At 70.0% G+C, this 57,671-nt stretch carries 45 protein-coding genes and 1 other RNA gene (1 of these 46 running past the window's edge); 12 read left to right on the top strand and 34 right to left on the bottom strand.

All coding sequences use genetic code 11. The annotated features are described in order from the left end of the window. From dxs to dut, 5 genes are all read right to left on the bottom strand, one after another. A protein-coding gene (dxs, locus tag ACL00U_RS08065) for a 1-deoxy-D-xylulose-5-phosphate synthase (protein ID WP_412874040.1) crosses the window boundary here: on the bottom strand, positions 1-524 show its beginning. It extends 1,414 nt beyond the left edge of the window; 524 of the gene's 1,938 nt are visible here — the first part of the coding sequence; its start codon is at positions 522-524; the stop codon falls past the left edge of the window. A gap of 109 nt (positions 525-633) precedes the next feature. Next, positions 634-3,471 carry an aconitate hydratase gene (locus ACL00U_RS08060; protein WP_194590857.1) on the bottom strand — a complete coding sequence of 946 codons (2,838 nt, stop codon included), beginning with the start codon at positions 3,469-3,471 and terminating at the stop codon, positions 634-636. Positions 3,472-3,599: 128 nt separating this feature from the next. Further along, positions 3,600-4,379, bottom strand: coding sequence for a DUF3159 domain-containing protein (locus ACL00U_RS08055; RefSeq protein ID WP_412874039.1), 780 nt, complete (start codon positions 4,377-4,379; stop codon positions 3,600-3,602). Between the two features lie 32 nt (positions 4,380-4,411). Next, positions 4,412-5,134, bottom strand: coding sequence for a DUF3710 domain-containing protein (locus tag ACL00U_RS08050; RefSeq protein ID WP_017886101.1), 723 nt, complete (start codon positions 5,132-5,134; stop codon positions 4,412-4,414). Next, entirely contained in the window at positions 5,131-5,622 is a 492-nt protein-coding gene (gene dut / locus ACL00U_RS08045) for a dUTP diphosphatase (RefSeq protein WP_017886100.1), read from the bottom strand. Before dut ends, ACL00U_RS08050 begins: the two co-directional genes overlap by 4 nt. Before the next feature lie 63 nt (positions 5,623-5,685). Between dut and ACL00U_RS08040 the strand changes: the two genes are divergently transcribed. Then, entirely contained in the window at positions 5,686-6,117 is a 432-nt protein-coding gene (locus tag ACL00U_RS08040) for a DUF3093 domain-containing protein (RefSeq protein ID WP_194590856.1), read from the top strand. 129 nt (positions 6,118-6,246) lie between these two features. Here the strand turns inward: ACL00U_RS08040 and ACL00U_RS08035 are convergent, their stop codons facing one another. Continuing rightward, positions 6,247-6,546 carry a DUF4193 domain-containing protein gene (locus ACL00U_RS08035; RefSeq protein ID WP_017886098.1) on the bottom strand — a complete coding sequence of 100 codons (300 nt, stop codon included), beginning with the start codon at positions 6,544-6,546 and terminating at the stop codon, positions 6,247-6,249. 297 nt (positions 6,547-6,843) lie between these two features. On the opposite strand from ACL00U_RS08035, the gene sepH reads away from it, so the two are divergent. Continuing rightward, a complete protein-coding gene (gene sepH, locus ACL00U_RS08030; protein WP_159556382.1) occupies positions 6,844-7,872 on the top strand; it encodes a septation protein SepH in 1,029 nt (342 codons plus the stop codon). A gap of 31 nt (positions 7,873-7,903) precedes the next feature. Here sepH and ACL00U_RS08025 read toward each other — a convergent pair whose 3' ends face one another. Continuing rightward, positions 7,904-9,070, bottom strand: coding sequence for an alkaline phosphatase family protein (locus ACL00U_RS08025; protein WP_194590855.1), 1,167 nt, complete (start codon positions 9,068-9,070; stop codon positions 7,904-7,906). 43 nt (positions 9,071-9,113) lie between these two features. On the opposite strand from ACL00U_RS08025, the gene ACL00U_RS08020 reads away from it, so the two are divergent. After that, positions 9,114-11,600 (top strand): DNA gyrase/topoisomerase IV subunit A, encoded by a 2,487-nt coding sequence (locus ACL00U_RS08020; RefSeq protein WP_412874038.1) that lies wholly within the window; start codon positions 9,114-9,116, stop codon positions 11,598-11,600. Between the two features lie 374 nt (positions 11,601-11,974). Here the strand turns inward: ACL00U_RS08020 and ACL00U_RS08015 are convergent, their stop codons facing one another. The 3 genes from ACL00U_RS08015 to ACL00U_RS08005 are packed head-to-tail and all read right to left on the bottom strand — an operon-like array spanning position 11,975 to position 17,652. Then, the gene (locus ACL00U_RS08015) at positions 11,975-13,735 is read right to left on the bottom strand and encodes a UvrD-helicase domain-containing protein (protein ID WP_412874037.1); all 1,761 of its coding nucleotides are present in this window, start codon (positions 13,733-13,735) and stop codon (positions 11,975-11,977) included. Between the two features lie 15 nt (positions 13,736-13,750). Next, positions 13,751-15,496, bottom strand: a complete 1,746-nt coding sequence (locus ACL00U_RS08010) for an ATP-dependent nuclease (protein WP_412874036.1) — start codon at positions 15,494-15,496, stop codon at positions 13,751-13,753. 29 nt (positions 15,497-15,525) lie between these two features. Beyond that, on the bottom strand, positions 15,526-17,652 hold the full coding sequence (locus ACL00U_RS08005) for a DNA gyrase/topoisomerase IV subunit B (RefSeq protein ID WP_071403953.1): 2,127 nt from the start codon (positions 17,650-17,652) through the stop codon (positions 15,526-15,528). Positions 17,653-17,819: 167 nt separating this feature from the next. Between ACL00U_RS08005 and ACL00U_RS08000 the strand changes: the two genes are divergently transcribed. Continuing rightward, the gene (locus ACL00U_RS08000) at positions 17,820-18,044 is read left to right on the top strand and encodes a DUF7455 domain-containing protein (protein ID WP_017886093.1); all 225 of its coding nucleotides are present in this window, start codon (positions 17,820-17,822) and stop codon (positions 18,042-18,044) included. A gap of 71 nt (positions 18,045-18,115) precedes the next feature. On the opposite strand, the gene ACL00U_RS07995 is transcribed toward ACL00U_RS08000, so the two are convergent. From ACL00U_RS07995 to ACL00U_RS07970, 6 genes are all read right to left on the bottom strand, one after another. Further along, on the bottom strand, positions 18,116-18,574 hold the full coding sequence (locus tag ACL00U_RS07995; RefSeq protein ID WP_412874035.1) for a hypothetical protein: 459 nt from the start codon (positions 18,572-18,574) through the stop codon (positions 18,116-18,118). 128 nt (positions 18,575-18,702) lie between these two features. After that, a complete protein-coding gene (locus tag ACL00U_RS07990) occupies positions 18,703-19,476 on the bottom strand; it encodes a type 1 glutamine amidotransferase (protein WP_412874034.1) in 774 nt (257 codons plus the stop codon). Continuing rightward, positions 19,473-20,732: a MurT ligase domain-containing protein gene (locus ACL00U_RS07985; RefSeq protein WP_017886091.1), complete on the bottom strand. Its 1,260-nt coding sequence runs from the start codon at positions 20,730-20,732 to the stop codon at positions 19,473-19,475. The genes ACL00U_RS07990 and ACL00U_RS07985 overlap by 4 nt, the downstream gene beginning before the upstream one ends. A gap of 6 nt (positions 20,733-20,738) precedes the next feature. Next, the gene (locus ACL00U_RS07980; protein WP_017886090.1) at positions 20,739-22,013 is read right to left on the bottom strand and encodes an RNA polymerase sigma factor; all 1,275 of its coding nucleotides are present in this window, start codon (positions 22,011-22,013) and stop codon (positions 20,739-20,741) included. Positions 22,014-22,206: 193 nt separating this feature from the next. Beyond that, positions 22,207-23,526 (bottom strand): MFS transporter, encoded by a 1,320-nt coding sequence (locus ACL00U_RS07975; protein ID WP_042537033.1) that lies wholly within the window; start codon positions 23,524-23,526, stop codon positions 22,207-22,209. A 159-nt stretch (positions 23,527-23,685) separates the two neighbouring features. After that, complete coding sequence (locus ACL00U_RS07970) at positions 23,686-24,615, bottom strand: proteasome assembly chaperone family protein (RefSeq protein WP_262117502.1); 930 nt, start codon at positions 24,613-24,615, stop codon at positions 23,686-23,688. A gap of 76 nt (positions 24,616-24,691) precedes the next feature. Here ACL00U_RS07970 and ACL00U_RS07965 point away from each other — a divergent pair, with 76 nt between their 5' ends. The 3 genes from ACL00U_RS07965 to sucB all read left to right on the top strand — a co-directional run bounded on the left by ACL00U_RS07965 (position 24,692) and on the right by sucB (position 29,288). Continuing rightward, positions 24,692-26,182 (top strand): leucyl aminopeptidase, encoded by a 1,491-nt coding sequence (locus ACL00U_RS07965; protein ID WP_412874033.1) that lies wholly within the window; start codon positions 24,692-24,694, stop codon positions 26,180-26,182. Between the two features lie 156 nt (positions 26,183-26,338). Next, complete coding sequence (lpdA, locus tag ACL00U_RS07960; RefSeq protein ID WP_111022800.1) at positions 26,339-27,712, top strand: dihydrolipoyl dehydrogenase; 1,374 nt, start codon at positions 26,339-26,341, stop codon at positions 27,710-27,712. 73 nt (positions 27,713-27,785) lie between these two features. Continuing rightward, on the top strand, positions 27,786-29,288 hold the full coding sequence (sucB, locus tag ACL00U_RS07955) for a 2-oxoglutarate dehydrogenase, E2 component, dihydrolipoamide succinyltransferase (RefSeq protein ID WP_262117500.1): 1,503 nt from the start codon (positions 27,786-27,788) through the stop codon (positions 29,286-29,288). A gap of 87 nt (positions 29,289-29,375) precedes the next feature. Here sucB and ACL00U_RS07950 read toward each other — a convergent pair whose 3' ends face one another. Further along, positions 29,376-30,254, bottom strand: coding sequence for a hypothetical protein (locus ACL00U_RS07950; protein WP_412874032.1), 879 nt, complete (start codon positions 30,252-30,254; stop codon positions 29,376-29,378). Between the two features lie 128 nt (positions 30,255-30,382). Here ACL00U_RS07950 and ACL00U_RS07945 point away from each other — a divergent pair, with 128 nt between their 5' ends. Beyond that, the gene (locus ACL00U_RS07945; RefSeq protein WP_042537027.1) at positions 30,383-31,099 is read left to right on the top strand and encodes a DUF4191 domain-containing protein; all 717 of its coding nucleotides are present in this window, start codon (positions 30,383-30,385) and stop codon (positions 31,097-31,099) included. A gap of 516 nt (positions 31,100-31,615) precedes the next feature. Here ACL00U_RS07945 and ACL00U_RS07940 read toward each other — a convergent pair. Further along, positions 31,616-32,071 carry an RDD family protein gene (locus ACL00U_RS07940; RefSeq protein WP_017886083.1) on the bottom strand — a complete coding sequence of 152 codons (456 nt, stop codon included), beginning with the start codon at positions 32,069-32,071 and terminating at the stop codon, positions 31,616-31,618. 142 nt (positions 32,072-32,213) lie between these two features. Between ACL00U_RS07940 and glnA (ACL00U_RS07935) the strand changes: the two genes are divergently transcribed. Further along, the gene (glnA, locus tag ACL00U_RS07935) at positions 32,214-33,638 is read left to right on the top strand and encodes a type I glutamate--ammonia ligase (protein WP_017886082.1); all 1,425 of its coding nucleotides are present in this window, start codon (positions 32,214-32,216) and stop codon (positions 33,636-33,638) included. 339 nt (positions 33,639-33,977) lie between these two features. On the opposite strand, the gene ACL00U_RS07930 is transcribed toward glnA (ACL00U_RS07935), so the two are convergent. The 6 genes from ACL00U_RS07930 to ACL00U_RS07905 form a co-directional block, all read right to left on the bottom strand. Further along, positions 33,978-35,405, bottom strand: a complete 1,428-nt coding sequence (locus ACL00U_RS07930; protein ID WP_017886081.1) for a UDP-glucose dehydrogenase family protein — start codon at positions 35,403-35,405, stop codon at positions 33,978-33,980. Next, positions 35,402-36,964, bottom strand: a complete 1,563-nt coding sequence (locus ACL00U_RS07925) for a glycosyl hydrolase (RefSeq protein ID WP_156463743.1) — start codon at positions 36,962-36,964, stop codon at positions 35,402-35,404. Before ACL00U_RS07925 ends, ACL00U_RS07930 begins: the two co-directional genes overlap by 4 nt. Beyond that, on the bottom strand, positions 36,957-38,603 hold the full coding sequence (locus ACL00U_RS07920) for a glycosyltransferase family 2 protein (RefSeq protein ID WP_412874031.1): 1,647 nt from the start codon (positions 38,601-38,603) through the stop codon (positions 36,957-36,959). The genes ACL00U_RS07925 and ACL00U_RS07920 overlap by 8 nt, the downstream gene beginning before the upstream one ends. Before the next feature lie 502 nt (positions 38,604-39,105). After that, a complete protein-coding gene (locus ACL00U_RS07915) occupies positions 39,106-42,057 on the bottom strand; it encodes a bifunctional [glutamine synthetase] adenylyltransferase/[glutamine synthetase]-adenylyl-L-tyrosine phosphorylase (protein WP_214562123.1) in 2,952 nt (983 codons plus the stop codon). 36 nt (positions 42,058-42,093) lie between these two features. Continuing rightward, the gene (glnA, locus tag ACL00U_RS07910; protein WP_412874030.1) at positions 42,094-43,431 is read right to left on the bottom strand and encodes a type I glutamate--ammonia ligase; all 1,338 of its coding nucleotides are present in this window, start codon (positions 43,429-43,431) and stop codon (positions 42,094-42,096) included. Positions 43,432-43,556: 125 nt separating this feature from the next. Next, the gene (locus ACL00U_RS07905) at positions 43,557-43,736 is read right to left on the bottom strand and encodes an SPOR domain-containing protein (RefSeq protein WP_017886076.1); all 180 of its coding nucleotides are present in this window, start codon (positions 43,734-43,736) and stop codon (positions 43,557-43,559) included. A 149-nt stretch (positions 43,737-43,885) separates the two neighbouring features. Between ACL00U_RS07905 and map the strand changes: the two genes are divergently transcribed. The 3 genes from map (at position 43,886) to rnpB (ending at position 46,074) form a co-directional block, all read left to right on the top strand. After that, positions 43,886-44,749 carry a type I methionyl aminopeptidase gene (gene map, locus ACL00U_RS07900; protein WP_031259254.1) on the top strand — a complete coding sequence of 288 codons (864 nt, stop codon included), beginning with the start codon at positions 43,886-43,888 and terminating at the stop codon, positions 44,747-44,749. Between the two features lie 41 nt (positions 44,750-44,790). Then, positions 44,791-45,540, top strand: a complete 750-nt coding sequence (gene ppgK / locus ACL00U_RS07895; RefSeq protein ID WP_042537019.1) for a polyphosphate--glucose phosphotransferase — start codon at positions 44,791-44,793, stop codon at positions 45,538-45,540. 173 nt (positions 45,541-45,713) lie between these two features. After that, positions 45,714-46,074, top strand: an RNA gene (rnpB, locus tag ACL00U_RS07890) — RNase P RNA component class A. A gap of 718 nt (positions 46,075-46,792) precedes the next feature. On the opposite strand, the gene ACL00U_RS07885 is transcribed toward rnpB, so the two are convergent. From ACL00U_RS07885 to ACL00U_RS07840, 10 genes are all read right to left on the bottom strand, one after another. Beyond that, a complete protein-coding gene (locus ACL00U_RS07885) occupies positions 46,793-47,527 on the bottom strand; it encodes a zinc ribbon domain-containing protein (protein WP_017886073.1) in 735 nt (244 codons plus the stop codon). Between the two features lie 2 nt (positions 47,528-47,529). Next, positions 47,530-48,375 (bottom strand): Nif3-like dinuclear metal center hexameric protein, encoded by an 846-nt coding sequence (locus ACL00U_RS07880; protein ID WP_412874029.1) that lies wholly within the window; start codon positions 48,373-48,375, stop codon positions 47,530-47,532. A gap of 195 nt (positions 48,376-48,570) precedes the next feature. Continuing rightward, entirely contained in the window at positions 48,571-49,671 is a 1,101-nt protein-coding gene (locus tag ACL00U_RS07875; protein WP_412874028.1) for a hypothetical protein, read from the bottom strand. Between the two features lie 107 nt (positions 49,672-49,778). Continuing rightward, positions 49,779-50,393, bottom strand: a complete 615-nt coding sequence (locus ACL00U_RS07870; protein WP_214519797.1) for an RBBP9/YdeN family alpha/beta hydrolase — start codon at positions 50,391-50,393, stop codon at positions 49,779-49,781. A gap of 64 nt (positions 50,394-50,457) precedes the next feature. Then, positions 50,458-51,441, bottom strand: coding sequence for an AraC family transcriptional regulator (locus ACL00U_RS07865; RefSeq protein WP_412874027.1), 984 nt, complete (start codon positions 51,439-51,441; stop codon positions 50,458-50,460). Positions 51,442-51,565: 124 nt separating this feature from the next. Continuing rightward, positions 51,566-51,979, bottom strand: a complete 414-nt coding sequence (locus ACL00U_RS07860) for an ATP-binding protein (protein WP_017886069.1) — start codon at positions 51,977-51,979, stop codon at positions 51,566-51,568. Next, positions 51,979-52,314, bottom strand: a complete 336-nt coding sequence (locus ACL00U_RS07855) for an STAS domain-containing protein (protein WP_017886068.1) — start codon at positions 52,312-52,314, stop codon at positions 51,979-51,981. The genes ACL00U_RS07860 and ACL00U_RS07855 overlap by 1 nt, the downstream gene beginning before the upstream one ends. A gap of 59 nt (positions 52,315-52,373) precedes the next feature. Beyond that, on the bottom strand, positions 52,374-53,582 hold the full coding sequence (locus tag ACL00U_RS07850) for a multidrug effflux MFS transporter (protein ID WP_412874026.1): 1,209 nt from the start codon (positions 53,580-53,582) through the stop codon (positions 52,374-52,376). A 602-nt stretch (positions 53,583-54,184) separates the two neighbouring features. After that, positions 54,185-56,842: a phosphoenolpyruvate carboxylase gene (locus tag ACL00U_RS07845; RefSeq protein WP_042537011.1), complete on the bottom strand. Its 2,658-nt coding sequence runs from the start codon at positions 56,840-56,842 to the stop codon at positions 54,185-54,187. A gap of 135 nt (positions 56,843-56,977) precedes the next feature. Next, on the bottom strand, positions 56,978-57,661 hold the full coding sequence (locus tag ACL00U_RS07840) for a heme oxygenase (biliverdin-producing) (protein WP_017885635.1): 684 nt from the start codon (positions 57,659-57,661) through the stop codon (positions 56,978-56,980). Between the last annotated feature and the right edge of the window lie 10 nt (positions 57,662-57,671).

Here is a 57,671-nt window from a genome sequence, read left to right as displayed (position 1 = left end):
TTGTCGTTGACGACGATGACCAGGCGCCGGTCGTTGTCGTCGGAGATGTTGTTGAGCGCCTCCCACGTCATCCCACCGGTGAGCGCGCCGTCCCCCACCACCGCGACGACGGTGCGGTCGGTCTGGCCGGTCTGCCCGAACGCGCGGGAGATGCCGTCCGCCCACGACAACGACGACGACGCGTGCGAGGACTCGACGATGTCGTGCTCGGACTCGCTGCGCTGCGGGTAGCCGGCGATGCCACCGCGTTCGCGCAGCTTGGAGAAGTCCTGCCGCCCGGTGACGAGCTTGTGCACGTACGACTGGTGCCCGGTGTCGAAGACGAAGGGGTCGTTCGGCGAGTCGAACACGCGGTGCATCGCGAGCGTCAGCTCGACGACACCCAGGTTCGGCCCGAGGTGCCCACCCGTCTTCGCGACCTCGGCGACCAGGAAGCGTCGGATCTCGGCGGCGAGGTCGGTCATCTGCGCGTCGGAGAGACGCTTCAGGTCGCGCGGCGACGTGATGCTGCTGAGCAGGCTCACGAGCGCTCCTTTCGTGGGGCTGTCGGCCCACTCTATGCGCGTAGGGACAGAACAGACTGGAGGCGCGGTGCCAGCTGGCACCGCGCCTCCAGGCAGTATCTGGGTCGCGTCAGACGAGCGAGCGGAGCACGTACTGCAGGATGCCGCCGTTGCGGTAGTAGTCGGCCTCACCGGGGGTGTCGATGCGGACGACCGCGTCGAACTCCACCGGCTGCTTGCCGGCGGGCGAGTGCTCGCTCGGCGTCGCGGTGACGTGCACGGTCTTCGGGGTGCGGCCCTCGTTCAGCTCGGTCAGCCCGGAGATCGACACGACCTCGGTGCCGTCGAGGCCGAGGGACTCGACCGTCTCGCCCGCCGGGAACTGCAGCGGGACGACGCCCATGCCGATGAGGTTCGAGCGGTGGATCCGCTCGAAGCTCTCGGTGATGACCGCACGGACACCGAGCAGGTTCGTGCCCTTCGCCGCCCAGTCACGGGACGAACCGGAGCCGTACTCCTTGCCGCCGAAGATGACGAGCGGGATGCCCTGCTCCTGGTAGTGCTCCGAGGCGTCGTAGATGAACGACTGCTCGCCGTCCGGCGTCGTGAAGTCACGGGTGTACCCGCCCTCGACGCCGTCCAGCAGCTGGTTGCGCAGACGGATGTTCGCGAACGTGCCGCGGATCATGACCTCGTGGTTGCCGCGACGCGAGCCGTAGGAGTTGAAGTCCTTGCGGTCGACGCCGTGCTCGGCGAGGTACTGACCGGCGGGGCTGTCGGCCTTGATCGAACCGGCCGGCGAGATGTGGTCGGTCGTGACCGAGTCGCCGAGCTTCGCGAGCACGCGGGCACCGGAGATGTCCGCCACCGCGTCGGGCTGCATCGTCATGCCCTCGAAGTACGGGGGCTTCCGGACGTAGGTCGACTCCTGGTCCCACTCGAAGGTGTCGCCCGTCGGGGTCGGCAGGTTCTTCCAGCGGTCGTCGCCCTCGAACACGGAGCCGTACTCGTGGGTGAACATCTCGGTGTCGATCGAGGTGTCGATGACCTGCTGCACCTCGGCCGCGTCGGGCCAGATGTCGGTCAGGTAGACGTCGTTGCCGTCCTGGTCGGTGCCCAGTGCGTCCTTGTCGAAGTCGAAGTGCATCGACCCGGCGAGGGCGTACGCGATGACCAGCGGCGGGGACGCCAGGTAGTTCATCTTCACGTCGGGGTTGATGCGGCCCTCGAAGTTGCGGTTGCCCGAGAGCACCGCGGTGACGGCGAGGTCGTTGTCCTGCACGGCCTGCGAGATCTCCTCGGGCAGGGGGCCGGAGTTGCCGATGCAGGTCGTGCAGCCGTAGCCGACCGTGTAGAAGCCGAGCTGCTCGAGGTAGGTGGTGAGACCGGCCTTCTCGTAGTAGTCGGTGACGACCTTCGACCCCGGCGCGAGGGTGGTCTTCACCCAGGGCTTCGCGGTGAGGCCCTTCTGCGCGGCGTTCCGGGCGAGGATGCCAGCGGCCATCATGACCGACGGGTTCGACGTGTTCGTGCACGACGTGATCGCGGCGATCGCCACGGCACCGTGGTCGATCGTGAACGTGTCGCCGTCGGCGATGGCGACCGAGGTCGGCTTCGAGACGGTGCCGGGCGCGCTCGAAGCGTGCACGGGGACCTCGGACCCGGGGGCGTCCTGCAGGTCGTCCACGGCGTGCTCGTCACCGGGGGCCGCGGCCACCGGGTCGGACGCCGGGAACGTGTCGGCGACGGCCTTGTCCTCTTCGCTGTGGTCGATGCTCGCGTAGTTGGCGAGGTCGACCTCGAACTGGTCCTTGGCCTTCGACAGCTCGATGCGGTCCTGCGGACGCTTCGGGCCCGAGATGGAGGGCACGACCGTGGACAGGTCGAGCTCCATGTACTCGGAGTAGTTGGGCTCGACCGAGGCGTCGTGCCACAGGCCCTGGGCCTTGGAGTACGCCTCGACCAGGGCGATCTGCGCCTCGTCGCGACCGGTCAGGCGCAGGTAGTCGAGCGTGACGTCGTCGACCGGGAAGATCGCCGCGGTGGAACCGAACTCGGGCGACATGTTGCCGATGGTGGCGCGGTTGGCGAGCGGGACGGCGCTGACGCCCTCGCCGTAGAACTCGACGAACTTGCCGACGACGCCGTGCTTGCGGAGCTCCTGCGTGATGGTGAGCACCACGTCGGTCGCGGTCACGCCGGCGGGGATCTCGCCGGAGAGCTTGAAGCCGACGACCTTCGGGATGAGCATCGACACGGGCTGGCCGAGCATCGCGGCCTCGGCCTCGATGCCGCCGACGCCCCAGCCGAGCACGCCGAGGCCGTTCACCATCGTGGTGTGCGAGTCGGTGCCGACCAGGGTGTCCGGGTACGCGTAGGTCTCACCGTCGAAGTCACGCGTGTAGGTGACCTTCGCCAGGTACTCGATGTTCACCTGGTGCACGATGCCGGTGCCGGGCGGGACGACCTTGAAGTCCTCGAACGCGGTCTGGCCCCAGCGGAGGAACTGGTAGCGCTCACCGTTCCGCTCGTACTCCAGGTCGGTGTTGCGCTGCAGGGCGTCCGTGCTGCCGAACAGGTCGGCGATGACGGAGTGGTCGATGACCATCTCGGCCGGCGACAGCGGGTTGATCTTGTTCGGGTCGCCGCCGATGTCCGCCATGGCCTCGCGCATGGTGGCGAGGTCGACGATGCACGGCACACCCGTGAAGTCCTGCATGACGACGCGCGCCGGCGAGAACTGGATCTCGGTGTCGGGTTCGGCGTCGGGACGCCAGGAGCCGAGCGCCCGGATCTGCCCCTCGGTGACGTTCTTGCCGTCCTCGGTGCGGAGGAGGTTCTCGAGCAGCACCTTCAGGCTGTAGGGCAACTTCTCGTGCCCGGGAACCGAGTCGATCCGGTGGATCGCGTAGTCGACACCCCCAACCGACAGTGTGTCCTTCGAGCCGAAGCTATTGACTGCAGCCACCGTGCCGCCTCCCTACTGATCGGTTTGCCCTCATCCTCGCGGGCCGTGGACCGTCCCACCAGCAAGGCAAACCTAATCCCGCGGACACGTGCGCGCCCGGCAGGAACTATCTTGATGTCGAGAGAACTCTACACCGCGGCGACGTCGTCGCGTCGGACGAACACGGTGCGGACCAGCAGCCACGTCACCCAGAGCACCGCCGCGTACAGCGGCACGCCGAGGATGAGCTTCAGCCCGGCGAGCAGTTCGACCTGCGCTGTCAGGTAGAGCGGGACCTCCACCGCGAGCCGGACGGCGAACAGGCCGACCCATATCCAGGTGGCGACCGTCAGGACCCGCCGCTTGACCGGGTCGGCACGCCAGTCGACGTGCGAGCCGTCCTCGTTCGCGGGCAGCAGGAAGCCGGCGACGAGCCCGATGAGCGGCCAGCGGATCGCCAGCGTGATCAGCAGCCCGACGAGCCAGACCGCGTTGATGATGATGCCGGGGATGAAGTTGCTCTCCGCGCGGCCGGTGATGAGCGCGAGGCCGGCCGAGACCGCGACGCCGAGGATGCCCGCGAACGACATCGTCACCGACTGCCGCTGCACCAGCCGGAGCACCACGAACACCAGGCCGACGACCACCGGGATCACGACGCTGGGCACGAGCTCCTTCGTGATCGCGTAGACGACCAGGAACGCGAACCCGGGCAGCACCGACTCGGCGAGCCCACGAACCCCGCCGACCGCGCCCAGCAGGGCCCGACCGGACGGTGCCTCGCCGGGCGCGACGCGGGCGATGCCGGCGTTCTGCACCGCGTCACGGAACTGCGCGGAGAACGACGGCGCCACCGACGACTCAGCTGCCGGTGCAGCGGGGTCGGGGCCAGCCGTCTCGGGTCGTGGGGTGTCGTCGTGGTCCGGCACCGTGCCTCCAGGCGGGGTTGCTCGTCAGGCCGTCAGATCGCGGTCTGCGTCGACTTGGGCATGTGCAGCGGGATGAGGTCGCGCGGCGGCATCGGCGTCGTGCCGCGCACGACGACGACGCTGCGGAACAGCTCCTCGATCTCGCTGGCGTCGTCGGGCTGCTCGGCGGCCTTGCCGGCGATCACGCCGCGCAGGAACCAGCGCGGGCCGTCGACGCCGACGAAGCGGGCCGGACGGGAACCGGCGGTGCCGCCGTCACCATCCACGGCGACCGGCACGGACGCCCGGAGCTCGGGGCCGAACGGGCCGTCGACCTCGGTCACGACACCGCCCTGGCGCTCGATCTGCTCGGCGATCTGGGCGCGGATCTCGTGCCACAGGCCGGTGGACCGGGGCGCGGCGAACGGCTGGACCTGCAGCGTGGAGTCGTCGTAGTCGAGCCCGACCGCGACGACGCGCTGCGAGCCCTCCTCGACCTCGAGGCGCAGGTGCAGGCCCTCACGCGGGAGCACCTTCACCCCGCCCAGGTCGACGTAGGGGCGGACCAGGTTCGCCTCGGTCTCGTCGTGGGGGCCGTTCTCGGCCCGGTCGTCCGGAGCGGACTTGTCCGTCGGGGCGACCGCGTCGACCTCGTCGTGGTCCGCGTCTGCATCGGTCGCGATGTCGACCTCGGGGGACGTGTCCGCGACCTCGATGTCGTCGGCGACGGCGTCCGCCACCTCGACCTCGTCCTGCTTGCGTCGGCCGAACTTCATGCGCGCGTCCCTTCCTGAGCGTCTGCGGCGGCACCGTGCACGGCGCCGCTCCGGTCACCGTAGCCCGACGAGCCGAACCCGCCCTGTCCGCGGACGCTGTCCGGCAGCTCGTCGACCCGGGTGTAGGTCACCTGCGGCACCGGCATCACGATCAACTGGGCGATGCGGTCGCCCACGTGGACCTCGTACGGTTCCGTCTGGTCCGTGTTGAGCAGCGCGACCTTGATCTCGCCGCGGTAGCCGGAGTCGACGGTGCCGGGGCTGTTCACGATCGTGATGCCGTGCTTCGCCGCCAGGCCGCTGCGCGGGACCACGAACGCGGCGTACCCCTCGGGCAGCGCGATCCGCAGTCCGGTGGCGGCCAGGTGTCGCTCGCCCGGCTGCAGCACGAAGGCCTCGGTGGAGACGAGATCGGCACCCGCGTCGCCGGGGTGGGCGTGGCCGGGAGCGTGCTCCCCGGTCCAGAGGACGTCGACTGGTTCGGTCACGTGACGAGGGTAGTGCAGCCGTGACCGTTCCGTGACCTCGTCCGCTCGTGATCGAATGGACCCGTGACCCTGTACCGCGAACGACTCTGGGCCCCGCCCGCCCTGTACCTGGCGACGGCGCTCGTGATCCCCGCCACCCTGCTCGTCTTCCTCCCCATCAGCGTCCTGGCCGGCGTCCTCGTGGCGATCGGGATGGAGCTCGGGGTCCTCGTGCTCCTGTGGGTACTCGCACCCACCATCGAGGTCACCGACACCGAGTTCCGCGCGGGCAAGGCACACCTCCCCCGGACGCTCGTGGGCACGACCGAGGCGTTCGAGGGCACGGCGGCCACCGAGCAGCGCGGCCCGGCACTCGACGCCCGCGCCTGGACCCTCTTCCGCGGCTACGTGCGGGGGGTCGTCAAGGTCGAGGTGCGCGACGACGCCGACCCGACGCCCTACTGGCTGATCAGCGTCCGCCACCCGGGCAAGGTCGTCGAGGCGCTGCGGTCCTGACGGACCATGGGCAACGGCCCTGGAGGCGCGGCTCGGCCCCGCCTCGCAGCCCACGACGAAGGCCCCGCATCCCATCGGGATGCGGGGCCTTCGCTGATCGTTGCGTCGAGGACGACGCGGCTGTGCTCGCTAGAGCGACGCGCACTCCGCGCAGACCGGTCCGAGCTTCGACTCGTGGTCGAGCTGGGAACGGTGCTTCACGAGGAAGCACTCGACGCAGGTGAACTCATCGACCTGCGGGGGCAGCACCACGACGTCGAGGTCGACGTCGCTGAGGTCCTGCCCGGCGAGTTCGAAGCTGCCGGGGTTGTCGGAATCATCGTCGACGACCCCCGACATCTTGTCGGGAACGCGCTCCTTGAGGGCCTCGATCGACTCTGAGTCAGAGTTGTCGTCGGTCTTCCGGGGGGCGTCGTAATCGGTGGCCATGCCCATCCATTCTCGTATCGAGAGGTCGTCGCCGGGTGATCGGCGGCGACAGTTTGCACCACGCCCCGCCGATGCGCAAACCGAGTGCTGCGGCGGGTCGTGCTGGCTGTGCAACCGGTGACCCGAACCGGACATTCCCGACACCCGTTGCCGGGCTCCGGCGCGCTCTCGGATCGGCCTGCGGATGTGCGCGGCACGCCCGTGCGCCTCCCCGGAAACCGTCCGTCCTCCCTGCATACTCACGGGGTACGACAGCAGGACCGTACGCGACGCTGGGAAGGCGGAACCATGCAAGACGTGAGAGTCATCGGAGTCGAGTCCGGCGCACTCCTCCTGGCGACCGACGGCGGCACCGAGTTCCGGTTGCCCGTCTCGTCGTCGCTGGCGGGTCAGGTGCGCCAGGCGAACCCCGACGCCGGTCCGCAGAAGCGGGTCTCCCCCAAGGACGTCCAGGCACGGATCCGCGGTGGCGCCGACGCCGCCGACGTGGCTGCCGCGCTCGACGTCGACGTCGAGTACGTCCGTCGCTTCGAGGGTCCGGTCCTGGCGGAGCGGGCCTTCATCCTCGACGCCTCGCACCGCGTCCCGGTCACCCCGGTCGACGACGAGGCCCCCGACACCTTCGGTCCCGCGATCACCGCGAAGCTCGAGGCCGGCGAGGCCACCGCGATCACCTGGGGCTCCTGGAAGCACCCGGAGAGCGGCTGGCAGGTCCGCGTCCGCTACACCGCGGGCGAGGTCGAGCACGACGCCCAGTGGCGTTTCGACCCGAAGACCTCGACCCTCGCGCCCGACAACGGTGACGCCCACCGGCTGTCGCACACCGACGACGAGGGCATCGCCCCGCGCCTGCGTGCGGTCGAGTTCGAGCAGCAGGACGACGACGGCACCCGCTTCGACTCCGGAGCCTTCCGCGTCGACGAGCCGGAGCAGCCGGCCGCCGAGCCCGAACCGTCCCAGCACGCACCGCTCCGTGCGCCGCTGCCCCGCATCGGCCAGGCCACCGTGGAAGAGCGTGCTCCCGGCAACGAGACCGCCGACCTGCTCGAGGCGCTGCGCCGTCGCCGTGGTGAGCGTGAGGCCGCGTCCTTCGGCGAACAGCGTGACGAGCCCGCCCGCGGGACCTCGATCAGCGTCGTCGACATCCCGCTGCAGGGCTTCGAGGACGGCGGCGCGAACGACACCGCACCGCAGTCGACCGACGGCCGTCCGGCCTCGGCGCCGGAGCCCGAGAGCCGTGGCGAACGCAAGAAGCGCAGCCGCCGCTCGATGCCGAGCTGGGACGAGATCGTCTTCGGCACCCGCCCGGACGACGACCCCGCCTGATCCGGACGACCGCGCGTCGGCGCCGACGCCCCTAGTGGGCGAAGGCGCCGGCGAGCCGGAGCGGGACGATCGTCTCCTCGTCGGTCATCGCGCCGTGCTGGCCGATCATGCGCTTCGGTGTCTCGTCCTCGCGCAGGGCTCGGTCGTCGTTGAACGCCCACGAGCCTCGCGCCACGACGAGCACGTCACCGATCCGCGGCACCACCTCGTCGGACACCTGCCCGAACCACCCGGCCTCGATCGCCTCGGCACGGCTGGCGACGGACGCCTTCTTGCCGTAGCGCGCCCGGAACGCGCCGACGAGGGCGCGGACGTCGGTGCCCGGTGCGACCGTGAGCTGTCGGCAGCGCGGGTCTCCTGCGACACCGACGACGTCGGTGAGCAGCAGCGGGTCGATTGCGATGTTCGCGTGGTCCGGCACGTCGAGCACACCGTGGTCCGCCGTCACCAGGACCCCCACGTCGTCGGCGCTGCGGGCATCGAGGCGGGCGAGTTCCCCGTCGAGCAACTCGAGCGCGGCCGTCCACCGGTCGGACTGCCAGCCGGACTTGTGGCCGATCGAGTCGAGCTCCGGCACGTACAGGTAGACGAACGACCGGCCGGAGTCCGTCTCGGCCAGGGCGGCGTCGACCCGCTGGGCGATCGAGTCCGCCGACACGTACCGCGCACCGCCGAGCACGTTCGCGGTCATCCCGGACGATCGGTACCGGTCCGGCCCGACGACGACCGGGTCGAGTCCGAGCTCAGCCGCCCGGGTGAACAGCGTATGCGTCAGGAACCAGTCGGCGGGCACCTCGGTGTCCCAGCCTCCGAGCAGGTTCATCACGGCACCGGTGTCCGGGTTCCAGCCGCTGTACCCGATCACCCCGTGGGTGCCGGGCGAACGGCCCGTCGTGAGCGTGCTCAGTGCGGCCGCGGTCGTGGTCGGGAACCCGCTCCGCAGCTTCTTCGCGGTGCCGGTGCCCTTCGCGCCGGTCAGCCAGCGGGCGTGCCCGGCGCGCGCGGACAGCGCGGCGGACCCGAGGCCGTCGACCAGCACGACGATCGCCGAGCGGGCGGGGCGGAGGGTGATCCGGGCCTCCAGGCCGTTGCCACGCAACCACGCATCGTCCGCAGCACCGAGCGCGACGAGGCAACTCGGGAAGACGTCGGCGAGGTTCGCGACGCCGTCGGGGGCCGTCGGTACGCTTGTTCCCATTCCACGAGTCTTCCAGACGACTCTGGTCTTCCAGAAAGGTGCCATGGCACGCACGGATGTAGTCGGCCTGCCCGACGGTGAGCGCATCGAGGACGTCGACGTCTCCGAGGAGATGCAGGGTTCCTTCCTCGAGTACGCGTACTCCGTCATCTACTCGCGGGCACTGCCCGACGCCCGCGACGGCCTGAAGCCGGTGCAGCGCCGGATCCTGTACCAGATGGCCGAGATGGGGCTGCGCCCCGACCGCGGACACGTCAAGAGCGCCCGCGTCACCGGCGAGGTGATGGGCAAGCTGCACCCGCACGGCGACGGCGCGATCTACGATGCGCTGGTCCGGATGGCCCAGCCGTTCACGATGCGCGTGCCGCTCGTCGACGGCCACGGCAACTTCGGCTCACTCGACGACGGACCCGCTGCCGCCCGCTACACCGAGGCACGGCTCGCCGAACCGTCGATGGCGATGACCGAGGGCCTGGGCGAGGACGTCGTCGACTTCGTCCCGAACTACGACAACCAGATCATGCAGCCCGGCGTGCTGCCGGCGGCGTTCCCGAACCTGCTCGTCAACGGTGCCTCCGGCATCGCGGTGGGCATGGCGACGAACATGGCACCGCACAACCTGGGCGAGGTCGTCGAGGCCGCGAAGCACCTGCTCATGAACCCGCAGGCCACCCTCGAAGAGCTCATGGAGTTCGTGCCCGGGCCGGACCTGCCGTCCGGCGGCACCATCGTCGGGCTCTCCGGGGTCCGCGACGCCTACGCCACCGGCCGCGGTTCGTTCCGCACCCGCTCCAAGGTGAGCGTCGAGAACCTCACCCCGCGCAAGGTCGGCCTCGTCGTCACCGAGCTGCCCTACCTGGTCGGCCCCGAGCGCGTCATCGAGAAGATCAAGGACGGCGTCCAGTCCAAGAAGCTCGTCGGCATCTCGGACGTCAACGACCTGACCGACCGCAACCACGGGCTCCGGCTCGTCATCGGCATCAAGAGCGGCTTCAACCCCACCGCCGTGCTCGAGCAGCTCTACAAGCACACCCCGCTCGAGGACGGCTTCGGCATCAACAACGTCGCCCTGGTCGGCGGGTCACCGCGCACACTCGGGCTGCGCGAGCTCCTCGACGTCTACGTCCAGCACCGGCTCGACGTCGTCACCCGCCGGTCGCAGTACCGGCTGGCACGTCGCAAGGAACGGCTGCACCTGGTCGAGGGCCTGCTCATCGCGATCCTCGACATCGACGAGGTCATCCAGGTCATCCGCACGTCCGACGACTCCGAGGCGGCGCGCAACCGCCTGCGCGACGTCTTCGACCTGTCCGAGGTGCAGGCTGAGTACATCCTCGAGCTGCGCCTGCGTCGCCTGACGAAGTTCTCGCGGATGGAGCTCGAGGCCGAGCGTGACCAGCTGCTCGCCGACATCGCCGCCCTCGAAGAACTGCTGGCGTCCGACGAGCGCCTCCGCGCGCAGGTCGCCCTCGAGCTGACCGAGGTCTCCGACAAGTTCGCGACCCCGCGCCGCACCCTGCTCACCGAGGCGGACGCCCCGGTCAAGGGCGGTCGGAAGGCCGCGGTCGACCCGGAGTCCCTGCAGATCGCCGACTCCCCCTGCCGCGTGCTGCTCTCGACCACCGGGCGGCTCATCCGCGTCGACATCCCGACGTCGGAACTCGGCATCGTCCGCGTGCCGAAGCGCTCGAAGCACGACGCCGTCCGCTCCGCCGTGGTGAGCACGGTGCGCGGGCAGCTCGGCGCCCTGACCTCCACCGGGCGGGTCCTGCGGCTCTCCCCCGTCGACGTCCCCGCCGTGCCGCCCGCAGCGGTCCGGCTCGACGCCGGCGTCCGGGTCACCGACTTCCTGGCGCTCACCAAGGGCGAGACGGTCGTCGCGCTCGTCGACCTCGGTGGGGCATCGTCGGACTCGCTGGCGATCGGTACCGCGCACGGCGTCGTGAAACGCGTCGTCCCCGGCGCCTGGCCGGACAAGCCCGAGTTCGTCGCCATCGGCCTGAAGCCCCGAGACGCGGTGGTCGGTGCCGCCCAGGCCCCGGAGTCCGACGACCTGGTGTTCATCAGCTCGAATGCGCAGCTGCTGCGGTTCCCGGCGTCCGTCGTCCGGGCGCAGGGGCTGCCCGCCGGTGGAGTGGCCGGCATGGCCCTGGCCGACGGCGCTGCTGTGATCTGGTTCGGATCCGTCGCACGCTCCGACGACGCCGTGGTCGCCACGGTGTCCACCACCTCGACCGCGCTGCCCGGCACCGACGCCGGCCGCGCCAAGGTGTCCGCGCTGTCGGAGTTCCCGGCGAAGGGCCGCGCGACCCAGGGTGTCCGGGCGCACGCGTTCCTGAAGGGCGAGGACGGGCTCACCGTGGGCTGGGCGGGCATCGCTCCCCCGCACGCGGTCGGCACGGACGGCGCGGCGCGGACCCTGCCGGACTGGCTGTCGAAGCGTGACGGGTCCGGTGCGCCGCTCGAGGCCGTCATCGGCTCGATCGGTGGCAGTGCCGCTGCGCTCGACGGCACCGCCGGCGACGCGTAGGTGCCGACCGCGAGTCTCACGCTGAGCGACCGTTTTCGCACCAGCGAGCACGAGGAGCGTCGCCCACTGCGAGACTCGCCGAGTTACGGCCCCGAACCGCGCACGAACGGGAGGCGTGGATCGGGCCCGCCCCGCGCCTCCCGTCCGCGGCCGAGCACGACGGGGCCGAAGCTCGGCCACGCGGACAGAATCCGCTCCGTCGCGGCGGGAGATCGTCCGCCCAGCCGAGCCTCGGCCAGTCCCCGCCCGCCGCTTACGCCTCGATGCGATCGCTGTCGAGGCCCTCGCCGGCCAAGATGAACTCCTTGCGCGGCGCCACCTCGTTGCTTATAAGCAGCCCCGCTTTCAACTCGGCTTCCCTTGCGCCGTCCCAGCTACCCGTCCGTTACGTGATGTAGAAAAGGAGACGGGTCCGTGCGCCGAAGACCAAAGCGCGTTCGGCGCGTACGAGAACGCGATAGATACAGCAAACGTGAGGCCCGGGTCACAGCAACATAAAATACCCGCAGCTCCGCCAACAGGTCAGCTCTGCTCTGCGCCCGGAAATCAGGCAACTGTCCGTCATTGAGTGCAACGATGAAAACTACCTTGAACTCACGGCCTTGCGCCCGGTGCACGGTCAGCAGCCGCACTCCTTCAGACAGGTTATCGCCGCGCTGAACCCTTCCTATGCTCTGAAAGAATGCAGTAAACGTGCGAGAACGCTCCGGCGTCCGCTGCATAAAATCAGTCCATGCAGCCGTGATCAAACGCTTGTCCGCTATCCAGTCCGGATCATCGAACTCCAACTCCGCCACAGCTGACATCGCCACCGCAGGAGCGTCCGACGCAACAACCCCTGAGAACGCACTAGCGTAAGGCACATCCGCCCTTGCGAGAAAAATCTCGTCGTCGCCTTCGAATTCGACGCCCCCCAACTCTCTCGACAGGTTTCTTTTGGCAGAATGATGGCCTGGGGCCGCTTTCCACTCGAGGATCGCCAGCAGTAAACGTCCCTGGGAGGAAGCCAGCCAATCAGCCTGCGTACTGCCCATCGCAAAATTAATTCCGCTGCCGGCCAGGGCTTCCGCTACCGGAGAAAGCGAACTCGCCGTCCGCCCCAAGACTGCGATGTCCTCGGGCCGCACAGACTTCGACTCACCCTCAACGGCATACTCCTGTCGAATCCCTCCCGCGAGTAGCGCACGAACTTGGGCGACAAGCGACGCCGCTTCCTCTTCCTCGCTAGCATATTCTGCGTAGGCCACTAAACCCTCAGCCGCAAAGACGGATGACTCGGAAAGTTTTGATTGTGAATCCAGCGCCAACGAAACTCTGTTAGCGGTCCGTACGATAGCCGCGGAACTTCGATAATTTCGATCTAGCACAATCGTTTCGGCGTCAAACTGCTCCCTTGCACGGTCTAGCAACCTGGGGTCCGCACCAGCGAAGCCCACGATTGACTGGCGCGTGTCCCCGACGAGCATCACCGATATTCCTTCATCATGCGGATTCCCCACAAGACCGACTAGGAAGTTGAATTGCATCAGCGTGAGGTTTTGCGCCTCGTCAACCACGGTCAAACCATACAGCGTCCGGACTTGCCGGGACACCCAAGGGTCCTTGAGGAGAAGAACCGCCTTTTCGAAGACAGCTGGGAAGTCGAGAGCGTCACGATCCGAAAGAGCATCCTGAAGGTCATTTGCCAGTGGGCTTGACTCGCCTCTAGAACGGAGAACATCCGTCTCCTGCAGCATTTTCAAGGTCAGTTCGCGCCCGATGCCCTGCCCTGAATACCAGTCTTGCAAGAGCTCGAGCCTGTCTTCATCCCGCGCCAGGACCTCGACATCCGACGGCACCCCAATCCTTGAGCCGTATTGACGTAAAAGTCCTAAGGCAAAACCGTGGAATGTGTCGGCATCAACGCGGCGTGACAGATCACCAAGCCGATCGTCGAACCGGCGAGCAAGTTCATCCGCCGCCTTGACGGTATATGTCAATGCGCAGACACGGTAACCATCCTCCAGGGTCCGTTGCAAGAAACGCTCCACGCGCTGCGCAAGCACCTCAGTCTTGCCGCTCCCCGCGGGGGCGATCACGACAGTGGCTGCCGCCAATGAGTCGACCGCGCGGCGCTGCTCCGGACTGAGCTTCATCAGAGAGATCATCAGCTACAGCTCCAACTTCGTCCGGACCGCAGAAACAAGCTCTACAAGGGGTTGCGGCCAGTAATCTGTCCCGCTTCTGATCTTCTCCTGGTCCGGGTATTTCCTTGTAAGCTCTCGGCCAAGAGCAGCACCCAACACGCCCTTATGCTTCGCCATGTATTTGAGCAGTTGATCCTCAGCACCCTCATAGCCAAACTGCGTAGCCGCGGTCATGCAGGCGTCTGAGTCGAAGTCGAAGAGCATCCGCTCAGTGGCTCCATCGTCCTCGGTGGCCCCGAACACCCAGGTTATGTGAGACTGATCCCCGCTGCCGAATGTCGCATCTAATCTCGTCGCATCCCGGCGGCCAGCTTCATCATCGTCAGCAAACAAGTGCCATGGCAATCCTGTCGCCTCTGCAAACTTCACGACAGCCGTTGCCATCGGCGAGTTCATACTCCCGGCATCGATCACGGCTACTCTGTCGGCTTGGAGCCCAAGACAATGTCTTAGGATCACGGGTAACAGCGCCCGCTCAGTCGCCCCGTCGCCGAGCACAACGCAAGACGCGAACAGTAGTTCGCCAAACGGTCGTTCGATCTGTCGGCGAAGCTTCTCCATCTCCTCGCGATACAGAGCCGGACGCAGCATCCTCGGAGTATCCGCGTCTAACGCGTCTTCCGCTGGGCGCAGGTTGACCAGCGAAACCCCGGTCGATTTCCAACGGAACATGCGTAACGATCGCGGCTCGACAGTGGATACCAAATGCGAGGAGTGCGTGCTCACTACGGCCTGTCCAGGAAGAGAGTGCAGCACCTCGCTCAACTGAACCTGGCCCTGAGGGTGAAGGTGCGCTTCGGGCTCTTCCAAGAGACTCACCGCATGAGGACGGAGAGCTCCACCGTCACTTCCAACACGGCGGTCGTATAGAACGCTTTGCAACTGGATCGACGTCATGCTTCGGGATCCAGCTCCATGGACCCTAAGTGGTAGGGCACCCGCGCCTGTGTCTAAGTCCACTACTACGCTCCGCGAAAGTTCCTCTAAACGCAGAGGTAGCGGCTTGATCTCGGCGCTACCTACGCTGCCGACGCTCTGACTCAGTGCCTGAAGTGACCTGGTCACTGCGTCGAGCGCCGCACTAGACCCAATGATGTCCTTACTCAGATCGCCCAAGCGGACTTCGAGCGCCTCTCGGCTGTCTTCATCCACTTCGAGGTCGTCCAGAATACGGCGGATTGCGGAGCCTCGACGAGCGAAATCGTCAACCAAATCTCGGCCCGTCCCGACATAGTCACCGACTACGAGAGAGCGTTGTACGCCACTCAACGAGGTAGTCGGAACGGCCGGTTCCCACTGATTCGCCGACGTGTTGTACGCAAGGACGGCGGTTTCAGAACGCGAACCGAAACCCTCGCGTGTGCGAAATATTGTCGTACGCCATGCGAAACGTTCGGCATCTGAAGAGCTGGGACCTGGCTGCACATTCAGGAGGCGTCGTGCGATCGCGGGGTCAAACGTCTCCCCAGTTGCGGGCGCCAGGACAGTGTCGATGACAGGCTCGGCGTCAACATCAACGGTGAAATCGTCTCGGTCTGGTGAGAGAGCACCGGTCGCAATTCCGATGGCTCGCAAAACTCGGGATTTACCGGCATTGTTTTGTCCAACCAGGATTGTAAGGTCCGGTTCAAGCTCTACGTTCAGGTCAATGATGCCCCGGAAATGCTGTATTCGAACCGACTCGATGCGGATCGGCGCTGCGTTAACCATGATGTTTACCTCTTCGTTTTCCAGCGCGCCTACGCGTCGATGCGGTCGCGGTCCAGGCCCTCGCCGGCCAGGATGAACTCCTTGCGCGGCGCCACGTCGTTGCCCATGAGCAGCTCGAACACCTTCGCGGCCCCTTCGGCATGGGTCACGTTCACCCGGCGCAGGGTGCGGTGCGCGCGGTCCATCGTGGTCTCCGCGAGCTGGTCGGCGTCCATCTCGCCGAGGCCCTTGTACCGCTGGATCGGCTCCTGGTACTTCTTGCCCGTCTTCTCGAGCTTCTTCAGCACCGTCTGCAGCTCCTGTTCGGAGTACGTGTACAGCGTGTCGTTCGGCTTGCCGCGGTTCACCACGACGACCCGGTGCAGCGGCGGCACGGCGGCGAAGACCCGGCCCTGCTCGATCATCGGCCGCATGTACCGGAAGAACAGCGTCAGCAGCAGCGTGCGGATGTGGGCGCCGTCGACATCGGCGTCCGACATGATGATGATCTTGCCGTAGCGGGCCTGGTCGATGTCGAACGTGCGGCCCGAACCGGCGCCGATGACCTGGATGATCGACGCGCACTCGACGTTCGAGAGCATGTCCGACACGGACGCCTTCTGCACGTTGAGGATCTTGCCGCGGATCGGCAGCAGCGCCTGGTACTCGCTGTTGCGGGCGAGCTTCGCGGTACCGAGGGCCGAGTCGCCCTCGACGATGAAGAGCTCGGTGCCCTCGGTCTCCTGCGAGCGGCAGTCGGCGAGCTTCGTCGGCAGCGAGGAGTTCTCGAGCGCGTTCTTGCGGCGCTGCGTCTCCTTGTGTGCCCGCGCCGAGATGCGGGTCTTCATCTCGGACACGACCTTCTCGAGCAGGGCGGCCGACTGTGCCTTCTCGGTGCGCTGCGTCGAGGTGAGGATCTCGGTGATCCGCTTCGACACGACCTGGTCGACGATCTTCCGCACCGCCGGGGTGCCGAGGATCTCCTTCGTCTGCCCCTCGAACTGCGGCTCGGGCAACCGCACGGTCAGCACGGCGGTCATGCCGGCGAGCACGTCGTCCTTGTCGAGCTTGTCCTGCCCCACCTTGAGCTTGCGGGCGTTCGCCTCGACCTGGGCACGGACGGCCTTGACGACGCCCGACTCGAACCCGGCCTGGTGCGTGCCGCCCTTCGGCGTCGCGATGATGTTGACGAAGCTGCGGAACACGGTCTCGTAGCCGCTGCCCCAGCGGAGCGCCAGGTCGACCTCGCACTCGCGCTCGACCGACGTGGAGACCATGTGGCCCTTGTCGTCGAGCATCGGCACGGTCTCGGTGAAGGTGCCGGTCCCCTGCACGCGCCAGACGTCGGTGAGGGGGCTGTCGACGGCGAGGTGCTCGACGAACTCGCCGATGCCGCCCTCGTACCGGAAGCGCTCGACCACCGGCCCGGCGGCCACGGTGGTGCCCGTCGCCTCGGCCCGGGCAGCAGCAGCCTCGATCGACGCCGCGCGCTCGTCGGTGATGGTGATGCCGAGCCCGGGCACGAGGAACGCGGTCTGGCGTGCCCGCGTGACGAGGTCGTCGGTGCTGAACCGGGCGTCGGCGGTGAAGATCTGGCGGTCCGCCCAGTAGCGGATCCGGGAGCCGGTGACGCCCTTCTTGACCTTGCCCACCACACGCAGTTCGCTGCCCGAGGTGAAGGGCGCGAACGGAGCGTCCGGGCCGATGCCCTTGCTGTCGTCGAAGATGCCGGGCTCGCCGCGGTGGAACGACATTGCGTAGGTCTTGCCGCCCCGGTCGACCTCGACGTCGAGGCGCTCCGACAGCGCGTTCACCACCGAGGCGCCGACGCCGTGCAGGCCACCCGAAGCCGCGTACGACCCCGAGCCGAACTTGCCGCCGGCGTGCAGCTTGGTGAACACGACCTCGACCCCGGTCAGGCCGGTCTTCGGTTCCACGTCGACGGGGATGCCCCGGGCGGTGTCACGGACCTCGACCGAGCCGTCGGCGTGCAGCACGACACCGATCTCGTCACCGTGCCCCGCGAGGGCTTCGTCGACCGAGTTGTCGATGATCTCCCACAGGCAGTGCATGAGACCCCGGGAGTCCGTCGAGCCGATGTACATGCCCGGCCGCTTCCGGACCGCCTCGAGCCCTTCGAGGACGGAGAGATGGCGTGCGGAGTAGTCGGAGCTCACCGTCGGAGTTTACCGAGCGGCACCGACAGCACCGTGTGGACACTCGCACTGGGGCCAAGCGATCCGCGCTGAGCGAAACAGGCCCCGACAATGCGTCGCTCTCAGGCATCACGTGTTGAAATGGTGCAACCACCCGGCACCACCTGCGATCCGTGAGGAGCACAGCAATGACCCAGACCGTGCAGGACCCCTCCATCGACGAAGTCAGCAACCACCAGCTGACCGCCGCCGACCGTTGCGACAGCTGCGGGGCGCAGGCCTACATCCGAGCCACCATGTCGAGCGGCGAGCTCTACTTCTGCGCCCACCACGGCGCCGAGTTCAAGGACAAGCTCGCGGCGACCGCCATCGAGTGGCACGACGAGAGCAGCCGACTCTACGAGTCGAAGTAGTCGCGACCGACACACGGACAGGAGGCGCGGTGCCAGCTGGCACCGCGCCTCCTGTCTGTCTGTTGCGCGTCTCAGAACGCTCGGTTCAGCGCCCAGGCGGCGCCGCGGTAGCTGTTCGGCCCCCAGACGCCGTCGATGGGGCCGCTGTAGCGGCCGTGGGCGGCCGCCCATCGCTGCAGTGCCCGGATGATCTCGGGGCTCTGCGAGTTGTGGAGGTCGCCTGCACGGAAGTACCCGCCCTTCGCGAGCTGCTCGGAGACACCCGTCCACGAGTTCGGACCCATGATCCCGTCGATCGGTCCCTTGTAGCCGTAGTACCCCGCCATGCTGCCGAGGCACTGGAGCCGCTTGTAGAAGATCGTCCCCGGAACCCCGTCGAACTCGGTCGTGGTCGTCGGCACCGAACTGCAGGCCGAACTGATGCGGGGCGTCGCGGCCTCAGCCGGAGCTGTCTGGACGACGGCACCGGCAGTGGTGATCGCCACGACGAGTGCGCCGACCAGGGCGAGGACGGATTTGTTGGTGAGCATGAAGCCTCCTTTGTCGGCTTCCAACATTTCACATCTGGAACACGAGCGGACCGACTTGGCAATTGTTGCCACTCATCAGAGACGACGAAGGCCGGGCCCCGTCGGGACCCGGCCTTCTGCTTCGTGCGTCAGGCGATGCGCTTGAACGCCTTGTCGACGTAGCGGTCGACCGTGGCTCGCGCTTCGCGTGCGTAGCGGTCGATCGTCGCCGTGCGCTCCGCGTCCGGTGCGTACTCACGGCCGAGGCGTGCGGTCGCTGCAGCGAGGACACCGTCGGTCAGCTGCGGGTTGAGCGGTAGGACCGGACCCTGGGTGTGCGTGCCGAAGGAGTTGCCGACGATCGCGCCCTCGACCGGGGAGCCGGCCTGGTTGCCGCCGCCGGAGACGACGTCGGCGAAGGGCGTGATGCCAGCTGCGAGTTCGATGCGGGTGGCGTGGTCCTCGAAGCCGGCGAGACGCTTCGGTGCTCCGGGGAGCAGCGGGTACCGGGTCTCGAGGACGAAGTAGTTCACGCGGCGCTCGGCACCGCGGACGGCACGGGCGTCGAACACGCCGAAGCCCGCGACCGGCGCACCCTCGGTCGGCACGACCTCGTTCGTCGCGAGGTCGAACCCACCGCCGACGGCGAGCACCGGCACACCGTCGGTCGCGAACGCGCGGAGCGCGCCACCGATGCGTGTGACGTCGTCGCCCAGGGAACGCATCGCGCTGAGCGGACCGTTGCCGATGACGACGACGTCCGCCGTGGTCGGCAGGTCGTCACCGGGCGCGTACTCGAGGACCTGGGTCTCGATGTCCGCGGCGGCCGCACGGCGGACCAGCGCCGCGACGTTGCCACGGTCGCCCGAGACGCCCATCTGCCGGGGGTAGACGTGCAGGATGGTCAGCCGGTCGGCCGTCATGCGGTCTTCTCCATGTCCGGGTGGCCGAGGGCCTTGCGGGCGATCATCATGATCTCGTAGTTGACGATGAAGTTCTTCGTCCCGCGGGTCGTCGAACCGAGCTGCTCCATGTGCTTGATGGCAGCCTCGACGTCGGGCTCGACCCGGCCGATGCGGACACCGGCATGCTCGAGCGCGATCGCGATCTGCCACGCCTTGTCGCCGGAGACGACGTCCACGTGGTCGAGCTTCGAGAAGTCGATGTCGTAGATCCAGGAGATGTCGGGCGTGCCCTCGTCGATCGCCATGAGGACCTGCTCGGGCTGGTCCGGCAGGGCGTCGAGGTTGAGCTGCAGGCTCGCGGCGTTCTTGAACATCGTGAACTCGGCGGACTCGCCCGCGATGGGGAGCCGCTCGCCACGGCCGTAGGCCGGCTTCATCGTGCCGAAGGCCTTCGTCACGGCGTCGGCGCGGAACTGCGCACCGAGGGCCGCACTCGCCGTCGCGGTGGCCGCGGCGGCGTCGACCGCGTAGTGCAGGCCGCGGGCGGGCAGACGGACCGGGATCTCGGCACCGTCGAAGCGGATCGTCGCGCCGTCGCCCGTGTGGGCCACGACCTCGGCGTCGGCGGTGTGCTGGGCACGGTCACCGGCGTCGAACGAGTCGGCGTTCTGCAGGCCGTTCGGCGCTGCGGCGATGACCTCGTCGCTCGCACCGAACCGCAGGACGCGCTGCCCCGGGGTGCCGCTGTAGCCGTCGAGGAACTGGTCGTCGTGGTTCGTGATGACGTTCGCCGTCGACAGTGCGGCGGTGTCGAGCATCATCGTCGCCACACGCTCGGTCTCGAAGAACCGGTACAGCTGGTCGACCTGCACGTTGAGCATCGTCACCGTCGAGGGCGACAGGATGCCGGCGAGCTCCACCGCGAAGGCCTCGTCGACCTCGAGGATGCCGATGTCCGCCTTGAGACGGCCGGTCAGCGAGACCTCGGACAGCAGGGCCGACGCGATGCCCTGCGGCAGGTTCGCGCCCGACGGGTTCGTGAAGACACGGAGCCCGTGGGCCCGGACGATGTCGGAGATCATGTGCGTCGTCGTCGACTTGCCGTTCGAACCGAGTACGAAGACGACGCCGTTCGGGAACTGCTTCGTCACGTGCTGCAGGAAGTCCGGCACGAGCTTCAGGACGATGAACCCCGGGTAGGCGGATCCACCGCCCCGCGCACGGGCGAGGGCACGGAGGATCCGCCCGATCAGGATCGGGATGAAGAAGCGCATGCCGGCTTACTCGAGGTAGTCGCGCAGCGACTGCGACCGCGACGGGTGGCGGAGCTTCGCCATCGTCTTGGACTCGATCTGACGGATGCGCTCGCGCGTCACGCCGAACGTGTCACCGATCTGATCGAGGGTCTTCGGCTGGCCGTCGCCCAGGCCGAAGCGCATGCGGATGACGCCCGCCTCGCGCTCGGACAGGGAGTCGAGCAGGCTCTCGAGCTGCTTCTGCAGCATCGTGAAGCCCACCGCGTCGGCCGGCACGACCGCCTCGGTGTCCTCGATGAGGTCACCGAACTCGGAGTCGCCGTCCTCACCCAGGGGCGTGTGCAGCGAGATCGGCTCGCGACCGTACTTCTGCACCTCGACGACCTTCTCCGGGGTCATGTCGAGCTCGCGTGCGAGCTCTTCCGGAGTGGGTTCGCGACCGAGGTCCTGCAGCATCTGGCGCTGCACGCGGGCGAGCTTGTTGATGACCTCGACCATGTGCACCGGGATGCGGATGGTGCGGGCCTGGTCGGCCATGGCGCGGGTGATGGCCTGACGGATCCACCAGGTCGCGTAGGTCGAGAACTTGAAGCCCTTGGTGTAGTCGAACTTCTCGACCGCACGGATCAGGCCCAGGTTGCCTTCCTGGATGAGGTCCAGGAACTGCATGCCGCGACCGGTGTAGCGCTTGGCCAGCGAGACGACCAGACGGAGGTTCGCGCCGAGCAGGTGCGACTTCGCACGCTGACCGTCACGGGCGACCCAGCGCAGCTCACGCTCGGCGGGCTTCGACAGCCCCGTCGAGTGCTGCAGCTTGTCCTCGGCGAACAGGCCGGCCTCGATGCGCATCGCGAGCTCGACCTCCTGCTCGGCGTTGAGCAGGGCGACCTTGCCGATCTGCTTGAGGTAGTCCTTCACCGGGTCGGCGGTGGCACCCGTGATGGTCGTGGAGTAGACCGGTGCCTCGTCGTCGTCGGTCTGCGAGATGACGAGCGCACCGGCGGCGACCGCGGCAGCGGCGTCCGGCTTGGCCGTCTTGTCGTCGGTGTCGTCGGCCTCGTCGGTCGGCTCCTCGACCGGCTCGTCCGAGGCGATGGCCTCGTCGACGGCGTCGGTCTTCTTCGCCTTGGGTGCTGCCTTCTTGGCAGGCGCCTTCTTGGCAGGGGCCTTCGTGGCGGGGGCCTTCGTGGCGCGCTTCTTCGGCGCTGCGGTGCCCTCGGTGGCGGTGGCGTCCTCTGCCACAGCGCCCTCGGGCTCGGTGTCCTTCGTGGGATCGATCGTCGTGCTCCGGGCAGCCATGCGATCACCTCTCTCGTCGTGCCACGTTCGTGGGGTCGTGGCTTCCCTCGCCGCCCAGGTCCCGCGCCGCAGTCCCCCGCGTCGTACGAGTCCTACCGTTCCGGGCAGCACTAGGACCCATGTCAAGTCCCCCGAGTTCACCGGCGCACCGAAGTGCTCCGACAGACAGGGGTCCCGAACGGGTCCGTGATCATTATTGCACGTGCCGCCTCCGCAGGCGTGCAACGAGTGCAACCCAGAGTGGTCCGACGCGTATTCCCTCTTCCGAGTGCAGCACCCGACGGGTCCGGCGGCGGGCGTGCAGGAGCATCCCGACGCCGAACCCGACCACGACGTACTGCACCGTGAGGGCGATCCGGAAGTTCTCCCAGGCGAACACCGTGGTGCCCGATGCCCGCGCCGCCACGTCGAGGACGACGCCGATCAGGTACATCATCACGAACGCCGCGAGGAACCCGCCGACGTTCACCACACCGTTCGCCGAGCCGAGCGAGCCGACCGGGTTGAAGGTCCGGGCGAAGTCGAAGCCGATGAGCGAACCGGGTCCGCCGATGCCCATCGCGACGACGAGCAGCACGAGCAGCCAGGTCGGCGGGTGCCCGGGCCAGAGCAGGATCGCCGTCCAGAGCACCGCGAGCAGCACGACCACGCCGAGCACCAGGTTCGACCGGCGCATCGGGAACCGTGCGCAGAGCACGCCGAGCACCGGACCGGCGACGAACCCGACCACCACGATGATCGTGAGGAAGCCCGCCGCCTCGCCCGGGGAGTACCCGAGTCCCCGGAGCATCGGGACGCCCCACAGCAGCGAGAACACCGTGCCCGAGGACTGCGTGACGTAGTGCGACCAGAACCCGAGCTGTGTGCCGGGGCGCCGGAGCGCGTGCCCGAAGGTGCTGAACGCGGCACCCCACGAGTGCGGCAGCGGGATCGTGTCGGTCCGCACCGGCACCGGACCGTTCCGGACGAACACGGCGGCGAGCACGAGACCGACCGCGCTGGCCGCGGCAGCGACGCCGAACGCCGGGGTCCACCCCACCGAGTGCAGGAGCACGGCGAACGGGAACGCCGACAGGACCTGGCCGATCTGCCCGAGGTTGCCCGTCCACTGGGAGATCTGCGGCAGGATCCGACCGCTGAACCACATCGGCACCAGGCGGATCACCGAGATGAAGGTCATCGCGTCGCCGGCCCCGACGAGCACCCGCCCCGCGATGGCCGGCCCGATCGAGGGCGACACCGCGACGATCGCCTGTCCGACGACCAGCAGTGCGGCACCGAGGAGCACCAGCCGACGCGGTCCGACGCGGTCGAGCGCGATCCCCACCGGGATCTGCAGCCCCGCGTAGACGGCGATCTGCACCACGGCGAGCGTCGACAGGACGGCCGCCGAGACGGCGAACCGGTCCTGCGCGTCGACGCCGGACACTCCGAGCGAGGACCGTTGCACGACGGCGAGGACGTACGCGAGGACCGCGACGCCCCAGATCAGGAAGGCACGACGGGAGTTCACCGGACCAGGCTACCGACGCGTTCCCACGTCGATACGCGACAGCCGTCGCGAACGCGGGTCACGTCGTGCAGGTGACGACGGAACGGCCTGGAGGCGCGGTGCGGGCCCGCACCGCGCCTCCAGGCCGTCCTGTCGGAGCGTCCGGATCCGACGCGACGGTCAGTCGGTCGCGTCGCCCTGGGTGCGCCGGTCGGCCAGGAAGCGCTCGAGCTCGGCGGCGATCGCGTCGGCGGTCGGCACCTCGCCGTCGACGCCGGTGAGCGGCGACGCGACGGGGTTGCCCTCCATGTAGGTGTCGTGCCGTTCCTCGAGCACGGAGACCAGGCGCTGCAGCTCGGCGTTGCCGGCCACCTGTTCCTCGACGCGCGTCAGGAACTCGCGACCCGACTCGCGCAGGGCGTCCGTCGGGAAGATCAGTCCGGTCGCGGCGGCGATGCCGGAGAGCGCTGCGACGGCGGCGTCCGGGAACTCGGTGTCGGACAGGTAGTGCGGCACGAGCAGCACGAGCCCCGTCACCTGCGCACCCGTCTCGGCGAGGCGGTGCTCGACCAGGTGCAGGACGTTCGCCGGTGCCTGAGTCTCGGGCTTCCAGACGCTCATCTGCTCGACGAGGTCGGCCCGGGTGCCCGAGACGGTGAGGCTGATCGGACGGGTGTGCGGGACCGGCATCGGGATCGACTGCACCCAGGTGGTGCCGGCGACCTGCAGGTCGGCGGCGAGCCCGGTGACGGCGCGGACGAAGCGGTTCCACTGGAAGTCCGGCTCGTAGCCCGACAGGAACAGGAACGGCTGGCCGATCTCGTCGCGCACCAGGTGCAGTGCAAGACGGGGCGGTTCGACGGCGCTGATGTGGTCGTGCTCGAAGGTGATGACCGGACGACGGGCACGCCAGTCGAGCAGCACGTCGGGGTCGAACTCGGCGACGAGCTCGGTGTCGAGGTCCTCGAGGATCGAGTTCGTCACCTGTGCGACGGCGGAACCGGCATCGGCGAACCCGGTCAGCCCGGCGACCAGGTGCAACCCCGCCGGGACGGTCGGGGCGTCCGCGTCGAACGTGTAGAGCTCCTCAGGGTGGTTCACCGTCCCCATGCTAGGCGGGGCCCCCGACGTCCCCGGTGCGCGACGACGACGCCGACAGCGAACAGGCCGTCGGTAGGGTTGGGGCATGGTCCGACCGACGCTCTCCACCACCAGTTCACCCCCCGAGACCACCACCGCCGACGTCCTCGTCGTCGGGGTCCGTCCGGGATCCTCCGGCGACGCGGACAGTGCCGCTTCCCTCGCGCGCAGCGCCCTGGGAGCGGTCGACGCCCTCGCCGACCTCGACCTCGCCGCGATCGGGGTCACCGGCGCGAAGGACCAGCTCGTCCGACTCCCCGCCTCCGGTGTCGGGGCGAAGTCGGTCGCGCTGATCGGCCTCGGCTCCGCCACGGGCGCCGCCGCGATCCGTGCAGCCGCCGGCAGCGCGGTCCGACAGCTCCCCCGCGTCGACTCGATCACGCTGGCACTGCCCACCGACTCCGCCGAGCTCGTCGAAGCCGCCCTCGAGGGCGCGGCGCTCGGCGCGTACGCCTTCACGCGCCACAAGGGCACCGGCACCAAGGCCCCGGCCCGTGGCGACCAGCGCATCGAGGTCGTCGCCCCCGCCGACGTCGCCGCCGACGCCGCGGTGCGCCCGGCGATCGTCGCCGACGCCGCGTCGCTCGTGCGCGACCTGGTGAACACCGCCGCCGGTGACCTCGGGCCGCAGGACGTCGCCGACGTCGCGACCGGGTTCGCCTCGGACCTGCCGCTCACGGTCGAGGTCCTCGACGAGCAGGCGCTCGAGGAGCAGGGCTTCGGCGGCATCCTCGGCGTCGGCCGCGGTTCCGCCCGGCCTCCGCGTCTGGTCGTCGTCCGGTACGCACCGGAGTCCGCGACGAAGCACCTCGCCCTGGTCGGCAAGGGCATCACCTTCGACTCGGGCGGCCTCTCGCTCAAGCCCGCGGCGTCGATGCTCGGGATGAAGACCGACATGACCGGTGCCGCCACGGTGCTCGCCGCGACCGTCGCCGCCGCCCGCCTGGGCCTCGACGTGCGGGTGACCGCATGGCTCGCCCTCGCCGAGAACATGCCCTCCGGCACCGCGACCCGCCCGGGCGACGTCCTGACGCTCAAGAACGGCACCACGGTCGAGGTCACCAACACCGACGCCGAGGGGCGCCTGGTGCTCGGCGACGGGATGGCCGCCGCATCGCTCGAGCAGCCCGACGCGCTCGTCGACGTCGCCACGCTGACCGGTGCCCAGGTCGTCGCGCTCGGCGACCGCACGACCGGCCTGATGGGCAGCGACGACCTCGTCGCGAAGGTCCGCGCCGTCGCCGAGGGCGTCGCCGAGCCGATCTGGCCGATGCCGCTGCCCGAGGAGCTCGAGGCCCGGCTGTCCAGCGACGTCGCCGACATCGTCAACGCCACGGTCGGCAACCCCGCCGGCGGCATGCTGCTCGCGGGCAAGTTCCTCGAGCGCTTCGCGGGCGAGGGTGTCCCCTGGGCGCACCTCGACATCGCGGGTCCGTCGGAGAACAAGGGCGGCGGGTACGCCTGGTTGGGCAAGGGTGCGACGGGTGTGATGGTCAGGACGCTCATCGCTCTCGCAGAAGACCTCCAGTCCGAGTAGTAGGTTTGGTACCGGTGGGAACGGCGCACTGACGCGCCTCCCACCGGTACTGCACGGGACGGGACCGGAACCACGCGGTCCGACCGTCGGACGCCGCCCTCCGCGGTGTCCACGTAGGGCCCGATCGGCCCGACACGCACGAGGGAGTTGCACCAGGTGACGGAACAGACTTACGACGTCGTTGTCCTCGGTGGCGGGAGTGGTGGGTACGCCGCTGCGCTCCGGGCCGCCGAACTCGGCATGAGCGTCGCGCTCATCGAGGGCGACAAGCTCGGAGGGACGTGCCTGCACCGCGGCTGCATCCCGACGAAGGCACTGCTGCACGCGGCCGAGGTCGCAGACGCGACGCGCGACGCCGAGAAGTACGGCGTGGTCGCGGAGTTCGCCGGTGTCGACGTGCCCAAGGTCATCGACTACCAGCAGGGCATCATCAACTCCAAGTACAAGGGCCTGCAGGGTCTGATCAAGGCCCGCGGCATCACCGTGGTCGAGGGCTGGGGCCGTCTGACCTCGCAGAACACCGTGCAGGTCGGCGACCAGACCGTCACCGGCAAGAACATCGTGCTCGCGACCGGCTCCTACTCGAAGTCCCTGCCGGGGCTCGAGATCGGCGGCCGCGTGATCACCTCCGAGACCGCGCTCCGCATGGACTACGTCCCGAACAAGGTCGTCATCCTCGGCGGCGGCGTCATCGGCGTCGAGTTCGCCAGCGTCTGGAAGTCCTTCGGCGCCGAGGTCACCATCGTCGAGGGCCTGCCGCACCTGGTCCCCGCCGAGGACGAGTCGATGTCGAAGCAGCTCGAGCGTGCGTTCCGCAAGCGCGGCATCGAGTTCTCGCTCGGTGTCCGGTTCCAGGGCGTCGAGCAGCACGAGAACGGCGTCGTCGTCACGCTGGAGGACGGCAAGACCTTCGACGGTGACGTCCTGCTCGTCGCCGTCGGCCGTGGCCCGGTCACGCAGAACGTCGGCTACGACGAGGTCGGCGTGGCGATGGACCGCGGGTTCGTCACCACGAACGAGCGTCTCGCCACGAACATCCCCAACGTCTACGCCGTCGGCGACATCGTCCCCGGCCTGCAGCTCGCACACCGCGGCTTCCAGCAGGGCATCTTCGTCGCCGAGGAGATCGCCGGCCTCAACCCGGTGGTCATCGAGGACAAGAACATCCCGAAGATCACCTACTCCGACCCCGAGGTCGCGTCGGTCGGACTCTCGCAGGCCAAGGCCGAGGAGCAGTACGGCGCCGACAAGGTCGACTCGTACGAGTACAACCTGGCCGGCAACGGCAAGAGCCACATCATCGGGACCTCCGGCTCCGTCAAGGTCGTGCGCGTCGTGGACGGCCCCGTCGTCGGTGTCAGCATGATCGGCGCCCGCGTCGGTGAGCTCATCGGTGAAGCCCAGCTCGCCGTCAACTGGGAGGCCTACCCCGAGGACATCGCTCCCCTGGTGCACGGCCACCCCACCCAGAACGAAGCCCTCGGCGAGGCGTTCCTGCACCTCGCGGGCAAGCCGCTGCACGCGCTGTGACCGGCACCGGCAAGCGCACTGTGACAATGACATCAACAACCACTGCAATCCCCCGCGAAGAGGAGTCCACCCGATGAGCGAATCCGTCAACCTCCCGGCGCTCGGCGAGAGCGTCACCGAGGGCACGGTGACCCGATGGCTGAAGAACGTCGGTGACCGGGTCGAGGTCGACGAGCCGCTGCTCGAGGTCTCGACCGACAAGGTCGACACCGAGATCCCGTCGCCGATCGCCGGCGTCGTCGAGGAGATCCTCGTGCCAGAGGACGAGACCGTCGAGGTCGGCACCGCCCTGGTGAAGATCGGTGACGGCTCCGGTTCGTCCGACGGCGGTTCGGACTCGTCCGACTCCGACGACGCCAACGCCGCCGCTGCCGCAGCCGAAGAGCCCGAGGCCGCTCCGAGCACCGAGCAGGAGGCCGAGACCCCCGCGCCGGAGCCCACCGAGCCCGAGCCCGCCCCCGCCGGTCAGACGCAGCCCGCTGCCCCGCACGCACCGTCCGCGCCGCCCGCCGCAGCGCCGGTCCCGGCCGCCGCACCCGTCCCGCCGCCCGCAGCCGCTCCGCCGGCAGCCGTTCCGGCCCAGGCCGCTCCGGCAGCAGCTCCGGCGTCCGCGCCGAGCACCACGGCCGCCGCCGCGGTCCCGAACCCCACGCAGGACGGCGCAGCCTCCGGCTACGTCACCCCGCTGGTGCGCAAGCTCGCCAACGAGCAGGGCGTCGACCTGTCCACGGTCACCGGTTCCGGTGTCGGGGGGCGCATCCGCAAGGAAGACGTCCTCGCCGCCGCCGAGAAGGCCCTGGCCGCCCCGGCTGCAGCAGCACCCGCTGCCGCGTCCGGCCCGTTCGTCGCCGAGGTGTCGCCGTTGCGCGGCACCCGCGAGAAGATGACGCGGCTGCGCAAGGTCGTCGCCGAGCGTGCCGTGCAGTCGATGACCTCGACCGCACAGCTCACGAGCGTCGTCGAGGTCGACGTCACGAAGGTGGCGCAGTTCCGCGACGCCCACAAGGCGGAGTTCCTCGAGAAGACCGGCTCGAAGCTCTCCTTCATGCCGTTCTTCGCCCTCGCGGCGTCCGAGGCACTGAAGGCCCACCCGAAGATCAACTCCACGGTCGAGGGCGACGAGATCGTCTACCCGGAGACCGAGAACGTCTCCATCGCGGTGGACACCGAGCGCGGCCTGCTGACCCCGGTCATCAAGGACGCGGCCTCGCTGGACCTGGCGCAGTTCTCGAAGTCCATCGCGGACCTCGCCGAGCGCACCCGGAACAACCAGCTCAAGCCCGACGAGCTCGCCGGCGGCACGTTCACGCTGACCAACACCGGATCGCGCGGCGCGCTGTTCGACACCCCCGTGGTGTTCCTGCCGCAGTCGGCGATCCTGGGGACCGGCATCGTCACGAAGCGTCCGGCGGTCGTGAAGGTCGACGGCCAGGAGGCCATCGCCATCCGCTCGTTCGTCTACCTGGCGCTGTCGTACGACCACCGGATCATCGACGGTGCGGATGCCTCGCGGTACCTCGTCGCGGTGAAGAACCGTCTCGAAGAGGGCAACTTCGCCCCGAACCTCGGGTACTGATCCCAGCAGCACGGCCGACGGCCCCGGTTCCCCTCGTGGGAACCGGGGCCGTTCCCGTTCGGGGTGGGTTCGGCGTCACCAGCCGCGTCACCCGCCCCCGAGCAGGGTCAGGGCGGCGACCACCGACCCGACGGCGACCACGAGTCCCACGAGCACGCGGCGGAGCGGGAGTCGTCGATCGGTTCCGAGCGGGACGCCGTGTTCGACCACGTCGCGGAGGCGCTCGAGCAGCCCGTCCTGCCGAGTCGCCGTCGGCGACTCGGCGAAGACGAGGTCGCTCGGCACCGGCGTCCACCGGAACGGGCGGGGCGCTGCACTGGCGCGGACCAGCTCGAGAGCCGACCGCGCGGTTCGGTCGTCGCCGTCGAGGGCGTCCCGCAGCGCGTCGTGCACCGGTCGCTGTGCGGGATCGGCCGGGTCGACGCGGTCCCAGACCGTCCGGGCTGCGAGGACGAGGGTCCGGGTGGCGTCCGTCGAGTGCGCGGTGCGCGTCGGGGTCGCGTTCGTCGGGCTCGTCGCGCTCGTCGGGTTCGTCGCGTTCGTCGGGCTCGTCGGGCTCGTCGTGTTCGTCGGGCTCGTCGGGCTCGTCGTGTTCGACGCGTTCGTCGGGCGGTCGCAGAGCACGACAGCGCCCGAGTCGTCGACCAGGACGTCGTCGATGCCGGCGGAACCGAGCAGGACGGCGCCGTCGTGCACGGCGACGAGGAGTTCCAGGAGCGGCACCGACAGCGTGACCGCAACGCCGGTGGTCGGCGTGCCGAGCCGATCGAGCGCCGCCACGAGCGGCGTGCCGGTCGGCCGGTCGAGGTCGACCCCGAGACACCCCGTCCGGGTCCTGCCGACTGCGGCCACCGGGACGAGGTGCCGCTCGGCGGCAGCGGAGCGGTCGGCGACCCAGGTGAGCACGTCGGTGTCGTCACCGGTCGCGATCCAGCGATCCGGGTGGTGGTCGGTCATCGTCTCCATGGTGACCAGCGTGGCGGGGGTGTGGTGGGCCTCCAGGCTGTGCGGCACCACCTGTGGACAAGACGTGTTCGCACACAGCCGGACATGCGGCGGTCTCCCCCGGCGCACGGAGGCCGTATCCTGTTCCCATGGCACGCAGCTCTTCCACAGACAAGAAGGCGAAGGAGCCGGGGCGTCTCAAGCAGATGTTCCAGGTCTTCCAGATGACCCGCAAGGCCGACCCGTCGTCGGTCTGGTGGTTCGCCCTCGCCTTCGTCGTTCCGGTCGTCCTCGGTGTCCTGCTGGCGCTGCTCCTGCCGGGGCAGAACTGGCTCGCGGTCGTCCTGTGGATCGTCGCCGGTGTGCTGCTCGGTGTGCTGCTCTTCCTGATCGTGCTCACCCGTCTCGCTGAACGTGCCGCCTACTCGCAGATCGAAGGCCAGCCCGGTGCCGTCGGCGCCGTGCTGTCGAACTCGCTCCGTCGGCAGTGGCGCTCGAGCGAGATGCCGGTCGCGGTGCACGGTCGCTCCCAGTCCGCGGTCTACCGCGCGGTCGGTCGCCCGGGTGTCGTGCTGATCACCGAGGGCCAGCGCGGCAACCTCAGCCGTCAGCTCGACGAGGAGCGCCGCAAGGTCCAGCGCATCGTGCCGAACGTCGCCGTGCACGTGCTGCACGTCGGTGATGGCACCGGCGAGAGCCTGACGCTGCACAAGCTGCCCCGTGCCATGAACAAGCTCAAGAAGTCGCTCAACCGCAACGAGGTCCTGGCGGTCGCGAACCGTCTCGACTCGCTGACGCAGAGCCCCGCGGCCTCGATCCCGAAGGGCATGGACCCGATGCGTGCCCGTGCCGGACGGCCGCGCTGACCCAGCCGCAACACACGAAGACGCCCCCGACCGATCCTGGTCGGGGGCGTCTTCGTGTGGACGTGGGGTGACGGCGGGTGCGGGCTGCGGCGTTCGCGCGGGTCAGCGCGGGTCCGCACGGGTCCGCACGGGTCCGCACGGTGCGACCTTCGCTGAACCGTGCGCGGTTGCCAGCTCGGTGCGGGTCTCCGGCGGCGCACGGAGCAGGGAACCTCCCGTCAGCTGAGCAACCTCGCACGGTGCGACGTCCGGCGGCGGAGGCCCGGCGCGCAACCTCGCACCGTGCGAAGGCCGGCGTACAAACTCGCACCGTGCGAGGGCCTGCGGTGGAGGCCCGGCGCAATCTCGCACCGTGCGAGGTTGCCTACTCGGTGCGAGGGGACGGGTCGCGCACGGAGTAGGCAGCCTCGCACCGGACGATCGACCTCGCACCGTGCGGACAGCCACGGCCCTCGCGCCGCACGCCCGCGGCACCCGCGGCACCCACGGCACCCGCGGCACCCGCGGCACCCGCGATCAGCGTCGGACGAGCACCGTCCCGGCGATGCGGTCGTGCGCTCCGCGGCTGTCACGGTCGATGATGAGCGCCGGCACCACCAGGCAGAGCAGCACGGTCCGGACGACGGGCCGCCACACCCCGACGTAGCCCCCACGCATCGGGACGACCCGCAGGCCGACGCAGATGTGCCCGAACGAGCCGGACAGCAGGCAGATGAACAGGATCTGCAGGACGGCGAAGATCGCGAGCTGGATCCAGGTGTGTGCGATGTCGCCCGACCCGTTCACCGGTGACCACACGCCGGTGACGTAGGCGACGAGGTCAGCCAGGGCGCCGTCGATCAGGAGCGCCACGACGCGGCGGCCGATGCGCCCGACGCTGCGGGGCCCCTCCTCCGGCAGCCCGAGGTCCTTGCCCGGCCACCCATCCGGGTGCTCGGAGGGCGCGGACGGACTGGAGGTGCTGCGGGCCATGGTCCCCAGCGTAGGCGACCACCTGGGCGTAACACGCCCGAAACAAACCAGTCATGTCCGGGAAACCCCGTGTCAATAGCCTCGTCGGAGGGTGCCTTGACCGGTGCCTCCGACATCACCCAACCCATTGGAGATCGGCCCCATGTTCAGCGATTCCTCCGAGGTCCTGGCCTTCATCAAGGACACCGACGTCAAGTTCCTCGACATCCGCTTCACGGACCTGCCCGGTGTGCAGCAGCACTTCAACATCCCGGCATCCACCGTCGACGAGGACTTCTTCTCGGTCGGCCAGCTGTTCGACGGCTCCTCCATCCGCGGCTTTGCGTCGATCCACGAGTCCGACATGCAGCTGATCCCCGATGTCACCACGGCGTACGTCGACCAGTTCCGCGCCGAGCGCACGCTCATCATGATCTTCGACATCTACAACCCGCGGAACGGCGAGATCTACGGCCGCGACCCGCGCCAGGTGGCGAAGAAGGCTGAGAAGTACCTCGCGTCGACGGGCATCGCGGACACCGCGTTCTTCGCCCCCGAGGCCGAGTTCTACATCTTCGACGACGTCCGCTACTCGGTCACGCAGAACGAGTCGTTCTACGCGGTCGACTCCGAAGAGGGCGCCTGGAACACCGGTCGTGACGAAGAGGGCGGCAACCTCGCCAACAAGACCCCCTACAAGGGCGGCTACTTCCCCGTGTCGCCGGTCGACAAGACCGCCGACCTGCGCGACGACATCACCCTCAAGCTGATCGACGCGGGCTTCGAGCTCGAGCGTTCGCACCACGAGGTGGGCACCGGCGGTCAGCAGGAGATCAACTACAAGTTCGACACGATGGTCCACGCCGCGGACGACATCCTGAAGTTCAAGTACATCGTCAAGAACACGGCCGACCAGTGGGGCAAGGTCGCCACCTTCATGCCGAAGCCGCTCTTCGGCGACAACGGTTCGGGCATGCACACCCACCAGTCGCTCTGGTCGGACGGCAAGCCGCTGTTCTACGACGAGAACGGCTACGGCGGTCTGTCGGACCTCGCCCGCTGGTACATCGGCGGCATCCTGAAGCACGCCCCGGCGCTGCTCGCCTTCACCAACCCGTCGATCAACTCGTACCACCGTCTGGTCAAGGGCTTCGAGGCCCCGGTCAACCTGGTCTACTCGGCCGGCAACCGCTCGGCGGCGATCCGCATCCCGATCACGGGCACGAACCCGAAGGCCAAGCGCATCGAGTTCCGTGCGCCCGACGCCTCGGGCAACCCGTACCTCGCCTTCGCCGCGCAGCTGATGGCGGGCCTCGATGGCATCCAGAACCGCATCGAGCCGCACGAGCCGGTCGACAAGGACCTGTACGAGCTCCCGCCGGAAGAGGCAAAGGGCATCCCCCAGGTCCCCGGGTCCCTCGACGAGGCGCTCGACGCGCTCGAGGCCGACCACGAGTTCCTCACGAAGGGCAACGTCTTCACCGAGGACCTCATCCAGACCTGGATCGACTACAAGCGTGAGAACGAGATCCTCCCGCTGGCCCAGCGCCCGCACCCGTTCGAGTACGAGCTGTACTTCGGCGTCTGAGTCTCGCTGACACAGGAAGGGCCCCGCACCGTCAGGTGCGGGGCCCTTCCTCTGTGCCGCGACAGCGACAGTGTGCCGCGAACCATCCGCAGGAATGTGTCGCTTCGGCGCGGGGTGCGGACGCGACCGCCTGGAGGCCCGGTGCCGGTCCGGCGGGCGGGCACCGGGCCTCCAGGCTGGTCGCGACGCACGTTCCTTCCCATCCCAGCTGGACTGGGAAGCGGAATCGGGCGTCCCTGGAGGAAACTTCCGACCATGGACGCCCGGACAGACCAGGCCCCGGGCGCACGGGAACGGGGCCCGAGCCGCCCGGCACGGACCCCGTCTCGCGAACGGTGACTAGCGGCTCGTGGCCAACGCGTCGTTCGTCCCCGCTGCGACGCTCACGGGTGCACCCGTGACCGGCGTGGGACGTCCCAGGGAACGGACGGTCCACCCCGCTTTGACCCAGTCGGCGACCGGGAGGCAGTTGCGCGCGTCGATGACGACGCGGCGGCCGACGAGGTCACCGAGGGCGACCGGGTCGGCGGTGATGATGTCGTCCCACTCGGTGAGCACGAGGACGACGTCGGCGCCCTCGATCGCGTCCGTCATCGACTCGGCGTAGCTCAGCGTCGGGAACGAGCGCTTCGCGGGCTCCATCGCCTCGGGGTCCCAGAGCGTCACCTGGGCGCCGCGGAGGTGCAGCGCCGCGGCGACGTTGAGCGCCGGGGAGTCGCGGACGTCGTCGGTCAGGGGCTTGAACGCGGCACCGATGACGGCCACGCGACGGTTCAGCACCGATCCCCCGGCCGAGTCGATCGCCATGTCGATGACCCGCTGGCGCTGCCCCATGTTGATCTCGTCGACCTGCTGCATGAGCCCGACGACCTGTCCGGCGCCGATCTCGTTGGCGCGGTACATGAGGGCCCGGATGTCCTTCGGCAGGCAGCCACCGCCGAAGCCGAGACCGGCGTTCAGGAACTTCCGGCCGATGCGGGCGTCGTGGCCCAGGGCGTCGGCGAGCGTGGAGACGTCGGCGCCAGTGATGGCGCACATCTCGGAGATCGCGTTGATGAACGAGATCTTCGTGGCGAGGAACGCGTTGGCGCTGACCTTGACGAGCTCCGCGGTGGCGAGGTCGGTGGTGATGACCGGGGTGCCCTCGTTGATGGGTGCGGCGTAGACCTCGCGGATCACGGCGTCGGCAGCCTCGGACGCGCCGCCCCAGACCAGGCGGTCCGGGTGCAGGGTGTCCTCGACGGCCTTGCCCTCGCGCAGGAACTCGGGGTTCCAGATGAGTTCCGCGTCGATGCCGGCGGGGGTGAACTCGCGGACGATGCCGCGGAGCCGCGATGCCGTGCCGACCGGGACCGTCGACTTGCCGACGATGAGCCCGGGGTGGGTGAGGTTCTCGGCGACACCGCGGGTGGCGCTCTCGACGTAGGCCAGGTTCGCGGCGTGCGATCCGGCCTTCTGCGGGGTGCCGACGCAGACGAAGTGGACGTCCGCGGCGGCGACGGCCGAGGCGATGTCGGCGGTGAAGCGGAGCTTGCCGCTGGCGACGTGCTTCGTGATGAGCTCGGGGAGCCCGGGCTCGAAGAACGGGACCTCGCCGGCGGACAGCGCGGCGAGCTTCGACGGGTCGATGTCGACACCGATGGTCTCGAAGCCCATCTCGGCCATGGCGGCTGCGTGGGTGGCACCGAGGTAGCCGGTGCCGATGACGCTGATGACGGGTGCGGGACGGGTGTCGGCCGATGCGGTCGACTTCTTGGACTCGCTCATTGCGTGACCTCCTGCAGGTCGTAGTCGATGTCGTTGCGCTTGATGCCCTCGGCGAAGGCCTTGAGGGAATCGGCGCGGGAGTTGAGACGCCAGTCGTTCGTGGTGCGCTTGCCGTCGATGATCGTGGTCGCCGTCTCGCTGAAGTACGCGAAGCCGACGATGTCCTTGTTGGCGGGGTCTGCCAGCGCGTCGAAGAGCGAGTCGATCCACTGCGTCTTCTGCGGGTTCGCGACGCTGGTGCCGGTCTCGGTCGCCCCGATCTCGTTGAGCATGATGCCCTTGCCCGGCGCGATCTGGCGGAGCTGCGCGAGCGTCGCTCCGAACGTGTTCGCGAAGGACGGCTGCTCGTCGGCGTCGCGGTAGTAGCCGCTCATGCCGACCCAGTCCACGTAGTCCGAGCCCGGGTAGTACTGCCGCATGTAGTCGAGCGTCTGGTACTTCGGGTTGCCGAGCTTGTCGATACGGCTCGGGGACCAGTCCCAGATGACGTACTTGTTCGCACCGTTCGCCTGGAAGACGTCGTGCACGTGCTGCCACATCTTGACGTAGGAGCCGGCCGGGTTCTTCTGCGCGTCACCCTCGGACCAGTTGTACCAGGAGCCGTTCATCTCGTGGTCGAGACGGATGACCATCGGCTGCCCGTTGGCCTTCAGCGCTTTGGCGTACTTCGTCAGGTAGGCGTCGAACGATCCGCCGGAGATGTCCTCGTTGGTGTACCCGGGGACGTACTTCTGATCGTTGCTGGTCTGCGCCGGCACCGTCTCCCACGTCATCAGGGGCACGCGGCCGTTGGCCCAGGAGCGCTGCACCGCGGTGGCGTTGAACTCCTGGTCGAAGCCCTGGAAGAAGCCGGTCATGTTCGACGCGGTGCCGACCTGCTGGGAGACCTCGTCGTACTCGGCCCAGTTGAACGGCGACTGCGCGGTGTAGAGGCCGTACCAGCGCGACTGCTGCCCGAGGATCTCGGCCTTCGTCGGCGTCACGACCGGGGTGGCCCCCGGATCGGTCGAGGGGCCGGGGTTCGGCTTGGAACCGCTGCCCGAGCCGGATCCGTTGCCGGATCCGGAACCGCTGCCGGACCCGTTGTCGGACGGACCCGACCCGGACCCGCCGGCGGAACCCGCGCCGGATCCGCCGGAGCCCGACCCGTTGTTGCCGGAACCCGCGGCGTCGACCTTGGACGAGCCTCCCGAGCTCTTCGCGGCACCGAGCTGGGACTGGAGCGACGCGATCTGCGCCTTGAGCTCCGTGATCTGGTCACCGCGCGACCCGGCCTGGGCCGTGCGGGAGTCGAGCTTGCCCTCGAGCGACCAGATGCGCTCCTGGGCGGCGTCGAGCTGCGTCTGCAGCTCGGCGGCGGACACCTTCTTGGCCTTCGGCGCCTCGACGCCGAGCGCCTGGTGCACGGCGGTGGAGACGGGACCGGAGGGCGAGATCCACACCGACCAGGTGATGAGGCCGAGGGCGAGCACGATGGCCGTCGTGCCGATGGCCGTCCGGCGGGCGTGCTTGCTGGACTGCGCCCACCAAGTACTCGAGGAACGGATGAAGTCAGACAATGAGGAACGCCTCCAGGGCGAAGATCGCGATGCCGATCACGTACGGGATCGCTGCGTACGGGTTGTAGCGGCGGGCTCGGGCGGGAGCCGGCGCAGCTGCTCGCTGTGCCTCCTGCTGCGCGACCGCGGCTGCGGCCTCGCGACGGGTGGCGAGCACGGTGGTGGTGGAGTTGGTCGCCGCGTCGGCGCCGAAGAGCTCGTCGAACGCACGGTCGACGGCCACCTGGTCGACGGTCTCGTGCGGGGACGGCGAACCCGAGCCCGAGCCCGAACCGGACGGACCTGCGCCCGCTCCGGCCATCCGGGCACGTTCCGCGTCGATCGGGCTGACCGGCACCTGCGCGGTGGACGACAACGGCTGGGCGGCGTCCGCCGGCTCCTCCTGCATCGGACCACCGGCGTAGGCGCCGGCACGGGTCCCCCAGCCGGACGCGTGCGCCAGGCGGAAGAAGCCGATGAGCCGGATCGGCATGAGGAAGAACGTCGACACGATGATGAACATCGGCAGGCGGAAGAAGTCGCTCGGCTTCTCGGACAGGTGCCGCATCTGGCGGATGGCCATGCTCAGCACGCTCGAGATCACCATGAGCGCCGCCACGTAGACGAAGCCGGTCGAGAAGCCGTACTGCGACAGGATGCCCTGGTACAGGTTCTCGCCCTGGCCGGTGAAGGCGCGGTAGATCCAGCCCGCGATCACGCCGAAGAGCATGAACGGCAGGATGATGTCGGTGATGAAGAACGCCGCCAGGATCGGGGCGTGGCCGAGCATCCACGGCAGCATCCGCAGCGTGTTGTACTGCGAGCCGCGCGCCCAGCGGAGCTGCTGCTTGAACAGCTTCTTCACCTGCAGCGGGGCGTCCGTGTAGACCAGCGACGTGTACTGGTAGACGGTGCGGTACCCCTCCTTGAGGGTGAGGTTCGTCAGCGTGCGGTCGTCGGAGACCTCGAGGAACACGCCCATGAACTTCTCGTGCATGAACCGGTCCATGACCCGCATGAGGATGCTCCGGCGGAACGCGATGGTGCGCCCGGGCAGGCAGCCGATCTGCCCGAGGACACTCTGTGCCGGCATCGAGTAGAGCGCCCGCGAGTTCTCGAGCCAGTCGGCCCAGCGGGTGATCCAGCTGCGCTCCGGCTCGAGGATGCGCTGCCGGGTCGTCACACCGCCGACGGACTCGTCGGCGAACGGCCGGAGGAGTTCCTCGAGCGCGCCGGGCGTCCAGACGGTGTCGGAGTCGACCAGCACGGTGATGTCGCCGTTGGACATCTCGGTGCCGACCTTGACGGCGTTCCGCTTGCCCGGGATGGGCGTGTGGGTCCAGCGGACGAGCGGGGCGAACTCGTCGCAGACCTCTTCGAGCGCCTCGTTGCGGGCTCCGTTGATGACGACGATGATCTCGCCGGGCCGCTGTTCGACCATGCGGCCGATGACGTCACGGAACAGGTCGAGCGGTTCGTCCACGACGGGGACGACGACGCTGGTGGTACCGACGAAGGTGCCGGTGAAGGGGCGGTAGCGGGCGGAGATGACGACCTTGAGCAACCAGAGCAACCAGATCACCGCGGAGTACACGGCGAACAGGTAGAACTCGGGGTGGCCTTCGACCATCTGCCTGATCTGCAGAATGAAGGTGAACACTGATCCCTGCTTCAACGTTCGAGGTGGAGATTCCGCTTCATCGGGGAATCAGGGCGGTTCGGGTGATGCCATTGATGCAGAACCTGGGGGCCGCCGCAACGCGACCCCCGTCCGGGGGCGTTACGGGCGTGTTACGGGGTACACACCGGTCCCCCTCTCGGCCGGTCGGAGCAGTCCCCCGTCGTGCTGACAGCACTCCTGCGGACCACTGTTCCGACGACCGTCGTCCGGATGGGCAACAGGTGCGGCCTGGAGGCACGGGCCGACTCCGACGGAAAGCCCAGGTCAGCAGGAGGTCACCGGGCGTGTCGGGGGACGTCGGAAAAGGTCCCCTGGCGGTCCGGTGGGAGTTCGGTCACGGCCCGGTAACGGCTCCGACAGCACTCCGGGCAGGGGTACGAAGGACGGGTCGTCGGGGGACGCAGCGCGACGCGGAGAATTCACCTTCGACGGGTGCTCAGGTCGGGTCCGTCAGAAGACATCCGGGCGTGTCGCGGGCGGGTCAGGCGCCGTAGAACTCGCGCTCGAACACCTGTCGGGCTCGCCGCGTGATGCCGAGGTAGTCGTCCTCGAGACGGCTCGCGGAGCCCGGCGGGTACTCCATCAGACGAGCGACACCCTCGAGCTGGACGCGGTCGACGGGCAGGACGTCGGTGGTCTTCCCCGACCACAGCACGAGGGCGCTGCGGGTGCGCGACGCGAAACGCCAGGCGGCTCCGAGCCGCTCGCCGTCCTCGGCACCGACCAGTCCGGCGTCGACCGCGGCGTCGAGGGCCTCGAGCGTGGACGTCGTCCGGAGCGAGGGGATCTCGAGCGCGTGCTGCAGCTGCAGGAGTTGCACGAACCACTCCACGTCGCTGAGCGACCCGCGCCCGAGCTTGAGGTGCCTGGCCGGGTCCGCGCCGCGGGGCAGCCGTTCGGACTCCACGCGGGCCTTGATGCGGCGGACCTCGCGCACCTGGTGGTCGTCGATCTGCTCCGGGTACCGGGTGCGGTCGGCGAGGTGCTCGAAGTCGCGGAGGAGCTGCGCGTCGCCGACGGCGCCCCGTGCGCGGAGGAGCGCCTGGGCCTCCCACGTGAGCGACCAGCGGGCGTAGTAGGCCCCGTACGACTCGAGCGTCCGCACGACGGGGCCGTTCTTGCCCTCGGGCCGCAGGTCGATGTCCAGGTCGAGCGGGTGTATCGTGTCCTCGGTGAGCCGGTTGAGCTCGCGCACGATCGTCTGGGCCGTCCGCGACGCGACCTCGGGTGCAAGGTCGGGTGCCCGGTACACGTACAGCACGTCGGCGTCGGACCCGAAGCCGAGCTCCCGTCCGCCGTACCGGCCCATCGCGATGATGCCGAACTCGAAGCCCTCGGGGGCGTCGCGGCGGGCGAGTGCGAGGGCTCCGGCGAGGGTGGCCTCGGTGACGTCGGTCAGGGCCGGGCCGAGACCGTCGACGTCGAGCGAGCCGAGGACGGCGGCCATGCCGAGCCGCAGGGTCTCGCGGCGGCGGGCCGACCGCAGCAGGGCCGCGGCGCCGTCGACGTCGTTGCCGTGCCGGGCGGTGGTCGCGGTCATCTCGGCGAGCAGCGAGTCCATCGGTCGTGGACGCAGCAGCGCCTCGGGTTCGTCGAGCCAGGCCACGGCCTCGGGGAACCGCTCGAGCAGCCCGGACAGGAACGCCGACTCGGACAGCACGGTGGTGAGCGAGTGCGCGGCACCGGAGGAGTCCCGCAGCATCCGGAGGAACCAGCTCGACTCCCCCAGGCCGTCGCTCAGCCGCCGGAAGGCGAGCAGGGCGCGGTCCGGTGCCGGCCCCTCGGCCATCCACCGCAGGAGCACCGGGAGCAGGTTCCGCTGGATCGCCGCACGCCGGCTCGTGCCCTGGGTGAGTGCGCGGATGTGCCCGACCGCGCCGGTGGGATCGACGAAACCGACGCCTGCCAGGCGGTCGACGACCTGGTCGTTGGTCAGGACGATCTCGTCCTCGGTCGAAGCCACGGCAGACAGCAGCGGACGGTAGAACAGGCGCTCGTGCAGCCCACGGACCTCGAGCTTCACGGCACGCCAGCGGGCCTCGAGCGCCGGCGCCGATGCCGCGACACCGCTCGACCGGGCGAGCACCCGCAGCTCCTCCTCGTCGGAGGGCATCAGGTGCGTCCGCTGCAGGCGGCGGAGCTGGATCCGGTGTTCGAGCACGCGGAGCAGGGCGTAGTCCGGTCCGAACCGCGCGGCCTCGGCACGGCCGACGTACCCGGCGTCGGTCAGGGCGTCCATGGCCTCGAGCGTCGACCGGACCCGGACGGACGGGTCGTCGCGGCCGTGCACGAGCTGCAGGAGCTGCACCGTGAACTCGACGTCACGCAGGCCGCCGGGGCCGAGCTTGAGCTGCCGGTCGACGTCGGCGTCCGGGATGTGCTCCGTCACACGCTCGCGCATCCGCTGCACCGACTCGACGAACCCCGGCCGGGTCGCGGAGTTCCACACGAACGACGCGACGGCCTCGGCGTAGCGGGCGCCCAGGTCGGCGGAGCCGGCGATCGGACGGGCCTTCAACAGCGCCTGGAACTCCCACCCCTTCGCCCAGCGCTCGTAGTACGCCACGTGCGAGTCGAGGGTGCGGACGAGGGCTCCGTCCTTGCCCTCGGGGCGCAGGTTCGCGTCGACCTCCCACAGGGCGGGTTCGGCGGCGAGGTCGGTGATCGCGTGCATGGCGGCGATCGCGATGCGCGTGGAGACGAGGACGGCGCGGTCGACGGCGATGTCGTCGGTCGACTCGGTGACGAAGATGACGTCGACGTCGCTGACGTAGTTGAGTTCGCGCGCCCCGGCCTTGCCCATCGCGATCACCGCGAGCGGGGTGGCCGCGACGTCGGCCGCGGGGAACGGCACCTCGCGCCGGGCGATGTCGACGGCAGCGTCGAGGGTGGCGCCGGCCAGGTCGGCGAGGCCCGCCGCCACGGCGGGGAACGCATCGGTCGGCACGTCGTGCAGCACGTCGAACAGCGCGATCTGGGCCAGGTGCCGGCGGTAGCGCACGCGCAGGCGCATCCGGGCGTCCTCACCCGTGGCGCCGTCGACCGCCTCGGTCAGCGACGCCGTGTACCGCTCCTGCGACCACGGTTCGGCGACCGGCTCGAGCAGCAGGTCGAGTTCGGCGGGCCGTCGGTGCAGGAACTCCCCGAGGCCGATCGACGCGCCGAGCAGGTGGATCAGGCGCGCGGTCGCCGCGTCGTCCGTCAGGACGGGGCGTAGCTCGTCCGGTGCCCGCTCGAGCAGCCGCTCGAGCATCCGCAGGGCGCCGTCGGGATCAGCGGTACCGCCCCAGAGCGCGGCAGACCCCGCGACCGGCAGCGGCACGTCGGGGCCGAACCGGGCCTCCAGGTCGGCAGCGCGCTCCAGGCTCTCCGACAGCTCGGCGAACCCCAGACGGGCCAGCTCCGAACGTGACGTCGTCGTCCGACCGGTCATGTGGAACGTGCTCCCGAGGGGTCAGGGCGCTCGGTTCTAGAGCGCGCCGAGGTTGGTGTCGAGCTCGAACGGGGTGACCTGGTCGCGGTAGCGCTTCCACTCCTGCCGCTTGTTGAGCAGCACGAAGTTGAACACCTGCTCGCCGAGGGTCTCGGCGACCAGCTCGGAGTCCTCCATCAGGCTCAGGGCGTGGTCGAGGCTCGACGGGAGCTGGCTGTACCCGAGGGCCTTCCGCTCCGAGTCACTGAGGCTCCAGACGTCGTGCTCGGCCTCGGCGGGGAGCTCGTACTCCTCCTCGATGCCCTTGAGGCCGGCGGCGAGCAGCAGCGAGTACGCCAGGTACGGGTTCGCCGCCGAGTCGATGCCGCGGTACTCGATGCGCGCGGACTGGCCCTTGTTCGGCTTGTAGAGCGGCACGCGCACCAGGGCCGAACGGTTGTTGTGTCCCCAGGTCACGAAGGACGGGGCCTCGTCGCCGCCCCAGAGCCGCTTGTACGAGTTGACGAACTGGTTCGTCACCGCGGTGATCTCCGGCGCGTGCTTCAGCACACCGGCGATGAAGTGCTTGGCCGTCTGCGACAGCTGGTACTGGCCGCCCGCCTCGTAGAAGGCGTTCTGGTCGCCCTCGAACAGCGAGACGTGGGTGTGCATGCCGGAGCCGGGCTGGCCGGAGAGCGGCTTCGGCATGAACGTCGCGTAGACGCCCTGCTCGATCGCCACTTCCTTCACCACGGTGCGGAACGTCATGATGTTGTCCGCCATCGTCAGTGCGTCGGCGTAGCGGAGGTCGATCTCGTTCTGCCCGGGGCCGGCCTCGTGGTGCGAGAACTCGACCGAGATGCCGAGGTCCTCGAGCATGCGGACGGACCGACGGCGGAAGTCGTGCGCGCTGCCACCGGGGACGTTGTCGAAGTAGCCGGCCTGGTCGACGGGCTGCGGGCCGCCGTCCTTCCACTCGCGGCTCTTCAGCAGGTAGAACTCGATCTCGGGGTGCGTGTAGAACGTGAACCCGCGGTCGCTCGCCCGCGCCAGGGTGCGCTTCAGCACGTTGCGGGGGTCGGCCACGGCGGGCTGCCCGTCCGGCGTCGTGATGTCGCAGAACATCCGCGCGGTGGGGTCGATCTCGCCGCGCCACGGCAGGATCTGGAACGTCGAGGGGTCCGGGTGCGCCAGGACGTCGGCCTCGTACGAACGGGTGAGGCCCTCGATCGCGGAGCCGTCGAACCCGATGCCCTCGGCGAACGCGCCCTCGACCTCGGCCGGGGCGATCGCCACCGACTTCAGCGTCCCGATGACGTCCGTGAACCAGAGTCGGATGAACTTGATCCCGCGCTCCTCGATGGTGCGGAGCACGAAGTCCGTCTGCTTGTCCATGCACGACCTTTCCGTGTATCGGGTGGCCGCTGGCGGGCCTCGTCCCAGGCTAGTGGTCCGGCGGTGTGCGCGGGGCCGTGCGACGCGCCGTCACCAGGGTGCCGACAGGCCGCCGACCGCGGTGCTCAGCGGTCCTCGGCGTCCCACTTCTCGTTGTTCGCGGCGATGCGGTCGAGCGCGTGCTGCGCCTCCTCGCGCGACTCGAACGGGCCGATCCGGTCGCGCTGCGGCGACTGGGGACCCTGCTCGACCTGGCCGGTCTTGTCGTTGAACCACCACTGGGACTCGATGCGTTCGTCGCTCATGCCGCCCACCGTACCCACCTGACCCCCTGGAGGCCCGGCGCCGGTCCGGCGGACCGGCACCGGGCCTCCAGGCAGTCGCGCCCACCCAGCCAGGCCGCACCGTGCAGCCGTTGCGCTCGGCGCGTCGCGCCGCGGCTAGAGTGGTCGCCATGCCCCGGGACGAACACGGACACCTGACCGCCGGCCGGATCTCCCCGCACCGCGCCGTCCCGAAGGACATCGAGCGTCCGGAGTACGTCGGGAAGGTCGAGCCGCACGAGCACGGCCTCGGTGACACCTACACGCCCGACGAGGTCGAGCGCATCCGGGTCGCCGGACGCATCGCGTCGCAGGCCATCGACGCCGTCGGGCAGGCGATCCGCCCCGGCGTGACCACCGACGAGCTCGACCGCATCGGGCACGAGTTCGTCGTCGCGCACGGTGCCTACCCCTCCACGCTCGGGTACCGCGGCTACCCGAAGTCGCTCTGCTCGAGCCTCAACGAGGTCATCTGCCACGGCATCCCCGACGACACCGTCCTGCAGGAGGGCGACCTCGTCAACATCGACATCACCGCCTACAAGGACGGCATGCACGGCGACACGAACCGGACGTTCGTCGTCGGCCAGGCGTCGCAGGAGGTCGAGGACCTCGTGACCCGCACGCGCCTCGCCCTCGAGCGCGGCATCAAGGCCGTCGCCCCCGGTCGCCAGGTCAACGTCATCGGTCGTGCCATCGAGGCGTACGCGAAGCGCTTCGGCTACGGCGTCGTCCGCGACTACACCGGACACGGCGTCGGTCGGGCCTTCCACTCCGGCCTGATCATCCCCCACCACGACGCACCGCAGTACGACACGGTGATCGAACCCGGCATGGTGTTCACCATCGAGCCCATGCTCACACTCGGCGGCATCGAAGCCGACATCTGGTCCGACGACTGGACCGTGTCGACCCGCGACAAGTCGTGGACCGCGCAGTTCGAGCACACCCTCGTCGTCACCGAACGCGGCGCGGAGCTCCTCACCGTCTCCTGACCGGACACCTCCGGCAGGCAACCGAAAGGCACGACAACCTCATGACCTCCCTCGCAGTCGGCGTCGACATCGGTGGTACGGGCATCAAGGGCGCGATCGTCGACGTCGCGTCCGGCGCCCTCACCACGGACCGCATCAAGAAGGCCACGCCCGAGGGCGGGAAGCCCCAGGACATCACGGCGGTGGTCAAGGAGATCATCGGTGAGCTCGCCCCCGGTGACGACGTCCCCGTCGGGGTCTGCTTCCCGGCGATCGTGCGGGACGGCAAGACGATGTCCGCCGCGAACGTGTCGAAGAAGTGGATCGGCTTCGAGGCCGAGGCGCTGTTCGAGAAGGAACTCGGCCGCTCCATCCACTTCGTCAACGACGCCGACGCCGCCGGGTTCGCCGAGCAGCAGTTCGGTGCGGCCAAGGGCAAGGACGGCCTGGTCATCGTGACGACGCTCGGCACCGGCATCGGCACCGCGCTCATCAACGACGGCGTGCTCATCGTCAACTCCGAGTTCGGCCACCTGGAGATCGAGGGGCACGACGCCGAGTCCCGCGCCTCGTTCGCCGCCAAGGAGCGCGACGACCTGTCGTGGAAGCACTGGGCGAAGCGCCTGCAGAAGTACTACTCGACGCTCGAGGCGCTGCTCTCCCCCGAGCTCTTCGTCGTCGGCGGCGGGGTCTCGAAGCAGTACGAGGAGTTCCTCCCGCTGCTCGACCTGCAGGCGGACATCATCCCCGCGACGCTCCGCAACAACGCCGGCATCATCGGCGCCGCGACCCTCGCCGCGCGGAGTCGGTAGCGCTGGGCCCGTCGCGGGCGTACCTGGTCGAAACGGGCGTACCCGGTCCGAACTTCCGACCAGGGACGCCCGTTCTCATCAGCGACGCGCGCAGGTCGCGCGCACGTCCTGCGTCGGGCGGCGTCGGGCGCCGCGACGGGCGCCGCGGACCCGGGTAGACTCGCACCAGCGAATGGGTCGGTGAGACGGTCGCGTCGCTCCCCCGGGAGCGCCGAGGAACGTCCGGGCTCCACAGAGCAGGGCGGTGGGTAACACCCACCCGGAGCAATCCGCGAGACAGTGCCACAGAAAGCAGACCGCCGGCGGCAACGTCGGTAAGGGTGAAACGGTGGTGTAAGAGACCACCAGGGGTCCGGGTGACCGGATCCGCTCGGTAAACCTCGCCCGGAGCAAGGTCAGACAGAGGACGTTGAGGCTGCTCGCCGAGTCCTCGGGTAGACCGCTGGAGGCCGACGGCAACGTCGGTCCGAGAGAGATGGCCGTCACCGCCGCGCAAGCGGCGGGACAGAACCCGGCGTACGGCCGGCCCATTCGCCCCTTCTCGGTGCCGCGTCGGCCGGCGCGCGCGGCGCGCGCGGCGCGCGCGGTCACGACGCCCCGCTCAGGTGCGCCGCGTGGTCACGAAGTGTCGGCCGGCACCGCCGCAGCCGACAGTTCGTGACCAGTCGGCGCCACGCGAGCGACGCGTTGCGACCAGCCCACGACGGACCGGAGGCGCGGCGCGGCGCAACCACGAGCCTCCCGCCGGGCGGCGCACGGGGTCACGACTCCCCGTTCAGGTTCGCCGCGTGGTCACCAACCGTCGGCCGGCACCGCCGCAGCCGACAGTTCGTGACCAGTCGGCGCCACGCGAGCGACGCGTTGCGACCAGCCCACGACGGACCGGAGGCGCGGCGCGGCGCCGCCACGGGCCTCCCGTCGGTCGGCGCACGCGGTCACGACTCCCCGCTCGGGTTCGCCGAGTGGTCACGAAGTGTCGGCTGGCACCGCCGCAGGCGACAGTTCGTGACCAGTCGGCGCCACGCGAGCGACGCGTTGCGAACAGTCCACGACGGACTGGAGGCGCGGCGCGGTGCCGCCACGGGCCTCCCGTCGGTCGGCGCGCGCGGTCACGACTCCCCGCCCAGCTTCGCCGCGTGGTCGACAACCGTCGGCCGGCACCGCCGCAGGCGACGCGTTGCGACCAGTCCACGACGGACCGGAGGCGCGGCACCAGCCGGCACCGCGCCTCCGCTCCGGACGTCGCTCGCGTCTACAGCCCGGACTCGGCCGTCCGCACCAGGATCGCGTCGCTGTCGGGGCACAGCACCACGTCGTCGGGCGCAGCCCGGCGGATGGTCTGCAGGTCGGAGTTGTTGAGCGCCACGCCCGAGGCCGTCGACACGCCACCCTGCAGCAGCGAGGCGCCGAAGCCGTAGCGAGCACGCTGCCGGTCGTACAGGGCGAGCAGCTCGGCCGGCACCTTCGCGGCGACGTCGGCGCGGGCCTGCTCGGCGGACTCGCGGTCGGCGGTCAGCCGGGCGATCTCGGCGTCGCGCTCGGCGACCAGACCGCTGCGAGCGGACTCCACCTCGGCGAGCTTGCCCTCGATGTCGCCGACCCGGGCACGGAGCCCGTCGAGGTTCTCCATGATCTCGAGCTCGGCTGTCTCGAGCCCCCCGATGCGCCGCTGCAGCGAGTCGAGCTCGCTCTGCAGTCCGGCGGCGTCTTTCGCGTTCGCGACGTTCTGCAGCATCGTGGTGTCGCGCTCGACACGGGCCTGCGCGACCGCGGTGTCGGACTCCAGACGGGCGAGGTCGCGCTCGGCGTCCTCGACCTCGCCGGTGGCGGCGACGAGTTCGCTGCGGAGGCCCGCGGCCTGCTTGCTCAGCTCGGTCAGCCGGTCGCCCTTCTGCAGCGACGTGATGCGGTGCGCGATGCGGGTGACGTCGTTGTCGAGACGCTGGACGTCGAGGAGGATGACCTGGTCCTCGGGTGCTGCCTTCATGGTCAGGCTCCTTCTGTGGGGGTGGTGGGTTCGGCGGCCGGCAGGACGGCGAAGTCCCACGGGTCGGTACGGAGGTCGCTCACGGTGACGCGGACCCCGGCGTGGGCGCGGAGCTGCTCTGCCGCGACGTCGAGCCAGAGCCACTCGGTGGCCCAGTGCGAGGTGTCGATGAGCGCGGGTCCGCCGCCGAGCAGTGCCTGTTCGCGGAACTCGGACGCCGGGTGGTGCCGGAGGTCGCTCGTGATGTAGACGTCGGCGTCCAGTACCGCCGGATGCCCGAGCAGGGAGTCGCCCGCACCGGCGCAGAGCGCCACGGTGTGGACGGGCTGGTCGAAGTCGCCGGAGACGCGGACCCCGGTCGCGGTGGGCGGCAGCAGATCGACGAGCTTCCGGGCGAGCGCGCCGAGGGTGGTTCCCGCGGGCAGGACACCGACGCGACCGATGCCGGTGTCGGGGGCGGCTCCGACGTCGAGCGGGCGCTGCGCGGTCAGCCCGAGGCGGTCTGCCAGGACGGCCGAGGTGCCGGTCGTCACGACATCGGCGTTGGTGTGTGCCGCGAGCAGGGCGCTGCCGCCGCGCACGAGGGTCGCGAGGACGCTGCCCTTGTAGGTGGACTCGGCGATCGTCGTCACCCCGCGGAGCAGGAGCGGGTGGTGCGTCAGGAGGAGCCCGGCGCCAAGCTCCACGGCCTCACGGGCGGTGGCGGGGACCGCGTCGACGGCGAGGTGCACGTGCTCGACGGTGGCGTCCGGGTCACCCGCGACGAGCCCGACGGCATCCCACGACTCGGCACCGGCGGCGGGCCACAGGTCCTCGATCACGGCCTGGAGTTCGCGGAGCGTCGGCATCCCGTCAGTCTACCGAGGCGACCGCCCCGCCACGGGCAGCCGGACCGTGTGAGGTGATCCGGGCCTCCAGGCGGTGCGACCGGAGAGGGTGCAACCGGGGGCAGTACAGCCGGACCCGGTGCGACCGGAGCCGGTGCGACCGGAGCCGGTGCAACCGGAGCCGGTGCAACCGGACGAGGGCCGGACCGAGGACGGTCAGCGACGACCGAGCAGGCCGAGCAGACGCTCGACGAGTCGCGTCCACCAGCCGGCCGGGGCCGACGTCGTGGTGACCGCCGCGTCCGCCTCGTCCGCGAGCGGGGCCGGGGCCGGGGCCGGGACGACGGGTGCGGCGACGGCGTCCGGTAGGACGACCGGCGTGCTCGCGGTGGTGCCCTGGTGCGCCGTGAGGGCGGCGGCGAAGGCCGCGCGGTCGATGACCGTCGGGCCCGTGGCGGGCAGGACGAGCGGGGTGGGTCGCGTGGACGCGGACACCGGCGACACGGCCGGGAGGCCCAGCACCGGTCGAACGGGTTCGTCGCGTTCCGGGACGACGAGTTCCACGACCGGGGCGGGTTCCCGGGTGGGTGTCGGGTCCTGCGCTGTGGTCGCGTCCTGTGGTGCGGTCGCGTCCTGTGCTGCTGTTGCGTCGTGTGCTGCTGTTGCGTCCTGCGCTGCGCGCGCCGGGAGGCGCGCGGGCCGGGTCACGAGCGCCACCGGCGCGGTCGCTGCGCGACGGGCTGCGGCACGGTCGCGGCGGTCCGCCTCAGCGGCGGCGTCGGCGAGCAGGTCGGAGAAGACGGTGTGGGCGAACGCGCGGGCGGCCGTCACCTCGGGGTCGTCGGAGCCGGCGACGGTGGCCTCCCACGCGGCGAGGCGCGCGAGGTCCTCGTCACGTCGGCGGACCTCGTCCTCGAGCAGGACGATGCGGTCGATGGTGCTGCGACCCGTGGACCGCGATACCTCGACGGCCAGGTCCTCGATGCGCAGGGCCAGGCGCTCCGGCGGCTCCGGGAACGACGGGGCGCAGACGGCGGCGTGGCGGGCACGGTCGCGGCGGAAGGCCGGGGCCGCGACGGGAGCCGAGTCGGTCGTCGCGTCGACCGGTGCCGTGACGGCGACGGGAGCCAGCGTCTCGTCGGTGCTGGTCGTGCTGTCCGCGACGAAGCCGGGGCGCTGCACGGGGCCGGTGACCGGCGGGACGACGAGGTCCGGCACGTACGGCGCGCGGGTGGCCGGGGCGTCGCGGAGCCACTCCTCGAGCTCGCGGCCGAACGGGTCCACGAGCGGGGTGCGTGCGCCGGACTGGGTCTCCATGTCCGAAGGATAAATATCGCGCGGGCCGAAATGCGGGACATCCGCGGTGTGTCGCTGCACCGCCTGCCATATCGGCTCGGAAGTGAGCGGCGTGTCGCGGCCCGCCGTCACCGCGTCCGTCGGAGGCCGTCCTCGAAGGCCCGCAGCAGCTCCCGGCCGGCAGGCCAGCCGCCGACACCGCTGGCGACGTTCACGTGCCCCAGGGCACCAACACGGACGACGTCCGCGCGCATCGCGGCGGCGAACTCGAGGGCACGGGACGCACCGCAGTAGGGGTCGTCGTCGCTCACGACCAGGTGCGTCGGAACCTGCTGTTCCGGGGGCACCCGACGCGGCGGCGCGAAGCCCGATGCCTCGGCGGGGAACGCGTCGCCGAGCGGATCGGGCGGTGCGACCAGGAAGGCACCGGCGACCAGGGCGGGTGCGGTCGTCGTGGTGGCGAGCCAGTCGGCCGCGGCCAGGACGCCGAGGCTGTGGGCGACGAGCACCGGGGGTTCGCTGCACGCGGCGACGGCCGTCGAGATCGCGGCGCGCCAGTCGTCCGCGACGGGGGCGCTCCACGAGTCGGGGGCGATGCGGACGGCGCGGCGGGTTTGCTGATCACGCTGGTCGTGCCGCTCGCGCTCGTCGTGCTGCCGGTCGCGCTCCCAGACGGACTGCCAGTGGTCGGGGTCCGAGTTCCAGATGCCCGGGATGACCACCCACGGTCGCGGTCCGCTCATCCGGGCAGCGTAGCGAACCGGCGACGCACCGAGCCGGAGTGTGACGCGGGGCGTCCTGCCCCGGTCAGGCGTGCGGCACCGCTCCCCGCGGCTGCTGCAGCGTGTCACGCGGGTACTGGCCGAAGCGCGCAGCGTACGCCGCCGAGAACCGGCCGAGGTGCGCGAAGCCCCAGCGCAGTGCCACGCTCGCCACCGTCAGGTCACCGGCCGACCCGCGTCGGAGCTCATCGTGCACGCGGTCCAGGCGGATGCCCCGGAGCATGGCGTTCGGTGCCGTGCCGACCTGCCGCTGGAAGGCCTGCTGCAACCCCCGGACGCTCAGTCCGACGTGCTCGGCGACGTCGGTCGTCGTGATCGGGGTGTGTGCGAAGGCGTGCATGAACTCGACGGCCTCGCGGACGCGCCCGGTGGCACCCTGCGGCAGTGTGACGTCGGGGGCGATGGACTCGTGCGGGAACGTGTCGAGGAAGGCCAGCGCGGTCTCGCGCACCGTCTCGGCGAGGGCGAGGCCGGTGAGTGGCGCCGGACCGAGCACCACGGCTGCCGCGCGCTGCACCTGGGCGTTCCACGCGCGGAGGTCCTGGGGCCGGGGCGCCGCGGTGTGGTCGAACACCAGGGGGCCTGGCCGGGTGCCGTGCACCTCGGCGGCGAGGCCTTCGAGGTACGTGCGGTCGAACTGCACCAGGCTCTGCCGGACGTCCTGCAGGTCGAACACGAAGGGGCGTCGCGACGGGAACACCCGGGGCGTCCCCGGTGCGAAGTCGACCTCCTGCCGACCGACGTCCACGCGGCCGCCACCGTCCGAGGTCCACATCACGACGTACTCGTCGGGGACCTCGACCTCGCCGCGCATCCGCCCGTCGAACCGGGTGGAGCGGAAGGTCATCGCGTCGTCGCCCACGACCTGGAACCGGTACGCGAACGGACGACCGGTCCGGGACGCCGAGAACCCCGAGCTCTCGTAGGCCTCTTCGTACAGTTGCACGGCCGCGTCGAGTCCGGCGCCGGACGTCTCGAACCGGATCCGGGGATCAGGGTCGTCAGTCATCGCGCGAATCGTGACACGGTGTCCGGGAAACGCGTCAATCGTCTCCGCGTCATTGCGGTTTGCGGCCCGCGCAGTGCGCTGTGCGGATGAGCGGTCCGGCTGCTGCTGCTGGTCCTGGCCCTGGTCAGTGCCGCGACCGCAGGACCGTCCAGCGGTTCCGGTCCGCGACGCGCTCGTACCGCAGGTCGTCGACGACCATGCGGACGAGGGCCAGCCCGCGGCCACCCTCGGCGAAGTCGTCCGGCAGCACGGCGGCATCGGGGTCCACGGTGGCGGCGACCCCGTCGTCGGAGAGCAGCGCCTGGACACGCTCGTTGCCGACCTGGAGCCGGAGTTCGCACGAGACACCGTCCGCACGCGCGCCGTGCTCGATGACGTTCGAGGTGAGTTCGACGAGTGCGAGCTCGAGGGCCATGCGGTCCTCGGCGGAGACGGTCGGCTCGTGCTGCCACACGCCCGCCAGGAACTCGTGCACGGCGGACACGTCGTCCGGCGGGCACGCCAGTGCGAGCATGTGCTCGGCGACGGGGGCGGTCATCACCAGTCGGTCACCGCGGCGTCCCCGTCGGGGTACGTCCGCAGGATCTTGTCGATGTTGGAGAGCTTGAGCACCATCTGCACCTGTTCCGACGGTGCCGCGATGCGGAGGTCGCCGCCGGCCTGTCGCGCGGTCTTCAGGCTGCCGACCAGTGCGCCGAGGCCGGAGGAGTCCATGAACTCGACCCCGGAGAGCTCGACGACGAGCCGCGACCGCCCGTTGCCGACGATCTGGGCGACGGTCTCGCGGAACGTGGGTGCGGAGACCATGTTGAGCCGGCCACTGCACTCCAGCACGGCGGTGTCGGTCTCCGCCTCGTGTACGACGATGTCCATCTCGGTGGGTCTCCTCAGATCGGTGCGCCTTGCAACCAGCAACCTACCGGCTCAGACCCTCAGGTGTGGGACCGGTTTCGCCGCGTCGCCGTCACCTGCACCACGACGGCCGCAGCCATCAGCGCCGCCATGACCCCGCCCATGGCCAGCGCGGTCCCGCCGAGGGCGCCGGCGAGCGGGGTGCCGAGGCCACCGATGCCGAAGGTCAGCCCACCCTGCAGCGCGGCCGCGGTGCCCGGGTGCGCCGAGCCGACGTGCTGCGTCCGGGTCATCGCAGCCGGCAGGACGAAGCCCCACGCGGCCGTCACGACCGCGAGTGCGCACCACACCGGCACCGGCCCGAGGTCGAGGATCGCCGACACCACCACGGCCGTGGCACCGAGGGTCCCGACGACCAGGCCGAGGGTCAGCAGGGCATCCTCGGTGACCCGCCCGACGAGCCGGCCGAACAGCAGCGTGGTGATGATCATCATCGACGCGTTCGTGGCGAAGACGAGCGTGTACAGCCCTTCGGAGAACCCGTACTCCGACTGGAACACGAACGAGCTCGTCGCGATGTACGCGAAGAACCCGACCGTCGACAGCACCCCGCTCAGCACGTACGCCCGGAAGCGCGGGATCGCCAGGAGCTCGCGGATGCGCCGCCCGTTCGCGGCGAACCCGACGCCACCGCGACGCTCGGGCGGCAGGGTCTCACGGAAGCGCAGCACCACGGCCACGAAGAACACGGCGCCGAGCACCGCCAGCACGACGAACATGAGCCGCCACGTGCCGATCGTCAGCACCGCTCCCCCGGCCAGCGGGGCGACCACGGGGCCGATCGCGTTGATGGCCGCGAGCGTGCCGAACACCTTCGCCATCCGGGTACCGCTCGTCACGTCGGACACCATCGCCCGACCCGCGACAGCACCGGCGGCACCGGCGAGTCCCTGCGCCACGCGGGCCACCACCAGCGTCACGACGTCCGGGGCGAGTGCGCAGCCGACCGACGCCAGGGCGAACAGGGCGGTCCCGACGACGAGCATCGGCCGACGACCGATCCCGTCGCTCACCGGGCCGACCAGCAGCTGACCCACCGCGAACGCGACGAGGAACGCCGTGAGCGACAGCTGTACGGCGCCGGGGGTCGTCCCGAGGTCCCGCGCGATGGCCGGGAGCGCCGGGATGTACATGTCGGTCGCGAAGGGCGAGACCCCGACGATGAGCGCCAGCGGCACGATCGGGGGCAGCACGGTCGTCGTCGGTCTCGGCATGCGCTCCGTCGTCACCTCGGACACGCTACGCGTCCCCGAATCGATTCGACAGGGCACTTCGTGAGCAGCAACTGTCGGGTCGCGGTGCCGGACGCGACCGTTGCTGCTCACGGATCGCGGGCCCGCGACGTGCACGCGGACGGACGGGAGGCCCGGTGCCGGCCCGCCACGGGCCTCCCGTCCGCCGCCGCGAGCGGCCACGACACCCCGCTCACGTCCGCCGAGCGGTCGCGCACCGTCGCCCGGCGACGGCGCAGACGACGTGTCGTGACCACTCGGCCGGGACCACCCGACGTGTCGCGACCCCTCGGCGAGGGCAGCGGCGCGAAGCGCCAGCGGTCACGACACCCCGCTCACGTCCGCCGAGTGGTCGCGTACCGTCGCGCGGCGACCGCGCGGCCGACGCTTCGTGACCACTCGGCCGGGACCACCCGACGTGTCGCGACCACTCGGCGAGGGCAGCGGCGCGAGACGCCGAGCGGTCGCGTTCCGTCGCGCGGCGACCGCGCGGCCGACACTTCGTGGCCGCTCGGGGGCGCGGCTCGGGACGTGCGCGGAGACGGACAGGAGGCCCGGTGCCAGCTGGCACCGGGCCTCCTGTCCGTGGGGTGGGGGCGTCAGCCCGTGTTCTGCAGGCCGGCGGCGATCCCGTTCACGGTGAGCAGCAGGAGCCGGTGGTCGGCGTCCGTCGGGTCCGTGCTGCCGGACGTGCGGATGGCGCGCAGCGCACGGAGCTGCAGGTGCGACAGGGCGTCGACGTACGGGCTGCGCAGGCGCACGGCGCGGGCCAGGACGGGTCGGTCCTCGAGCACGTCGCTGCCGCCGGAGACGCGGAGCACCCAGTCGCGGGTGCGCACCATCTCGTCGAGCACCTTCGCGGCGAGGTCGTCACGGTCGGCGAGCTCGAGGTACCGGCGGGCGATGTGCTCGTCGGTCTTCGCGAGCGACATCTCGACGTTCTTGATCATCGCGGCGAAGAGCGGCCACTCCGCGTAGGCGGCGCGGAGCACGTCGACGTCGCCGACGGCCTCGAGCGCGGATCCGAGCCCGTACCAGCCGGCGAGGTTGATGCGCGCCTGCGTCCACGAGAACACCCACGGGATGGCGCGGAGGTCCTCCAGCGACTCGACCGACAGCCCGCGACGGGCCGGGCGGGAGCCGAGGGGCAGCAGGCCGATCTCCTCCATCGGGGTGACCCGGGCGAACCACGGCGCGAACCCGTCGGCCTTGACCAGGTCGTAGAAGGCGACGCGCGAGACGTCGTCGAGCTGCTGGGCGAGGTCGGCGAAGCGGGCGGCAGCGGCGGCGGTCCGTGCCTCGTTGGACGGCGAGGACGCGAAGAGCGTCGCCGAGGCCATCTGCTCAAGGTGGCGGGCGGCGATGTCCTGGTCGCCGTACTGGGCGAAGATGACCTCGCCCTGCTCGGTGAGCTTCAGCCGACCGTCGATCGATCCCGGCGGCTGCGCCAGGACGGCTTCGTTCGCGGGACCACCACCGCGGCCGAGCGAGCCGCCGCGGCCGTGGAACAGGGTCAGCTCGATGTCGTTGTCGCGGGCCCAGTCGGCGATGCGGGCCTGGGCGTCGTAGAGCGCCAGGTTCGCGGACACCGGGCCGACGTCCTTCGAGGAGTCCGAGTACCCGAGCATGACCTCGAGCCGACGGCCGGTCGCGGCGAGGCGTCGCTGGAACGCCTCGGTGCGGACGGCCTCGTCGAGGATGTCGACACTGGCGTGCAGGTCGGCGAACGTCTCGAACAGCGGGATCACGTCGAGCACCGGCGCGGCCTCGGCGGACCCTAGCGCGGCGACGGCCAGCTCGTGCACGTTCGCCAGGTCGGCCGGGGACTGCGTGAAGGACACGATGTACCGGTTCGCCGCGCGGACGCCGTAGCGGGACTGCAGCCCGGCGATCGTGCGGAAGACGGCGAGGACCTCTTCCGTGGTCTCGCTCAGTTCACCACCGGCGCGGATCTCGGCGAGGGCCGTGCGGTGCACCTGCGAGTGCTGGCGGACCTCGAGCTCGGCCAGGTGGAACCCGAAGGTCTCGACCTGCCAGAGGAGGTTCTGCAGTTCACCGTTCGCCGGTCGGATCGCACCGGCGGCGATGAGCGAGGCCTGGATGACACGGAGGTCGGCCAGCAGCGCCTCGGGCCCGTCGTAGGCCAGCGTCGTGCTGCCGGTCCGGGTGGCGTCGATGCGCGCGGCGACGAACAGGAGCGCACGTCGGTGCGTCTCGTTCGGTGCGCGGACACCGATGCGCTCCGCGATGCCCGGGTCGAGCGACTCCTGCGCGGCGACGAGGGCGGTGAGCCCGGCGTCGGCGGGGGTGTCGCTCGCGTCGAGGGTCAGGGCGCTGCCGATGCGGGTCGTCGCGCGGGCGAGGCCGAGCAGGATGTGCTCCGCCGCGATCTCGGCGGCCTGACGGGTGACGTCGGCGGTGACGTGCGGGTTGCCGTCGCGGTCGCCGCCGATCCAGGTGCCGAAGCGCACGAACGCGGGGGCGATCACGGGCGCCCGGCCGGCGTCGTCGCCCTGCAGCCGGTCGTCGAGCAGGCGGTACACCTGCGGGACGATCTCGAACAGGGTCTGGTCGAACACGCTCATCGCGGTGCGGACCTCGTCCAGCGGGGTCGGCCGCGTGGTCCGGAGCGGCGAGGTCCGCAGGAGGGTCGTGATCTCCTCGAGCAGGCGGCGCTCGTTCTCGGCGCGGGCCGTGGCGTTGCGGGCACGGTCACGCTCGTCGATGAGGTCCGTGATGCGGCGGACACCCGTCGTGACCGCGCGCCGGCGGGCCTCGGTCGGGTGGGCGGTCAGCACCGGGTGGAACCGCAGGGTGCGGAGCCGCTCGGCCGCCTCGGCCTCGCCCACCTCGGCGACGAGTTCGGCGTACGTGGCGGGGAACGAGTCCCCGGGCACGCCGCCGTCGTCTCCGCGCTGCCGGAGGACGCGCACGCGGTGGTGCTCCTCGGCCAGGTTCGTCAGGTGGAAGTAGGTGGTGAACGCCTGCGCCACTGCCTCGGCGCGTTCGGCCGACATGCCCGAGACGATCGCCTGGGCACGTGCGGCGCCCTCGGCGTGGTCGCCCTCGTAGGCGTCGATCACGGCCGCGCGCAGTGACTCCACGTCGTGGAGCAGTTCGTCGCCCCCGTTCTCGCGCAGCACCCGGCCGAGCAGGTTGCCGAGGTACCGGACGTCGGCGCGCAGGTCGCTGTCGACCGCACCGCTGACGTCGTCCCGCGCGCGCTCGTGGCGTGCAGATCCGTCGATCGCCGTCATGGAGTCCTTTCCGGGTCGTCCGGGAGGCTGGTCCCGGGTCCCAGCAGCGTATCGGCACCCGGGGGCGCATGACGTCGACCGTCCGGACGGACGCGGGGCGGGGTCCGGGCCCGGTGCCGGGCTGCCGCTGCCGCGTCAGGCCGGGACGGAGGCCCCGCCCGGCTCCTGCCGGAACGGCGCACGTCGGGCATCGAGGCCGGCGAGCAGCCCGCGGTTCAGCTCGTAGGCCAGCTCGACCTCGGCGATCACCCGTTCCTGCTCGTCGGCCGACCACGGCGCGGCGTCGAGCTGGGCCCGGTAGGTGTGCTCGAAGTCGCTCGGGTCGGCGACCTGGTCGAAGATGTAGAAGAGGATCCCGTTCGTGTCGAACCCGAACCGCTCCGCCAGCACCTGCCCGATCACGTGCCCGCCGGACACGTCGCCGAGGTACCGCGTGTAGTGGTGTGCCACGAAGCCGCCGGGCCACTCGGCCGCGACCTCGTTCAGCCGTCGCACGTACGCGGTCGTCGCGGGCAGCGGGCACACCAGCTCGGACCAGTCCGGGCCGATCAGGTACTCCAGGTCGGCGCGGATCGCCGGCATCCGGGTGAGCTGCGCGGTGACGAACGGCGCCGCCACGGGGTGGTCGGCCATGCGCTCCGCCGCCCGCTCGAGCGCGTCGTACACGAAGGCGTACTGTCCGAGCAGGTCCGCGTAGTCGGCGACGTCGCAGTCGCCGCCGAGCAGGTCCTGCATGAAGCCGCTCGTGGCCGAGGCACCGTGCGAGCGCCGCGTGCGTCGCCGCAGCAGCTCGGAGAACGGGATGACGGTCGAGTCCATGAGGTAAGGC

Origin of the sequence: Curtobacterium poinsettiae (assembly GCF_047226435.1) — a bacterium.
In the GTDB taxonomy this organism is placed as follows: domain Bacteria; phylum Actinomycetota; class Actinomycetes; order Actinomycetales; family Microbacteriaceae; genus Curtobacterium; species Curtobacterium poinsettiae.
The sequence above is the reverse complement of the archived record's forward strand: the minus strand, read 5'-3'. Positions and strand labels throughout refer to the sequence as shown.

Excerpts from the sequence above, each read along its gene's own strand:
- ACL00U_RS07915 (WP_214562123.1), bottom strand. The coding sequence starts at position 42,057 with ATGACCGGTCGGACGACGACGTCACGTTCGGAGCTGGCCCGTCTGGGG.
- ACL00U_RS07990 (WP_412874034.1), bottom strand. The coding sequence starts at position 19,476 with ATGACGGCCGACCGGCTGACCATCCTGCACGTCTACCCCCGGCAGATG.
- ACL00U_RS07995 (WP_412874035.1), bottom strand. The coding sequence starts at position 18,574 with ATGCTCACCAACAAATCCGTCCTCGCCCTGGTCGGCGCACTCGTCGTG.
- ACL00U_RS07880 (WP_412874029.1), bottom strand. The coding sequence starts at position 48,375 with ATGCCGACGCTCCGCGAACTCCAGGCCGTGATCGAGGACCTGTGGCCC.
- ACL00U_RS07970 (WP_262117502.1), bottom strand. The coding sequence starts at position 24,615 with ATGGGGACGGTGAACCACCCTGAGGAGCTCTACACGTTCGACGCGGAC.
- ACL00U_RS07980 (WP_017886090.1), bottom strand. The coding sequence starts at position 22,013 with ATGGCTGCCCGGAGCACGACGATCGATCCCACGAAGGACACCGAGCCC.
- ACL00U_RS07875 (WP_412874028.1), bottom strand. The coding sequence starts at position 49,671 with ATGGAGACCCAGTCCGGCGCACGCACCCCGCTCGTGGACCCGTTCGGC.
- ACL00U_RS07860 (WP_017886069.1), bottom strand. The coding sequence starts at position 51,979 with ATGACCGCCCCCGTCGCCGAGCACATGCTCGCACTGGCGTGCCCGCCG.
- ACL00U_RS07930 (WP_017886081.1), bottom strand. The coding sequence starts at position 35,405 with ATGAGCGAGTCCAAGAAGTCGACCGCATCGGCCGACACCCGTCCCGCA.
- map (WP_031259254.1), top strand. The coding sequence starts at position 43,886 with ATGCCCCGGGACGAACACGGACACCTGACCGCCGGCCGGATCTCCCCG.
- glnA (WP_017886082.1), top strand. The coding sequence starts at position 32,214 with ATGTTCAGCGATTCCTCCGAGGTCCTGGCCTTCATCAAGGACACCGAC.
- ACL00U_RS08000 (WP_017886093.1), top strand. The coding sequence starts at position 17,820 with ATGACCCAGACCGTGCAGGACCCCTCCATCGACGAAGTCAGCAACCAC.
- ppgK (WP_042537019.1), top strand. The coding sequence starts at position 44,791 with ATGACCTCCCTCGCAGTCGGCGTCGACATCGGTGGTACGGGCATCAAG.
- ACL00U_RS07840 (WP_017885635.1), bottom strand. The coding sequence starts at position 57,661 with ATGGACTCGACCGTCATCCCGTTCTCCGAGCTGCTGCGGCGACGCACG.
- ACL00U_RS08015 (WP_412874037.1), bottom strand. The coding sequence starts at position 13,735 with ATGAAGCTCAGTCCGGAGCAGCGCCGCGCGGTCGACTCATTGGCGGCA.
- glnA (WP_412874030.1), bottom strand. The coding sequence starts at position 43,431 with ATGGACAAGCAGACGGACTTCGTGCTCCGCACCATCGAGGAGCGCGGG.
- ACL00U_RS07945 (WP_042537027.1), top strand. The coding sequence starts at position 30,383 with ATGGCACGCAGCTCTTCCACAGACAAGAAGGCGAAGGAGCCGGGGCGT.
- ACL00U_RS07845 (WP_042537011.1), bottom strand. The coding sequence starts at position 56,842 with ATGACGGCGATCGACGGATCTGCACGCCACGAGCGCGCGCGGGACGAC.
- ACL00U_RS08035 (WP_017886098.1), bottom strand. The coding sequence starts at position 6,546 with ATGGCCACCGATTACGACGCCCCCCGGAAGACCGACGACAACTCTGAC.
- ACL00U_RS07905 (WP_017886076.1), bottom strand. The coding sequence starts at position 43,736 with ATGAGCGACGAACGCATCGAGTCCCAGTGGTGGTTCAACGACAAGACC.
- ACL00U_RS07885 (WP_017886073.1), bottom strand. The coding sequence starts at position 47,527 with ATGAAGGCAGCACCCGAGGACCAGGTCATCCTCCTCGACGTCCAGCGT.
- ACL00U_RS07870 (WP_214519797.1), bottom strand. The coding sequence starts at position 50,393 with ATGAGCGGACCGCGACCGTGGGTGGTCATCCCGGGCATCTGGAACTCG.
- ACL00U_RS07950 (WP_412874032.1), bottom strand. The coding sequence starts at position 30,254 with ATGGAGACGATGACCGACCACCACCCGGATCGCTGGATCGCGACCGGT.
- ACL00U_RS07865 (WP_412874027.1), bottom strand. The coding sequence starts at position 51,441 with ATGACTGACGACCCTGATCCCCGGATCCGGTTCGAGACGTCCGGCGCC.
- ACL00U_RS08010 (WP_412874036.1), bottom strand. The coding sequence starts at position 15,496 with ATGGTTAACGCAGCGCCGATCCGCATCGAGTCGGTTCGAATACAGCAT.
- ACL00U_RS07985 (WP_017886091.1), bottom strand. The coding sequence starts at position 20,732 with ATGCGCTTCTTCATCCCGATCCTGATCGGGCGGATCCTCCGTGCCCTC.
- ACL00U_RS08025 (WP_194590855.1), bottom strand. The coding sequence starts at position 9,070 with ATGGGAACAAGCGTACCGACGGCCCCCGACGGCGTCGCGAACCTCGCC.
- sucB (WP_262117500.1), top strand. The coding sequence starts at position 27,786 with ATGAGCGAATCCGTCAACCTCCCGGCGCTCGGCGAGAGCGTCACCGAG.
- ACL00U_RS08050 (WP_017886101.1), bottom strand. The coding sequence starts at position 5,134 with ATGAAGTTCGGCCGACGCAAGCAGGACGAGGTCGAGGTGGCGGACGCC.
- ACL00U_RS07940 (WP_017886083.1), bottom strand. The coding sequence starts at position 32,071 with ATGGCCCGCAGCACCTCCAGTCCGTCCGCGCCCTCCGAGCACCCGGAT.
- ACL00U_RS07855 (WP_017886068.1), bottom strand. The coding sequence starts at position 52,314 with ATGGACATCGTCGTACACGAGGCGGAGACCGACACCGCCGTGCTGGAG.
- ACL00U_RS07965 (WP_412874033.1), top strand. The coding sequence starts at position 24,692 with ATGGTCCGACCGACGCTCTCCACCACCAGTTCACCCCCCGAGACCACC.
- ACL00U_RS08020 (WP_412874038.1), top strand. The coding sequence starts at position 9,114 with ATGGCACGCACGGATGTAGTCGGCCTGCCCGACGGTGAGCGCATCGAG.